Raw genomic sequence first — 57,509 nt, 5'->3', positions numbered from 1 at the left:
GGTCCGCCGCCGTCACGTCGGCCAGATCGCCCTTCTTCAGCGACTCCGCGTAGCGCTCGAGGTCACGGCGATAGGAGACGAGGGTGTTGCGAGACAGGCCTCGCTCGACCGTGAGGTGGTCGAGATAGGCCTGAATCGCCCGTCGGATCTCTATGAGAGGACCTCCGCTTCGCTTCCTAGGCGAGGACCTGCGTGAGGGGCACCGCGGTCATGCCGTGCGCCTCGGCCACCGGGCCGTAGACGACCTGGCCGTCGTGCGTGTTGAGCCCCAGGGCCAGCGCGGGGTCGGCCCGGACCGCGTCGCGCCAGCCCCGGTTGGCCAGCTCCAGCGCGTACGGGAGGGTGACGTTGGTCAGCGCGTAGGTGCTCGTGTGCGGCACCGCGCCCGGCATGTTCGCCACGCAGTAGAACATCGACTGGTGCACCGGGTAGACCGGGTCCGCGTGGGTCGTCGGCCGCGAGTCCTCGAAGCAGCCGCCCTGGTCGATCGCGATGTCGACGAGCACGCTGCCCGGCTTCATCCGCGACACCAGCTCGTTGGAGATGAGGTTCGGGGCCTTCGCGCCGGGCACCAGCACCGCGCCGATCACCAGGTCCGCGTCGATGACGGCCTTCTCGATCTCGTACGCGTTGGAGGCGATCGTCTGCAGGTGACCGCGGTAGTCGGCGTCGGCCGCCCGCAGCCGCGCGATGTTCTTGTCGAGCACCAGCACCTCGGCCTGCATGCCGAGCGCGATCGCCGCCGCGTTCATCCCGGACACCCCGGCGCCGATCACCACGACCTTCGCCTGGTAGACCCCGGGCACGCCGCCCATCAGCACGCCCCGGCCGCCGCCCGAGCGCATCAGGTGATAGGAGCCCACCTGCGGCGCGAGCCGCCCGGCCACCTCCGACATGGGCGCCAGCAGCGGCAGCGACCGGTCGGGCAGCTCCACGGTCTCGTACGCGATGCCGGTGACCCGCTTCTCGATCAGCGCGTCGGTGCACTCCTTCGACGCCGCGAGGTGCAGATAGGTGAAGAGCACCTGCCCCTCGCGCATCCGCGAGTACTCCTCGGCGATCGGCTCCTTCACCTTGAGCACGAGCTCCGCGGCGCCCCACACCTCGTCGGCGCTCCCGACGATCGTGGCGCCCGCCGCCGCATAGTCCGCATCGTCGATCGACGATCCGGCACCGGCGCCGGCCTGCACGAACACCTCGTGCCCGGCCCGGCTGAACTCGAACACCCCGGCGGGCGTGATCGCCACCCGGAACTCATTGTTCTTGACTTCGCTGGGAATGCCGACCTTCACGGGAACGGCACCGTCCTTTCCGGCAGAGACGTCGATGGCTCGTACCTGGGACAGCCGGTCGCCGTCCCACCCTGTGGACGATACTGCCGATGCGTTGCCGTGAGATCAACACCGGGGTCGCGGATCAGCCGCCGGTCACGATGAACGCCGCCCAGTGCTCGGCCCCCGCGAAGGGCCGCGCCCGCGACCAGAAGGCGGCCAGCGCACCGGAGGCCCCGGCCGGCGGCTCCACGAGCTCGGGGAAGAGCGCGCGGAGCTGCTCGTTCGACATGTCCCGCAGCGCGCGCTGCGCGTGTCGCAACGCCTCGGCCGGCGCCGGGTGATCGCCGCGGCGCAACCGGTGGAACAGCGCCATGAGCACGGCCGTGGACCGGTCGGGCACCGGCCAGAGGGCGCTGACCACTGCCCCCGCCCCGGCGAGCAGCAGACCCGTCGGCAGGCCCACCGCCTCGTCAGGCAGCCACGTCCCGATCACGGCGGTCTCGCAGGCCGAGAGGACGACCAGCCGGGCCGCCGGGAAAGGGTGATCGAGCAGCCACCGCAACGTCAGCCGCTCGCCCCCGGCCAGGCTGATGTGGCTGTCCAGCGGCTCGTCGGTGTCCGCGCTGCCGTGCCCGGCGAAGTGGACGACCGGGAACCGCGGCAGCAGCGCCGCGAGTGCGTCGAGAGTCGCGTCCTCGCCCGCGATCCGCACGTCGTGCCGGAGGTCCGTGGCGACGTGCCCCACCTCCCAGCGGCTCCACCGCAGCGGGGGCGCGGGCGGCGCCGGCGGATCGGCCACCGCGAGGACCGGACCTCCGGCGAGAGGGCGTACGGGCCGGGTGGCGAGCAGCGCATTCGGGGCGTGCCGGACCGTGTGCGTGTCGAGGACGTGGCGCCGCCCGGACGGCCGATCGGGGTCGGCGGTCCAGGCGGCGGGCAACGGCAGCAGCCCCACGATGCCGATCGGGATCAGGCAGCACCCGGGCGCGTCGAGCGCCGCCAGCACCGGTCCCATCACCACCGGCCACAGCGCGGCGGTCGTCCGCTCCAGGGCCTCGGGCCGGCCCGCCGGGTCGCCGGACCGGAAGTAGCCGTTGACCTGGTCCAGCAGCCACCGGTCGGTGAGCTGCGGCAACGGCACCGCGGTGAGCGGCCGATCGGCACCGGAGGGCGGCACGACCAGGGCGAAGCCTCCCGGCTCCGCGGCGAACACATAGACCAGGGGTACGTCCGCGGCGCGCAGGACGGCCGGCGGGCCCGAGCCGGCTCCGAGCCGCTCCGCGACGAGCTGCAACCGGTTGCGCTCCAGGACCCGCACCGCGTCGACGAGCAGGCCCAGCCGGGCGAGGGCGTACGCACCCCGGGCCGCCAGGTAACGCGACGCCAGGAGCCAGCTCTCCCGCTCCGCCCGGGTGCGTTGCCGGGCGTCGAGCAGCCCGGCGGCGCGGACACCGTACTCGTACGCGGTGATCGTCTCCCGCCACGCGCCCCGCAGGATCGTCCAGTGCGACCAGTTGACGGCCGCGCGGACGGCGGCTCCGGGACCGAGGACCAGCCCGGCCTCGCACGCCTGCCGGAAGGCCGACGTGGTGGCCTCGGCATCGGCGGCGGCGCCCGTCACCGCGAACCGCGCGCGCCGGCCGTTGCCCAGATCCAGCCAGTGGTTGACGAGGTCGGGATGGCCGGGCGGGCAGAGCCGGACGGCCTCGGCGTGCGCGGCGATGCCCTCGTCCAGCTCGTGCCGGTGCCCCGTGATCGCGTACCGGTCGCGCAGGGTGTTGCCCAGATTGGTGAGGTAGCTGTGCCTGTTCGCGTCGGCGGGCCCGGCCGCTTCGACCGCGCGCCGGCACCAGCGGGCCGCCTCGTCGAGGTCGTCCTCCCGGTCCCCGTGCTGATAGCGAGCCCAGTACGCGTGGCCCAGGTTCGTCAGGTCCGGCGCGGAACCGCGGTCCCGGGCCACCCGCAGCAGCAGCGGAATCGCGGTGCTGTAGTCGCACGACGCGTCGCCGGGGCACTCCCGGCCGAGCACGGTGTGCCGGCTGACGGTGGCGAGGCCGATCATCATGTCCGCCTCCCGCCGTCGCTCGGGCGGCACCAGGGCACGCGCCCGCTCCGCGCTGTCGCAGGCCGCGTCGGCGTCGGCGATCCGGCCCTTCCGCTGGAAGCGCACCAGCGCGGCGTTGCCCAGGCCCAGCAGCGCCTCGCCCCGGTCGTCGCCGCCGGCGGCCTCGGCGAACAGGTCCAGGGCGGAGTCCAAATCGGCGCGGCTGCTCGTCAGGTGGTAGCGCGTCATGTAGCCCTGCGCCACGACCAGCGCGACGTGCGCGCGGAGCGCCTCGGAGGGCGGGCACCAGGCGTGCCGCAGCCGATGGGCGGCTATCGACGAGCGCAGATCGGCAGGTGCGGCGCCGGACATCCACCGGTTGCCGTATCCATGAGCGAGGTGTTCCGTAAGGGCGAGACGCACGGCGGCGGCGAGGCCCGGGGCAGCGACGGCCGCTCGCAGGTGCACGATCACGGCGTCGAGGTCGGCCGGGTCGTGCTGCCGGGCGTACCGCTCCCGCAGGAACATGCCGAGGTGCCCGTGCGTCTCCCGCAGCATGTCCGGCAGCGCCGGTTCGGTGCTGCCTTCGGCCGCCGCGAGGGCGCGCCGGCAGACGTGCACGCCGAGGTCCAGATTGTCGTCGCCGGTCCCGTGGTGCTCGACGGCCAGCAGGAGCGCGGCGCCGAGGTGGTGCAGGAAGGGAAAGCGGTCGGCGACCGTCTCCTGGGCCTCGGAGTAGATCCGGAAGGCCTCCTGCAGATCCGAAATCTGCCGGTCGCGGTGAAACTGCCGGATCCGGTCGTCGAATTCCTCTCGCACGGTCACGAGGCGCCTCCGCCGTCGCTGCCGTTGTCGCTTCCGTTGTCCTGGAATCGGGGCTCGGCGGACGTCGAGCCCTCCCACAGATAGCGGGTCAGGGCCAGCCCGGCGGCGCGCTCGTCGGCCGGGCGCTCCGGTAGCGGCCACCGCAGGGCCCGGAACAGCTCGCCCCGGTGCACCTCGAAGGCAGCACCGGCCAGGCCGGAAAAGGCTGCCACCCGGTCCGGCAGCCAGACCGTCGCTGTCACGGCGGCGACCCCGGCCCCGGCCACCGGCGCCCACCAGGCCCACCCGGCAAAGCCGCAGAAGAGCACCGACCAGATGACGACCGCCACGGCGCCGTCGACCGCCCGCCGCGCGGCCAGCACCTCGGAGCGGGTGGTCTCGGGCAGCACGAGCCACAGGGCGGGCCAGCACTTGACCGCGTCCAGGCCGTACCGCTCGTACGGGCGGCCCTCCATCGCGCTGAGCATGTCGCCGACGCGGGTCGGCATGCGCCGGGCCACCCGCACCGGGACGTGGTGCAGCCGCTCGTCGAGCCGGACGAACTCGCGCGCCTCGGCCGGGCTCGCCGTCCCGCCGTCGACGCTCGCGGCCAGCCGCTGCCACCGCTCCTCCCAGGCCGAGATGCGCCGGGCGCGAAGCCGGACGCCGGCCCGGCGGGCCCCGTCGGCCCACGGCGGCCAGTAGCCCTCCAGCAGCCGCAGCACCGGAAGGGTCAGCCGGGCGACCAGGATGCCACCCGTCGCGACCGCCGCCGCGACGACGACGAGCAGCGCCACGCCGGCCACGGGTCGCAGCCGGTCGAGCCGCGTGGCGATCCGGCTCAGCTCCGCCAGGCCACCGTGGGCCTGACACCAGGCGGCCAGGACCCCGAGGGCGAAGGCCGTCGCGGGCCCGCCACCCTCGGCCAGCCGGGACGCCAGCTTCCCGCCGACGCCCGCCCACAGGGTCGACACCCTCCGGTCCTCACTGCTGCCGGTCGGCCACGAGCACGGCCCCGTGCGTCGGGCAGGCCGGCGGCGCGCCGCCCACGGACCGCCTGTACCAGACGAAGTCCGCCTCCGGGCAGGCGAACCGGGTCGGCAGGAAGTCCGGATCGCCGTGCCCCGGAAGCCCGGCCGAGCGCACGACGGCGAGCGACGCGAGCGCCGGGCTGCCCGCCGCGAGCGCCTCGGCCGCGACGCGGTGCAGCCCGGCGTCGGACTCCAGCACGTCCAGCAGCCGCTCGGGATCCACGGCCGGCGCGTTGAGCACCGCCGCCAGCCGGGCGTCGGCCGCCGCGGGATCACCGGTCGCGAGCACGCCGATCTGCCCGCGCACCACACACGCGATCTCCCGGATCAGCGCCGCCTCGTCCATCGCGCACCCCGTCACCGCTCACCCCGGCGTCCGACTCCCTGTGCCTACCACCGCGCCGGCGCCATCGAGGCGCCCTGACCGAAGCCCGACACTCAGCCCCCCGGGCCGCGGAGGCGGCGGGCGCGACCGAACCTCCCACCCGCTTCGTGCTCTGCGATCGACGCCGGCAGCCGGGCGCGGCCAGGCGACCCGCAGCTCGTAGGTCGGCGCCGGCGGCCGGGCCCGGGCCGGCGGGTCAGGCCACCTGCAGCCACTCCTCCTCGTGGTCGGCGTCGACGGCGGGCCGGAGGCGGCCGGTCGCCTGGTCACGGATGATCGCCGGCTGGTGGAGGGCGCCGGCGGTCCAGCGGCCGAGCCACTCGGTCAGCGTCATGGGCTGCGGGAACAGCAGGAGCCCGAGCTGGTCGGCCGGGCCCGCGTAGGGGTCGAGGGCCCACATCGTCGCGTCGGTCAGGTCGACGAAGGACTGGACGCCGCCGCCCCAGTCGCAGATCGGCAGGAGCGCCTCCGCTCGCTCCCGCCACGGCTGCGGCCACTTGCGCTGCGCCCGGTAGGTCTCCAGCATCGTGCCGGCGTGGAACTGCCGCCGCGCGACCAGGCCCGGCAGACCGTAGGCGGGACCGAAGCCGCCGTCCCCGAGCTCGGTGTAGCAGCGACGCAACAGGGCAGGCAGCCGCGTACCCAGAGCGGTCTCGAGCTCGGCCACCGCCTCGGCCGGAGCCGGGGTCAGCGGCGGGAGCGGCGGGATGCGACCCGTCCGCCGCCCGGCGCGGAACCCCGGGTCGCCCCGCCAGTGCAGCCGGCGCGGACGGCCGTCGGGGGCGCGCTCGAACGCCCCACCTCCGGTCAGGTCCTCGCCCGGGCGGCCGGGCAGCTCGTCCCGATATTCCCCCGCGAGCACCAGTTTCTGGACAGCGCGGAACACACCTTCGTCCTCGTGAAGCATGCGACCATCCTTCCCGTGGGGTACGACAGAAACGCGGCACACATCGACCGCTTCAACACCGCCGTCCGCACCGGCGACTGGTCGCCCGTGGTGGCGGCGCTGCACCCGGATGCTGTGATGACGTTCACTCCGGTGCCGGCGGGCCCGTTCACCGGGCGCGCTGCCATCGCGGCCGCGTACGCGGAGAACCCGCCGGACGACACGATGCGCGTCGTGTCCGTGGACGGCAACACCGTCCTCTTCGAGTGGTCGCGCGGTGGCACCGGCACCCTGAGCCTGCGCTGGGCGGCCGGGCTGATCAGTCGCCTGGACGTCCGGTTCCTGGACTGAGTTCGCTACCTTGATCGTCGTGAATCCGGAACTCGACACCCACGTCACCGGCCGCCGCGTCGTGGCCACCCTCGTCGACGGGATCGTGCTCAGCGTGCTCGTCCGGTTGGTCACCTGGGCCCTCGGCAGCGAGATCGACCCGGGCGTCGACGGGTTCGACCTCACCGCGCTGTCGACCGGCGGCAGCCTGACGGCCCTCGCCGTGATCGTGCTCTACTACGTCGTGCTCGAGGGCACGCTCGGCCGCACGGTCGGCAAGCTGGTCACCGGCATCCGGGTGGTCGACGAGCAGGGCCGCCGCCCGGGCCTCGTGTCGGCCCTGGTGCGCACGGTCAGCCGGATCGTCGACAGCATCCTCGGCTATCTGGTCGCGCTGATCATCGTCGTCAACTCCAAGCGGCGCCGGCGCCTCGGCGACATGCTCGCCAAGACCTACGTCGTGCGCGCCTGATCAAGCGGCCCGCCGTTCACAAGAGCCTGATCAGGCAGCCTGTCGACGCAAGAGCCTGATCAAGCGGCCCGCCGGCGGAAGAGGCCGGAGAGCCGGGAGAACCGCGACGAGCGGAAGAGGCCGAAACACCACAGCGCGATCACCGGATCGCAGATCGCGCACCCGTACGACGACCCGGGCTCGAACGGCAGGATCGGCGCCCCCTTGACGTGGTGCACGATGTCCCACGCCGTGTGCAGCAGCCAGCCCGCGCCGATCCAGTTCCAGGACCGCAGCCCCCTGTACGCGACGTACGTCATCACCGCGGTGAACGGCAGCTCCCCGGCCCCGAGCCCGCCGCCGCTGAGATACGCCGCTCCCGCCCCGGCGATCATCAACGCGTTGGCGGTCCGCCGGTGCGGCTCCCGGATCAGCAGGTTGAGCAAGCAGTACACGACGCCGATCAAGAGCGGGCCCACAACAGTCATGCCCCGAACCTAGAAACAGCGGGAACCCGGCGACAGTGGCCGCGATGCCACGTACCGCCGGAATCCCGCCAAGAGCGATGAAGGCCGGGCCGGCCGATCAGTTCACGAAGTCCTGGGTGAACCACACCCGCCCGTCAGCCCCCCGCGTCACCGCGAGCCCCACCCGCTTGAAGCCGGCGTTGAGCAGGTTCTTCCGGTGCCCGTCGTTCGGGGCGACCTCGGCCAGCATCAGGTCGGTCAGCCCGTTCGCGGCCGCCAGGATCGAGGCGTCGGTGTTCGCCGCGTTGCCCTGGCCGATGTTCTCGCCGGCCGACGTCCACTTGACCCCGGCGGCGGTGAAGCGGTCGCCCAGCCCGGCCTCGCCCGTGCACTGGTGCGACAGCCCGCAGCCGCCGACCATCAGCGCGTTGTGAGCGGCGGAAGCCTGGGACAAGTTGGCGTCCAGCGTCAGCACGCCGACGCCGGCGGCCGTACGCGCGGCATTGATGTGAGCCAGAGCCTGCTCGATGACCGTGCCGCCGGTCGCGGGCGGCGTGGTCGTCGGCGGCGTGGTCGTAGGCCGAGTCGTGGGCGGCGTCGGGGAAGTAGGCGACGCCGAAGGCGAAGGGGAAGGAGGGGCGGAGGCGGACGTCGGCGGCGAAGTAGGCGCAACCGTCGTGGGCGCAGTGGTGGGCGCGGACGTGGGCGGTCGGGTCGTGGAAGCCGACGCCGACGCCGTGGGCCGCGGCCGGGGCTTGTGCCGCCCCCGGTCGGCGAACGCGGTCGCCGGGCCCAGCGACGGCGTGACGTGCCGGACGGCCTGCGGGCGGTGGTGGAAGGTGCCGGCGTTCGCGACCCCGGCGGCGCCGGCGCCCAGGACGCCCAGCGCGGCGGTGGCAATCACGATGACCTTGGTCCGCTTGCGGGAGGGCCGGCGGTGACGTGTGGGGGGCACGGTGGTCCTGTCGATCGGCGGGTGGGGACGACCCGCGTGGCCGCCCTGGGCCGGGAAGGCGCCAGGGGCGGGCGCCCGGTGGAGGCGCGCGCTCGACTATGCGCCCCGCCCCACCAGCGGATCCAATCTCTAAAGAACAATTAATGAAGAGCACAGGCGCCGCGCCTATTAATATACGTTCATCGATCCCTGGAAGCGCTCCCAAACAGGAGTCCCGATGCGCCTGACCCTCGCCGCGGCCGTCCTCGCCGCGAGCACCGTCCTGACCGTCCCCGCACCCGCGAGCGCCGCGCCCGCTGCCCCCGCAGCCGCGGCCGCCACCTGTGACGTCGCGTGGAAGACCAACGCGTGGAGCACCGGCTTCACCGCCGACGTCACGCTGACCAACACCGCCGCCCCGCTGAGCGGCTGGACCCTGACCTGGACCTTCCCGGGCACCCAGCAGGTCACCTCCGCCTGGAACGCCACCGTCACCCAGGCCGGCCGGACCGTCACCGCCGCGAGCCTCGCCTGGAACGGCACCGTGCCCACCGGCGGCACCGCCTCCTTCGGCCTGCAGGGCACGGGCACCGGCGCCGCGCCCACCGACTTCGCCGTCAACGGCGTCTCCTGCGGCGAGGACGGACCGACGACACCCCCGGCCCCCGGCGCCACCGACGGCGGGTTCGAGGACCAGGCCACGAGCGTCCCGTCCGGCGACTGGTCGGTGTCCACACCGGACTGCTCGGGCGCGGGCACGGCGACCATCGACACCACAGTCGCGCACACGGGCACCAAGTCGCTGCGGATCAATGGTGCCGCCGGCTACTGCAACCACGTCTTCGCCGCCAACGACGCGATCATCGATGACGCGGCCACGGTGTGGCACGTCCGCTATTACGTACGCCACACGACCGCCCTGCCCGCCGCCCACGTCACCGCCGTCGCCCTCCGCGACGCCGCCGACGGCAGCAAGGACCTGCGCTTCGGCGGCCAGAACGGCGCTCTCCAGTGGAACCGCGCCTCCGACGACGCGACCTTGCCCGAGCAGAGCCCGGCCGGCGTCGCCCTGTCCCGCCCGCTGCCGGTGAACACGTGGACGTGCGTCGAGTTCTCGGTCAACGGCACGGACGGGACCATGGAGACATGGCTCGACGGGGTGTCCGTACCCGGGCTGCGGCAGGACGGCGTGCCCACCCACGACATCGACAGCCAGTGGCTGAACCGCACCTACCGCCCGCGCCTGACCGACCTGCGGCTGGGCTGGGAGAGCTACGGCGACGGCGCCGACACGCTCTGGTACGACGACGTCCGGGTCGCCGCCGCGCGGATCGGCTGCTGAGGGCCTGTCGCCATGGCGTCAACGTGGTGACGCTGCGTCCAGGCCACATTTCATACTGCGACGATGTCCGACCTCGAGAAGCGCCCGAAGAAGCGCCCCCTGCTGTCCGATCTCTTCACCGTCGCCGCCGAGTACGTCGACCGCAGGGCCGGCTGGGACAAACTGCCGACCCTGCTCGGCCTGGCCGAGCTCATCGGCCTGCGCACGCGGCTGCGCCAGGCGAACCTGCACGACACGTCGCAATTACCGACGGCCAACCTGCCGCCGATCCCGCCCCCGGCCGAGCACCACAAGATCAACAGATCACCCGACGGTACGTACAACGACCTCGCCCAGCCCCGCATGGGCATGGCCGGCGCCCGCTTCGGCCGCAACGTGCCGCTCTCCTCGGTGGTCCGCCCCGAGAACGCCGCCGTGCTCACCCCGAACCCCCGCGAGCTGAGCCGCGCGTTGCTGACCCGCGACGAGTTCGTGCCCGCGGAGACCGTCAACTCGCTCGTCGCCGCGTGGCTGCAGTTCATGATCCGCGACTGGTTCAGCCACGGCGAGAGCCCGAAGGACGACCCGTGGGTGGTCCCGCTGACGGCCGACGATCCCTGGCCGCAGCAACCCATGCACATCATGCGTACGAAACCCGACCCGACCCGGCCCGCCACAGTCGACCCCGGCACCCCGCCCACGACGGTCAACGTGAACTCGCACTGGTGGGACGCGTCGCAGCTCTACGGCAGCAGCGTGGCGGAGCAACAGGCGCTGCGTACGGGGAACGAGGGCAAGCTGCACCTCGACCTGCCCGGCGAGGCTGACTCCGTACCGGGATTCTGGCTGGGTCTGGCCCTTTTGCAGCAGCTCTTCGCGGCCGAGCACAACGCCGTCTGCGACATGCTGCACGCCCGGTATCCCGCGTGGACCGACGAGGAGCTCTTCCAGCGGGCCCGGCTGATCGTCGCCGCGCTCATCGCGAAGATCCACACCGTCGAGTGGACGCCCGCGGTCATCAGCCACCCGACCACGGTCGCCGGGATGCGCGCCAACTGGTACGGCCTGGCCGGCGAGCGCGTCCACAACCTCTTCGGCCGCGTCTCGTCCAGCGAGGTCGTCAGCGGCATCCCGGGCGCCGCAACCGACCACTTCGGCGTGCCGTTCGCCCTGACCGAGGAGTTCGTCGCCGTCTACCGCATGCACCCGCTGATCCGCGACGAGTGGCACCTGCGCGCCGCCGGCGACGACCGCACCCTGCGCGAGGCGTCGTTCCGCGACCTGGCCGGGCCCGCCGGCTCCAAGCTGATGACCGAGATCAGCCGGGCCGACCTGCTCTACAGCTTCGGCACCCTGCCGCCCGGCCTGGTCACGCTGCACAACTTCCCGAAGTTCCTGCAGGAGTACGAGCGCCCGGACGGTCACCTCCAGGACCTGGCCGCCACGGACATCCTGCGCTCGCGCGAGCTCGGCGTGCCGCGCTACAACGAGTTCCGCCGGCTGCTGCACCTCGACCCGGCCACGAGCTTCGAGAAGCTCACCGGCAACCCGGACTGGGCCCGCCAGATCAGCGACGCCTACGACGGCGACATCGAGCAGGTCGACCTCACCGTCGGCATGTACGCCGAGCGCCTCCCGGCCGGCTTCGCCTTCAGCGACACCGCGTTCCGCGTCTTCATCCTGATGGCGTCCCGCCGGCTCAACAGCGATCGCTTCTTCACCGACTACTACAAGCCGGAGGTCTACACCCGCGAAGGCCTGAAGTGGATCGACAACACCACCATGGCCGACGTCCTGCTGCGCCACCACCCGTCGCTCCGCCCCGCCCTGGCCAAGGCGCCCACGGCCTTCCATCCGTGGCGGCGCGCTCGGTCAGCCGCGTCGTAGGGAGCGAGGGTCCGCCGTTCCCGGCCGCCGGCGGCGGCCGGGAACGGGTGACCGTCAGGGCTTCAGGACAACCTTCTCGCAGTTGTCCTGCTTGTTCTTGAACAGGTCGAAGCCACGCTCGGCCTCGTCGAGCGGCAGGGTGTGCGTGATGATCCGGGTCGAGTCGATCTCGCCGCGCTCGATGCGCTCCAGCAGCGGCTTCATGTAGCGCTGCACGTGGCACTGCCCGGTGCGCAGGGTCAGCGACCGGTTCATCCAGGCGCCGGCGGGGAATTTGTCCAGCAATCCGCCGTAGACGCCGATCACGGAGACGACGCCACCGCTGCGACAGGACAGGATCGCCTGGCGCAGCGCGTGCGGGCGCTCGGTCTCCGACCGCACGGCCTGCTTCACCCGGTCGTACGCGGCGATGTGCGCGCTGCCGTGGGTGGCTTCCAGCCCCACCGCGTCGATGCACTTGTCGGGGCCCCGCCCACCGGTGAGTTCGAGCAGCTTCGAGCGTACGTCGGCGTCGTCGAAGTTGATCGGGATGTGACCCGCCTCCTCGGCCATCCGCAACCGGTACGGCTCCTTGTCGATGGCGATCACCTTCGCGGCGCCGAGCACCCGGGCACTGTCCATGGCGAACTGGCCGACCGGACCGGCGCCCCACACCGCCACCACGTCACTGGGCCGGATGTCGCACATCTCAGCGCCCATGTAGCCGGTGGGCAGGATGTCGGACAGGAACAGCACCTGCTCGTCGGTCAGGTCGGACTCGATCTTCAGCGGCCCGACGTCGGCGAACGGCACCCGCGCGTACTGCGCCTGACCGCCCGCGAAGCCGCCGGTCAGATGCGAATAGCCGAAGATCCCGGCGACCGGGTGGCCGAACATCTTCTCGGCGATCCCGGCGTTGGGGTTGGTGTTCTCGCAGCACGAGTACAGCTCGGCGGCGCAGGCGGCACAGGCGCCGCACGCGATCGGGAACGGCACGACCACCCGGTCGCCGGCCCGCAGCTTGTCCGCGGTCACCCCGGAGCCGACCTCGACCACCTCGCCCATGAACTCGTGGCCCATGACGTCGCCGTCCTGCATCGTGGGGACGTACCCGTCGACCAGGTGCAGGTCAGAGCCGCAGATCGCGGTGGAGGTGATCCGGACGATCGCGTCGCGGCTGTTGAGGATCTTCGGGTCCGGCACGTCACGGACCTCGACCTTGTTGCGCCCCGCCCAGGTGTTCGCCCTCATGCCTCGGCTCCCTTCGTGAGCTCGGCGTCCGAGAGCGGCTGCGCCGGACGTTGCGGGAACTCCTTGCGGGCCCGCTTGCCCCACGGGGCACCGTCGGAACGGACCACCTCACCGGTCTCCAGCACCTGCTTGAACCGGCGAAGATCGTCGTCGAGCTGCTGGTGCGGTTCCTCGCCGAAGTACTTCGCGACCGCCTTGCCGAGCGAGCCGCCCGGGATGTCGTAGACGAGGGCGACGTACACCTCGGTGCTCACCCCGTCGGGGGCCGGCACGAAGGAGACCGTGCCGGCGTTGGGCACGTCGGCGTCGCCGGTCGAGCGCCAGCCGATCCGCTCCCCCGGCACCTCGTCGGTGATCTCCGCGTCCCACGCGACGTCCTTGCCGAACGGGGCGGAGGCCACCCAGTGACTCGTCCGGTCACCGGTGGCGCGGACCTGTTCCAGGTGCGCCATGAACGTCGGCAGGTTCTCCAGTTCCCGCCAGAACGCGTACACCTGCGATGCGGATTTGCGGACAGTCGTCGTTGCCGTCAGATCCATCTGTCCTCCTCATTGAGTGCCCAGGACCGGGCCCTGCCTGCCCACCGCGTCATCGCCTAAACCGGCGTTCGACCGCTACGGTGAATTTCGGCCATCTGCCCGGCGGCCACCCGACAGCACCGACCCGACGAGGCGTCACCGGCCGTCGAGGAGGATTGATGCGGCTGATCACCTTCGTGCGCCACCCGTGGCGCGCCGCACTGGCCCGCTGGGGCCGCATCCCCGGGATACGCACCGCCAAGGTGACGCTCGCCGCCGTCCTGTCCTACGTCGCCGCCGATCTGCTGAACACCACGGCGACTCCGGTTCTCGCGCCGCTGACCGCCCTCCTGGTGGTGCAGGTGACTGTGGTCCAGACGGTCACGGAAGGACTGCAGCGCGTCCTGAGTGTGGTCGCCGGGGTCCTGGTGGCGGTCGGGCTCGCCACCGGCGCGGGGCTCAGCTGGTGGAGCCTGGGGGTGGTGGTGGCCGCGAGTCTCGTCCTCGGCCAGCTGCTCCGCCTGGGTCCGCACACCCTGGAGGTGCCCATCAGCGCGATGCTCATCCTGGCGGTCGGCGGGGGCGCAGCGCCCCAGGCGGCGACCGGCCGGGTGTACGAGACGCTGATCGGCACGGCGACCGGCATCGCGGTGAACTACGCGATCGCGCCCCCGGTGCACGTGGAGTCCGCCGGCTCGGCGGTTGCCGGACTGGCCACCCGGCTCGGGGACTTCCTGCGCTCGCTGGCCACGCACCTGCGCGCCGAGTGGTCGCGCCAGGCCGCCGAGGAGCGGCTCACGGCGGCCCGGGCCCTGAGCGCCACGGTCCTGGCGGCCGACCACTCACTGGTCCGGGCGGAGCGGAGCGCTGTGCTCAACCCTCGCGGCGGCGAGGTCCGGGTGGCCCAGCCACGCCTGCGCACGGCCCTCACCGCGATCGAGTACTGCACCATCGTCGTCCGGACTCTGTGCCGGGAGATCTTCGACCGTACGTTCTACCTGCCGCCCGAGCTCGAGGCAGAGGCCTACTCCCCACCCGCCCGCGCCGCCCTCGCCGACACGCTGGACGCCGCCGCCGCGGCCTTCGACGGCGTGGCGGCCGTCGCCCGGGGCACCGAGCCGGCCGACACCGCCCGGGCCCGGGTGATCGCCCAGCTGGATGAGATGTACCAGCGGCGGCAACTGCTGGGCCGGCTCCTGCTGGTGGATCCGCAGGCCGACGCCGCCGCCTGGCAGCAGCACGGCGCGCTGCTCACCGCCGTGGACCGGCTGCGGGTCGAGATCGAGGCGGCGGTACGCCCGGCCGCCCAGCCGTGGCGCCCGCCGTCGCTGGCCGAAGGACCGCGGCGGGCGGCCCAGCGCGTCGTGGGCGCCGCCGAGCAGACCCTGCCGCTGATGACCGACCGTTCCCGTCAGGCGGTGCGCCGGATGATGACCACGGCGGCGGACAACCCGGCGCCGCCGGCCGAGGAGGACACGCCGCCCCCAGAGCATCGGGGCACTACTCAGCCGTGACCGGCGCCACCGCCGCGCCGGTCGCCGGTCAGCGATCGTCCTCCTCATAGCCGTCCGGTTCGGGGTGATATCCGTAGGCGGCGGCCCGGACCGTCTCCTCGTCCTCCAGCCCGGAGCCGATCGCGCCCCCGACCGTGGCCATCGAGCTGATGATCCAGCCGAGCGTCAGATAGTCGGTGACACCAACCGGCCGCTGGAGCGTCTGTTCCAGCATCGACGTGTCGATCAGCAGCGCCGCGGCGAGCACCGTTCCGGCGAACAGCACCGCATACGACACGGCCGTGGCCAGGGAGAGCGTGAAGATCGTCCCCACGTTGAACAGCCGGGCCAGCTCGGCGGGCGTCCGCCGGTCGGGCTTCTCCCACAGGTCGTGCGCGATGATCAGCCACGCCACCAGGGCGATCAGGCCGATCAGCATGATCGCCGTGAGGCGAAGAGCACCGAGCGCATCGCCCATCTGCCAGATGGTCTGGGTGGTGAGCGCGAACGCGGCCGTGCCGAACGCACCGACCAGCAGCTTCGACAGGCCCATCAAGGCCCGCCCGGGACGGTTGGCGCGCACCATTCCGGTCAGCAGCCGCACCCGGCCGTGCAGCCGCGAGGCGACGTAGCGCAGCTCGCCGCCGGCGCCGAGCACCCGGCGAACGGCGGGGAGCCGGTCCGTCTGGTCCCCGCCGCCCGCTGCCACCCGCTCGTCGGCGGTGTCGAGGAGCAACCGGCCCACCAGGCCGGGCACGACCTGGCGAACGGCTCGCAACTGGTGCAGTCCCAGCGCCGGCAGTGACACCAGCGCGACCCGGCGCCGGGCGGACGCCTGCGCGACCAAGGGCACGCTGTCACTGTGGAGCGGCAGGTCGGTCAGGCAGATCGCCACATCCCAGCCCTCGCCGGCCCGCCGCCGCGCAAGATCATCCAGCAGCCCCTCCGCACCCCCGTCGCGCCGCGGCGCGGCCTCACCCCAGCCACCGCGGGCAGTCCACAGCACGCCGGCGTCCACCCGCTCGGCGAGCCGGTCGGCCAGCTCGCGGGCGAGCCGGTCGACGACCTCGGCCGGATGGTCCGGCGGGGTGGCGACCAGCCCGACGACAATTTCCGGGCGGTTCCGTTCGGAAGTCATGGGCAGCTCCTCACCGAGGGGGTCCGGGCTCGGGCGGCCTTCCCGGACTCGCGAGACCTGTCAGAGGTTGACCCTCTGGGGCCGATCAGGACCGTTAGCCGCTGCCGCCCGGGGGTAAGCGCCGCATTTGTCCCCCGTGCGATGGAGGAGGCGCGGCTGGTGACGAACGCGCTCGCGGTGGCGTCGGTTCTGGCGGCGAAGGTCAGGCGGGTGACGCCGGGCGGCGGCCGGTCCGGGGCGAGCCGGCGGTGATCGTTCACGCGCTCACCGCCGCCCTCGGCCCGATGAGTTCGCTGACCGAGCTGGTCCAGGGCGCCACCGCCGCCGTCACCGTCGACCGCCGGGGCGCCCTCTTCCCTGTGCCCGGGCTGCCGCCCTGCGACCCCCAGCTCCTCGGGCGTCCCGACATCGTCGCCACAGCGGTTGACGGTTTGACCGACCAGGTGCGGCACACCTCCTTCCTCTTCCCGGTCCCGGCGGACGAGGGCCAGCAGCACTACGCCCGGATCACCGGACTCGCCTGCCCGCCGGGCCCCTCGGACGACCTGGCCGGGCTCGTCGTGATCTCACCTCCGGGGGATCTCTGCGGGCTGACTCTGCGGGAACTGGTCGTCCTCGGCCTGGTGATCGAGGGGCACGCCAACCACGGCATCGCGAGCCGGTTGTCCATCACCGCGCGGACCGCCGCCGCTCACCTCGAACACATCCGGGCGAAGCTGGGCGCGCCGACGCGTACGGCCGCCGCAGTGCTCGCGATGCGCAGTGGCCTGTACATCCCGTACCGCCTCATGACGACTGCCCCAGATTCGTCACCAGGTTGACCGCCACGGCGATGACGACAGTGCCGAACAGATAGGACAGCAGGGCGTGCCCCAGAGCGACCTTGCGGATCGATGTCCGGGCGAGTTGGACGTCCGACACCGCGAAGCTCATCCCCACGGTGAACGCCACATAGGCGAGGTCGGCATAGGACGGCGGCTCTCGCTGGCCGAGATCGATGCCGCCGTCCCCGCCCGCGTAGTAGAGGCGAGCGTACTTGAGGGCGAAGACCGTGTTGACCAACGCCCACGACAGCACCACCACGAGGACCCCGAGGATCACCGTGGCCACCCCGACGGCGTCCTGGGTGCCGGACCGGACGAGGGCCTCGGCGACGGCGGCCAGGCTGACCACCGCCGCCCCCAGCACGGCCGCATCCGTGACCCGGGTCCGTCCCTCGTCCTCGGCCAGCTGTTTGGTCCCGGCCGCGTCGCGCGGCCAGCTGATCCGCCACACCCAGACCAGCAGGCCGCCGGCCGCGACGGACCAGCCGGCCAGGGCCGCCAGCTCCGGAACGCCGAGCACCACAGCCAGTGCCGCCGCGACGATCCCGGCACCGAGGCAGATCAGCAGGCGGCGCCACGAGAGGATGGTCGTCTTCTTCATGCGCCGGGGCGGAACACAGCCCGGACGCACCCGTCTTCCTTGTTCTTGAACATCTGGTATCCCTTCGGGCCTTCGTCCAGCGGCATCACGTGGGTGGCGAGGTGCTCGGTCCGCACTTCGTCCCGGCTCATGTGCTCGAGAATCTCGGGGATGTAGCGGTGCCCGTGCTGCTGGGCGCCGCGCAGGGTCAGCGCCTTGTTCATCACGGCGCCGAGGGGGAACTTGTCCACCAGACCGGCGAACACGCCGAGGGTGAAGACCGTCCCGCCCTTGCGGCACGCGTAGATCGCCTCCCGCACCGCCGTGGGGCGGTCGGTCTGCAGCCGCATCTGCTGCTTCACCTGGTCGTACAGGAACTGCACGCCCGGGGAGTGCGCCTCCATGCCCACCGCCTCGATGCAGACGTCCGGCCCCCGCCCGCCCGTCATCTCACGCAGCTCGGCGGGGATGTCGGTCCGTTCGTAGTCGAGGGTGTCCGCCCCGATGTGCGTGCGCACCTGCTGCAGCCGGTTGTCGAAGCGGTCGATGACGACCACGCGCTCGGCGCCCATGAGCATCGCCGCGCGGGCCGCCATCTGGCCCACGCCGCCCGCTCCCCACACCGCGACGACGTCACCCGGCCGCACTTCGGCCTGGTGCGCCCCGGTCCAGCCGGTCGGCGCGGCGTCGGAGGCGAAGAGCGCCCGCTCGTCGGAGACGCCGTCGGGAATCGGGAAGGCGCCTTGATCGGCGTACGGAACCCGGATGTACGGGGCGTGGCTGCCCGCGTAGCCGCCCAGCGCGTGGGAGTAGCCGTAGCATCCGCCGATGGACTGCCCCCACAGTGCCTCGGTCATGCCCGGGTTGGGGTTGCCGTTGTCGCACAACGACCACAGTCCCTCGCGGCAGTACCAGCACTGCCCGCAGCTGGTGAAGGAGACGACCACCACGCGGTCCCCCACCTTGTGCTTGGTCACGCCGCGGCCGACCTCGGCGACCCGGCCCATGAACTCGTGCCCGAGCACGTCCCCCGCGCGCATGGCGGGGATGTAGCCGCCCATCAGGTGCAGGTCCGAGCCGCAGGTCGCGCTGAGCCCCACCTCGAGGATGATGTCGTGGTCGTTGATGATCGTCGGCTCGGGGACGTCCTCGACCCCGATCTCGTTGACGCCGCGCCAGGTCACCGCCTTCATCGCACACCGCCCTTCGGCGCAGCCGTGGTCCAGCCTTCCAGGAGCGCGCCGCCGGGGGTCGCTGTCCGGTCGCCGTGCGGCACCGGATCCACCGCCAGCACCTCGCCCACCTCGATGAGCTGCTTGGCCCGGCGCAATGCGGAGCGGAGATCGGCCTCCGCGTCCTTGCCGGCCAGCCGGGCGGCCGCGCTGCCCGGACGCTGCCGGTCGCGCAGCCGCGCCGCCAGTTCGGTGCCCTTGCCGCCGGGAGCGATCTGGACCCGGACCTCGATCCGGTCACCGAACTCGGCCAGCGGCGGGGGCAGCTTCGCGGTGTCGATCTCGGACGGCTCGACGAACACGGTCACGGCGAGCCACCCGGACGACGTCTGCCCGGCGCCGGCCGGGCGCGCGGCGGACGGGTTGACGATCGACCGCACCTGGCGCACGACGGTCCCGGCGCCGCGGGCGGCCAGGGCGGCCAAGGTACCGATCGAGGAGCTCATGGCCGGCCTCCCGCGTCAGCCGGCTGGGCGGCCCGGGCGAACTCCCGCACGACGCGTTCGCGCGACCGGCTCGTCGTCATGGTGCCGTGGTTGAGTTCTCCCGCCATCTCACGCACCCGCCCCTGTCATCGCCGGATGCAGGACGACCTTCGTCCATCCGTCGTCCCGCTTGTCGAAATGCTCGTAGGCCTCCGGCGCCCGATCCAGGGGCAGCTCGTGGCTGACGATGAACGAGGGCTCGGCCTTGCCCGCGGCGATCAGGTCGCGCAGCTGCCGGTTGTACTTCTTGACCGGCGCCTGACCGCTGCCGATGTGCTGGCCCTTGAACCAGAACATGCCGTAGTCGAAGGCCAGCCTGCCCTGCTTGGCCAGCTCGTCAGCGGCTCCCGGATCCTGCGGTACGAAGACGCCGACGTTGCCGATCCGGCCGGTGAAGCGCACCGAGGCGACCAGCCGGTTCATCGTCAGGTTGGCCCGTTCCCGGCCGTCCGGCTCGTGCGCCTGGTAGCCGACGCACTCGCAGCCGTTGTCCGCGCCCAGCCCCATCGTTTCGTCCAGGACCGCCTGCACCGGATCGACCTTCGAGTCGTCGATCGCGATCGCGCCGATCGACTCGGCCAGCCGCAGCCGGTCGGGATGCCGGTCGACCACCATCACCTTGCTCGCACCCCGGACGGTCGCCGAGAGCGCGGCCATCAGCCCGACCGGGCCGGCGCCGTAGACGACGGTCTGGTCCCCGGGTTGCACGCCGGCCAGCTCGGTGGCGTGGTAGCCGGTCGGGAAGATGTCGGCGAGCATCACGTAATCGGTCTGCCGCTGCTCGGCGTCCTCCCCGAGCCGCAGACAGTTGAAGTCACCCCAGGGCACCCGCAGCAGCTCGGCCTGCCCCCCGCCGTACGGGCCCATGTCGGCGAAGCCGTACGCCGCACCGGCCATCTTCGGCTCCGGCTGGGCGGTCAGGCAGTAGTTGGTGAGCTGGCGCTCGCAGTTCTTGCAATGCCCGCAGGCGATGTTGAACGGCAGGACGACCCAGTCACCCACCCGCACCTTGTCGACCCCGGCTCCGACCTCGGCCACCTGGCCCAGGTTCTCGTGCCCGAACCAGCGGCCGGGCTCGAAGTCGGTCCGGCCCTCGTACATGTGCAGGTCCGAGCCGCAGATGTTCGCCGACGTGATCCGCACCAGCACGTCGGTCGGCCGTTCGATCCGCGCGTCCGGCACATCTTTGACCCTGACCTGCCGCGGACCCTCGTAGACCACCGCCCTCATAGTTCCCCCTCGTCGTGGATTCGTGCAGCCATCACCTCCATTACATGCGGCGTTCCGGTCTCGCCGATATTGGCAGAAATGCCCACACCGGCCTCGGACGTCCTGCTCCCGTGCTCGAACGCTCGCCCGCGGCTGCCGCCACAACAGCGAGACGGCAGCCGCCGACCGGCACCGGACGGCCAGGAGTCGACCTGACCGCCGGCGCCGAGCGCGCATCGGCTCAGCGGCATCGCAGCCACGAGAAGTGGTAGACCGTCTCGATGCTGCCGTCGGTGGAGTCCATCGTCAGATAGCTGACGTCGGTCGACGTGCCCCGGGTGACCCGCAGTTCGGTGTTGATGTTGAGGTTGCGCTGCTCACCGCACGGGCGGAAGACCTGGGACGCGATCGGCACCTCGTCCGTGGCGATCCAGTTGTCGTCCAGGGGCGCGGCGATCGCGTGGTTGGCGTAGCTGCCCACGGTCATGCCCTGGAAGTAGTAGTTCGCCCGCTGCTGGGCCGTCGCGCCGCGCTGCAGGAAGCCGTACCCGCGGTAGTCCACCTTGGCGATCGCGAAGGTGTACCCGCTCGGCGCGTTGACCAGCACGTTGAGCTGGCAGTTCTTCCGGTTCTCGGTGACCGGCACGTTCGGGCCGGCCTGTGCCAGATAGGCACTGTAGATCGCGGTGAACGCCGAGTGGTCCGGGGAGATCGCGACGTCGGCGGTGCCCGGCGCACAGCCCGAGCCGGCCATGGCGACCAGCTGGATGGAGATCTCGTCGGTCGGCGGCGGGTCGAAGATGATGATCCCCGCGGACGCGGGCGACGCCACGAGCACCGACGACGTCAGGAGCGCGAGCGCGACGCCGGCGCGAATGAGCAGACGTTTCATTGTTATCCCTTCGGAAGAAAACCTCGGTGGCCGACCCAAGCTATTGATGTACTTCAATGCAAGTCAATAGCCCGTTCGGAGGGTCGAAGGCCTTCTTGAAGCCCTCCGAAAAAGAGGTCGATGGCGCCCGGATCCGGGTACAAGCCGCATAAAAGCCGGAGGTCCGCCGGGTTCATCCACCTTGGTCAGGAATCCCGGACACCCCGCCGCAGATCCAATACAGATTGACGCTTGTGGATGCCAGTGGGACGCCACTACCGTGGTCGCGGATGCGATGGAAGCAATTTTGGAATGACTCAAGAGACGAACCCGCCCCCCCCGGAGGACATTCATGAACAACAGCAATCGCGTCGTCGCGGTCGCGGCCGCCGCGGCCCTCGCCCTGCCGCTCGGCCTCCCCGCCCACGCCGCCACCGCGCCCGCGCCGGCCACCGAGCCCGCCGCTGCCGCGATCACCGTCGAGGTCGCCGCCGCCAGCGGATCGGGCTGCGCCCCCGGCACCGCCTCGGTCGTCAGCAACGGCGACGACACCGGCTTCCGGGTCCGCTACCGCGACTTCGTCGCCGCGGCCGGCGGGGACGCCGACATCGTCGACCGCCGCAAGAACTGCCAGCTCGGCGTCCTGGTGTCCATCCCGGCCGGCTGGACCGTCGCCATCGCGTCGGCCAACTACCGCGGCCGGGCCAACCTGAAGTCCGGGGCGACCGCCCTGCAGCGCACCAGCTACTACTGGCAGGGGTCCTCGGCAACCGAGCGCCGGGACGACACCTTCAGCGGCCCCTACTCCGGCCTCTGGACCACGTGGGACGTCGCGCCCGTGCTGACCTACGCCCCGTGCGGCTCGAAGAGCGTCCTCAACATCAACACCGAGCTGCGGGTCACGGCGGGCTCCTCCAGCGGCGTCAGCACGATGTCGATGAACACCACCGAGGGCGACGTCGACACCCTCTTCAACTTCCACCTCTCCTCCTGCTGACCGCGGGCGGGGCCCTCCGCGGGCATCGGAGGACCCCGCCGCTGCGCACGAAAGCCCTGCTAGATTCGTCGTCGTGGCACGCCGGCAGATGGGGCCCCTGCACGCGGCCGGGTTCACGACGGCCTTCGGGGCCCACGCGATCGCGGCCAACCTCGGCGGCTTCTCCGGCGACGCGGTCACCTCCCTGCTCGTCCTCGGCGGCCTGCTCGCCCTCTACGACGGCGCCGAGGTGCTCCTCAAGCCCGTCTTCGGCAGCCTCGCCGACCGGATCGGCGCCCGCCCGGTGCTGCTCGGCGGCCTGGTCGCCTTCGCCCTCGCGTCCGCCGTCTACGCCCTCGCCGACAGTCCCGGCTGGCTGTGGGCGGCCCGCCTCGGGCAGGGCGCCGCCGCCTCCGCGTTCTCCCCGGCCGCGTCCGCACTCGTCGCCCGGCTCAACCCGGCCGCGCGTCACGGCCGGGCCTTCGGCTCGTACGGCTTCTCAAAGTCCATCGGCTACACCCTCGGCCCGCTGCTGGGCGGCCTGCTGGTCTGGGCCGGCGGGCTACGGCTGCTCTTCGTGGTCCTGACCGTCCTTGGCGCCGCCGTCGCGCTCTGGGCCCGGCTGGCCGTACCGGTCGTGGCGCCGCTGCCCAAGACCCGGCAGACCGTCCTCGACCTGGCCCGCCGCCTGAGCGCCCCGGCGTTCCTCGGTCCGACCGCCGCCCTGGCCGCCGCCACCGCCGCCCTCTCCGTCGGCGTCGGCTTCCTGCCCGTCGCCGGCCGGACCGCCGGTCTCGGCCCGATCGCCACCGGCGCCGCCGTGTCCGTGCTGGCCCTGTGCGCCGCGCTGGTGCAGCCCCGGGCCGGGCGCGCGCTCGACCACGGCCGGCTCTCCCCCCGTACCGGGATGGTCGTGGGGTTGATCTCGACCGCCGCCGGGCTGGCCGCGGCGACGCTGCCCGGACCGGCCGGCGTGCTCGCCGCCGCCGTCCTAGTCGGAGCCGGCACCGGGCTGATCACCCCGCTCGGCTTCGCCGCCCTGGCCGCCGCGGCGCCGCCGGAACGCCTCGGCCAGACGATGGGCTCGGCCGAGCTGGGCCGGGAGCTCGGTGACGCCGGCGGCCCGCTGCTGGTCGCCGGCGTCGCCTCCCTCACTGCCCTGGACGGCGGCTTCGCCACGCTGTCCGTCCTGATCGCGGCCGGCGCACTCCTCGCCCTGTGCCGCCGCCGGGTTGACCACACCGTGCCGGGGCTCGATCAAAGCGGCGCGCGGCCAGGTCCTCGCCCGGAATGACGCACGGGGCGAGGTCGCGATCGCCCTCGATCACGCTCCGGCCGATTGACGCGAGCATCGCCCTCGTCGACCGGCATCTGTCCGGGAAGAGGCCACGGAAGGATCACTGACCCAGTGGCTTGTGGAAATGGTGCTTGCCCGTGCCGCCGGGCATGCCCGGGGTGTAGCCGACCTCGCGATAGCCGTGCCGCCGATAGAACCCGGGCGCCTGGAACGACATCGTCGCCACGACCACGCGGTCGCAGCCCCGCCGGGCGATCTCCGCCTCCGCCGCGGCGAGCAGCCGGGCGCCGTACCCGTGGCCGCGGTGCCCCTCGTCCAGCCACAGCGACTCGATGCCGCCGCAGCCGCCCCACGTGTAGCCCGTGATCCCGCCGATCAGCTCGCCCGCGGCGCCGGTGAGACGTACGGAGAACCGCTGGTGATCGTCGGCGCCGACGGCGGCCGCGTTGAGGGCGTCCAGTTCGTCGGACAGCCGCTGCTCCAGCTCGGGATCGTCCCCGCCGGACGCGAACAAGACCGTCATGCGCACCGCATCCTGCCAGAAGGCCGCCGGCAGCACCGGCGGCCTTTCCCGGCGTCAGCCCAGCGTGGGCGTCTCGGCCGGGCGCAGCGTCGCCCAGCCGTCGTCGCGGGCGCGGGCGGCGGCGAAGATTCCGCCCACCGCGGCCGCGTTCGTGATCTCGCCGCGGAGGATCATGGCGACCGCCTCGTCGAGCTCGACCCACGCGATCTCGATGTCGGCCTCTTCCTCCTCGCGGGTGTGCCGCTCGGCGTCCGGCACCGGCGACAGGTCGCGGGCCAGATAGATGCGGATCGTCTCGGCGCTGAAGCCGGGCGAGGTGTGCAGGTCGACCAGCAGGTCCCAGCGGGCGGCGCGCAGGTCGGCCTCCTCCCCCAGCTCGCGGGCCGCGGCGACCTGCGGGTCCTCGCCGGCGACGTCGAGCAGGCCGGCGGGGAGCTCCCACAGGTGCCGGCCGACGGGGTGCCTGTACTGCTTGATCAGCACGATGCGGCCGACCTCGTCGAGGGCGGCGACGCCGACGGCGTTCTTGTTGAGGACCACGTCGCGGTGGGCGGTGCCGCCGCCGGACATGGTGATCTCGTCGGTGTGGACCGAGAAGACCGGGCCCTCGTAGCGCAGCTCCCGCTTCAGCGTCGAGTGCTCGAAACGCGTCATGACGCCGGCACCGCGGCCTGCGACAGGTCCGGGTCGGCGGCCGGCTCGACCTCGACCGGCAGCTCGTCTGCGGCCGCGTAGGCGACGGCGGCCTTGACGAACGCCGTGAAGAGCGGGTGCGGCCGGGTCGGGCGGCTCTTGAGCTCGGGGTGCGCCTGGGTGGCCACGAAGAACGGGTGCTCGGAGCGGTCCAGCTCGATGAACTCGACCAGGCGCCCGTCCGGGGAGGTGCCGGAGAAGCGCAGGCCCGCCTTGGCGAGCTTGTCGCGATAGTCGTTGTTCACCTCGTAGCGGTGCCGGTGCCGTTCGCTGATCTCCGTGCTGTCGTACGCCTCGGCGACGATCGAGCCCGGGGTCAGCGCGGCCGGGTAGGCGCCGAGGCGCATGGTGCCGCCCAGGTCGCCCTTGCCCGCGACGATGTCCTGCTGGTCGGCCATCGTGGAGATCACCGGGTAGGGGGCCTGCTCGTCGAACTCGAGCGAGTTGGCGCCCTTGAGCCCGGCCAGGTTGCGCGCGGCGTCGATGGTCATGCACTGCAGGCCGAGGCACAGGCCCAGGATCGGGACCTGGTGCTCCCGGGCGTACTTGGACGTGTTGACCTTGCCCTCGATGCCCCGGATGCCGAAGCCGCCGGGGATGACGATGCCGTCGACGCCCTTGAGCGCCGCGGCGGCGCCGGCCGGTGTGTCGCAGTCGTCGCTGGGGACCCAGCGCAGCTGCACCTTGGCCATGTTGGCGAAGCCGGCCGCGCGGATGGCCTCGCTCACCGACAAGTACGCGTCCGGCAGGTCGACGTACTTGCCGACCAGCGCGACGGTGATCGTGCGGCGGGGGTGGTGCACGCGCACGAGCAGATCGTCCCACGTGGACCAGTCGACGTCGCGGAAGGACAGGCCCAGCCGGCGTACGACATAGGCGTCGAGCCCCTCGCGGTGCAGCACCTTCGGGATGTCGTAGATGCTCGGCGCGTCGGGGCAGGCCACGACGGCCTCGGTGTCGACGTCGCAGTAGAGCGCGAGCTTGTTCTTCAGCTTGTCCGGGATCTCCCGGTCGCTCCGGCAGACCAGCGCGTCGGGCTGGATGCCGATGTTGCGCAGCGCGGCGACCGAGTGCTGGGTCGGCTTGGTCTTGAGCTCGCCCGACGGCGCCAGGTAGGGCACCAGCGACACGTGCAGGTAGAACACCCGGTCGCGGCCGATCTCGTGGCGGACCTGGCGGATCGCCTCGAGGAAGGGCAGCGACTCCATGTCGCCGACCGTGCCGCCGACCTCGGTGATCACGACGTCGGGGATGCGGCCCGTCTCGTCGGGGTCGGCCATCGCGAAGATGCGCTCTTTGATCTGGTTGGTGACGTGCGGGATGACCTGCACGGTGTCGCCCAGGTACTCGCCGCGGCGCTCCTTGGCGATGACCGCCGAGTAGACCTGGCCGGTGGTGACGTTGGCCTTGCCCGACAGGTCGCGGTCGAGGAACCGCTCGTAGTGGCCGACGTCCAGGTCGGTCTCGGCGCCGTCCTCGGTGACGAACACCTCGCCGTGCTGGAACGGGTTCATCGTGCCCGGGTCGACGTTGAGGTAGGGATCGAGCTTCTGCATGACGACCCGCAACCCGCGTGCGGTCAGCAGGTTGCCGAGGCTGGAGGCGGTGAGGCCCTTGCCCAGCGAGGAGGCGACGCCTCCGGTGACGAAGATGTGCCGCGTCTCGCGCACTGTTGGTGCCAAGGCCTGCTCCCGTGGTCGGTCAGTTCGGTCTTGCAGACCGGCGACGACCTTGGGAAAAGGACGCGCCATCCACGGGATTTCACAGTAACACCTGTTGCCCGGGACCCACGAAGGGGCCGCTCAGGACACGGCGGGGTCACGATCCCGGGGGATGCGCACCAGCCCCGGACCACCCGGGCCGTCGGTCTCACCCTCCGGACGGGTGCGATCGGCCGCGTGCTCCAGGACCCGCAAAGTCGTCAGCACCAGCATCGGTACGGCCACCGCGGCGGCCGCCCCGGCCACGGTGAACGCCGCCCCCTGCAGCACCCCCGCCACCAGCACCGTGACGGTGACCCCGGCGAGGCCCGCCCGCAGCGCCGGGTGCAGCCCGAAGACGCGGTTGAGCCCGCCCCACGCCGAGAACTGCGCGAACGCGATCATCAGCGCCCCGCCCAGCGCCAGCAACGTCAGCGGGCTGTCCAGGTTGTGGGCGCTGGACGTGGCGGCGCGCTGAATGGCCGGCCCGGCGGTGCCGTCGCCCAGGGCGGCCAGGAACCGGCCGACGCTGCCGCGCTCCAGCTCGGGCCGGTGCATGTCGGTCGCGGCGATCCCGGCGGTGACCACGACCCCGGCGACGGCGGCCCACGCGAACCGCGGGAAGGTCAGCCAGCCCCCGGTGCTGATCGCGGCGGCCGCGCAGACGCCGGCGGTCACGGCGACGGCCCCGATCGGGTCGGCCCCCAGGTACGGGCTGCCGGCGAGCAGCACGGTGACCCCGCCCGCGAGCACGACGAGGACCGGGCGCCACGGACGGCGTACGCGCTGGGCCAGCCAGCCCGCGACCAGCAGTGCCCCCGCCACCAGGACGCCCAGGCCGACGCTGCCGACGCCCGCGTAGCGTGAGCCCTCGATCGCCGAGTAGCCCGCGACGCCGTTGAGCTGCAGCTCGGCGCCGGTGAGCAGGTCGAGGCCGACCACGCCCAGCGCCACGGCGGCGACCACACCCAGCGGCCACAGCGTGCGCTTGTAGAGCGGGGACAGCCGGACGGCCGCCGTTCCCACTGCGATGAGCGCGAAGGTCAGCGCCGCGAAGACGATGCCCGGCCGGTCCGCGCGCCACCACGGGATCGCGTCGGCCAGCAGCGCCGCCGGGATGCTCAGGCCCGCGGCGATGAGCACCACCTCTGTCCCGCGGACCAGCCACTTCGCGGCCGGCGTGGGCCCGGTCGGCCCGGCGTGCCGGCGCGCGCGCATCATCAGCGGCACCACGAGCAGGAAGATCAGCAGCTGGACGACGGCCAGGCCGAGGAAGAACGGTCCGGCCACACCCAGCTGGGCCCCGGCGCGCTCGTTCGCGTCGTGGACGCCGAGCAGAGAGTCGGCCGGGGACGCCGCACGGCCGTCGGCCACGGTGGCCGTACGCCCGCTGAAAAGCCCTTCGGGGGCGGGGCGGCCGAGCGCGGTGAGGACGGTCGGCGCGAGGTCGACCAGCTGCAGGTAGCCCTCGCGGCCGGTCCCGGCCGAGGTGAGCCACCCGTTGTCCCAGCCCGGGCCCTCGGCGATGGCCACGTGCAGCCGCGCGGTGGTGTCGGTGTCGGCGACGCCCGCGATGACCATGAGCGACCGCTCGGGCCGGGCCGCGAGCACCCGGGCGAGCAGCGCGTCGGCCGCCGCCACCTGCGCCTGCCGGGCCGTCCCGGAGCCGGTGATCGTGCCCAGGTCCACCAGGCTCAGCGCGCACCGGCTGAACAGGTCGCCGGGCTGCGCGGGCAGCGTGGGCTGATAGCGGTCGACGCGGCCGAACGGGCGGGCCGCCGCCACGGCCGCCCCGGTGCCGACGGCCACCGTGCAGCGCACCGACTCCGCCATGGCGCCGGGCACGGCCCCGTACGGCTGGTTGTCGGCGTTGTCCCGCACGACGCTCGCCAGCTGGGGCAGGTTGGCGCCGATGCCGTCGGGCCGCTCCAGCGTCGGGCTCATCGGGGCGCACGCGCCGGTGACCCGGTCGGGGTCCCAGACGGCGAAGTTGCCGGCGCCCAGGGTCAGCCAGCCGTCCGCCGGGCAGGTGGTGTGGTGCGCCGAGCGGACCGACAGCCAGCCCGCCGCGCCCCTCGACGCCTCCTGCCACAGCGTGGGCGTGCGCTGCGGGTCGAGGTCGTCCCAGCGCAGCCCGGCCGCCCCGGCGACGATCACGTAGTCGGCCGTCCCGCCGCTCACCCCGGTCGCGGGGCGCACGGCCAGCCCGGCCAGGCTGACCGCCGCGGTCACGATCACCAGCAGGTACGGGAGCCAGCCCCGGCGCGTCATTGGTGACCGGCCCGGCTCGGGGCGACCGACGCGTACGCGGCCAGCACGTCCGCGACCGTGCCCGCCTCGGTGGGCCACGTCGCCGCCCGGACCGGCCCGCGCGCGGCCAGCTCGGCCCGCCCGGAGGGGTCGGCGAGCAGCTCGCGGACGGCCGTGTCCAGGGCGTCGACGGTGCCGGGCGCGATCCACCGGGCCGCGTCGCCGACCAGATCGGGCAGCCCGCCGACCTCGGTGGCGACCAGCGGCACCCCGGCCGCGAGCGCCTCCTGGGCGAAGAGCTGCCGCGCCTCCCAGTCGCTGGTGATGACGGCGAGGTCGGCGCCGGCCAGCAGGTCCGGCACGTCGGTGCGGTGCCCGAGCAGGTGGACCGGCACGTGCAGCTCGGAGATGCGCTGCGCCAGCGGCATGTAGCTGGGCCCGGACCCGGCGATCACGGTCACCGGCGCGGGAGCCAGCCCGCGCCACCGGACGGCCGCCTCGAGCAGCACGTCGTAGCGCTTCTGCGGGTGCAGGCGGCCCACCGACAAGATCAGCGGGGTGTCGGGTGCCAGGCGGAACTCGGCGCGGACCTTGGCCCGGCTGCGCTTCGGCCCGGCGATCTGCGGGCTGGCGACCTCGGACAGCCGGGCCCGCTTGGCGCCGAGCGCCTCGGCCCGGGTCACCAGGTCGGCGGAGGCGCCCAGGGTCAGCGCGGCGGAGCGGGCCACGATCCGCTCGACGAGGGCGGCGGCCCCGGCGCGCAGGCCCTTGGCCAGCACGGCGTTGTGCCACGTGACCACGAGCGGCGCGGCCGGGCGGGCGAGCGCGGCCACGAACCCGGCGCGCAGCCCGTGGGCGTGGACCACGTCGAGGGGGTGGGCGGCGAGGGCGCGGCGGAGCGTACGGATGGCGCCCGAGTCCTGCGGTCCCGGGCTCGCCGGGATCTCCACCGCGACGAACGCGGCCCCCGCGGCGGTGAACCCGAACTGCTGCTCGGTGGCGGCGGGACCGCAGACCAGCACCCGGCAGCCCGCGGCGCTCAGCCCCCGCACCAGCGACCGGACGTGCTGGCCGACTCCGCCGGTGCTCGAGCCCAGCACCAGCGCCACCGCGCCGGACCAGGCCGCCTGCGCTGCGTCGCTCACGTACGAAACCTCCCGGAGACCTTCGAGACCAGCGGCCGCAGATCGCGGCGCGCGAGCGGGTAGACCACCGCGACGAAGACAGCCGCGACCACGACTCCGCCCAGCATCCCCTGCAGCAGGCTCACACCGATGCCCGGGGTGCGGTCCAGCGCGGCGGCGAGCCCGCGCACCACGGCCCAGCCGGCGAGGCCGGAGACGACCGCGGCCACGATACCCACGGACGCCGTGCGCGGCAGCCCGCTCAGGGCGTGCGGACCCGCTTTCCGGCGTACGGCCACCGCCAGCAACACCCCGAGCACGCTCATCCCGATCGCGTTCGCCGCCCCGAGCCCCGCCACCTGCCGCTGCGCGCTGACCAGGGCCGAGAGCACCACCGCCGCGACGGCCGCCACGCCCCAGCCCGCCGCCGTGGCCCCCGCCGCCGCCACTGTGGCCCCGCGGGCGTAGAGGGCGCGGGACAGCAGGGCGAAGAGGGCGTACCCGAGCAGTCCCGGGGCGAAGCCGACGATGCCGGGAGCCATGCCGGGGGCACCGACGATGACCGCCGCCGGACCCGCGAGCGCGGCGAGGGCAGCCGCCCCGAGACAAGCCAGAAGAGTGATCGAGCGGGCGGCTGTTGTCAGCTGCGTCGCGTACGTCTGCTCGTCACCTTGCTCGGCGGCCGCCGCCAGCCGGGGGTAGACCGCGGTCGCGAGCGGCACGGCGAGCACCGCCCACGGCAGCAGGAAGACCGTCTGCGCGTACGTGTAGAGGGCGAGCGGCCCGGCGACGGCCAGCGCCATCACGACCACCACCATGACCTGCTGCGATCCGACGGTGACCGCCCCGGCCCAGCCCAGCCGCAGCGCACGCCGCCCCTCGTCGCCGGGGAAGCCGTAGGCCGGGCGCCACCGCAGCCGCAGCCGGCTCAGCGGGATGAGCAGGCACAACGCGAGCACCACCACGCCGGCCGTCGTGCCCGCGGAGAGGATCAGCTCGCCGGTGCGGCTCAACCCCGCGAGGTCGCTGCGGGCGCCGTCGACGGCGGCATAGCTCAGGTACGCGGCCATCACCGTCACACTGGACAGCAACGGCGCCAGCACCGGCCACGCGAACCGGTGGTGGGCCTGCAGCACACCGGTGAGCACGATCCCGATGCCGTAGAGCGGCAGCTGCGGCGCGAAGACCCGCAGCATCCGGGCGGCGACCGCCTGCTGGTCCGGCGGCACGTCGAAGAGCCCGGCGATCGGGCCCGCGAGCAGCGCGACCAGCCCCGCGAGCGGCACCATGAGCGTGAGCACCCAGGTCAGCAGGGCCGAGGCGATGGCGCCGACGCGCTGCTTGTCGCCCTGGGCCACCGCGCCGGCCAGCAGCGGCACCACGAGCCCGGCGAGGGCGCCGCCCGCCACGAGCTCGAAGACGATGTTCGGGATGGTGTTGGCGGCGTTGTAGATGTTGGCGAGGGCGCCGTCGCCGACCGTGCGGGCGACGACGAAGGTACGCCCGAAGCCCGCCAGCCGCGCGAGAACCGTCAGCCCGGTGATGAGCGCCGCCGCGCCGGCCAGGCCGGCTGCGCGATGCGCTGCGTTCGCGACCGGCTGCTCGGCGGGCGTCGGGGCCGGCGTTGTCACGGGGCCGGGCGGCGGCCCAGCGCGTCGGCGGCGCGCAACCACGGCGTGTCCTGGATGACCTGGGTGAAGCTGACCTTCTCGCTGGCCGCGGTCAGCCCGGCGAGCACGGTCAGCGCGAGCGCCCGCCCCGCCGGTCCCGTCTTCGCGGCGAGCGCCACCCCGAGCAGCGCCCCGAGGGCGTTCGCCCCGGCGTCCCCGAGCATGACCTCCTCGCCCAGGTCGGCCTTGACCAGCCCCGCGCCCGCCCCGAGCGTCCCGGCGGTCATCGCGCCGCCCCGGCCCGCCACGAGCGGCACCCCGATGACCGTGGCCGCCTTGATCGCCCGCCCGGGCCGGAGGTCGAGCAGGTTGAGCAGGTTGGCCGTGCCGGCGATGACACCGGCACCGAGCAGCACATCCGTGGCCCGGGCGAGCTTGCCGGAGTCCTGCCGGCGCTTGTGCCCGCGCACGCCCCGGTCCCCCGCCAGCAGCGCCGACGCCACCAGGCTCGCGGCGCCCACCCCGGCGATCTTGACGAGCCCGCTGGTGACCCGCCCCTCCTTCAGCGCCCCGAGGTGCCCCCGGAAGCCCTTGGCCGCCTTCTGCTCGGGCCGGTTGCCCACGATGTCGTCGTAGAACCCGACCGCCCCGCTCGCGGCGCCCGCCGTCACCACCGCGGCCGCCGCCGCGAGACTCGGCGCCCCGGCGACCGCCCCGATCGTGGCCCCGGCCGCCATCGCGGGTCCCCCGGCGAGCGTCACCGTCCGCCCATGGAAATTGGTCCGCTCCAGCCGCCCGGCCCGCGGATCCGCCCGGATCCACCCCAGCGCAGCCCGCGCGGCAAGCGCCCCGATCCCGGACGACGTCCCCCTGCCGGCCATCGCGTACCCCCTGTCGAGCCACACCCACGGCGACCGACCGCCGAGTCTAGGCGGTCCGCGCCGCCGTCCCCCGCGCGGCGTGCCCGCCGTCCCCCGCCCGGCTGGCCCGCTGATCGCACGGCGTGTCCGCCGATCTGAAAGAGCCTTGCAGGTTTTCCGCCGCCCGTCCTAGGATCTGAAAGAGCCTTTCAGATCGGAGTGCCGCCGTGCAGGAACGCCGCCCCCAGCTCACCGACCCCGCCGTCGTCGACGCGCTCGCCCACCCGGTCCGCCTCGACGTCCTCGGCTACCTCATGTCGTCCGGGCCCGCCACGGCGTCGGCCTGCGCGCGAGCCGTCGGGGACACGCCGTCGAACTGCAGTTATCACCTGCGGGTGCTCGCGGCCCACGGCCTCGTCGAGCCGGACGACTCCGGCGACGGCCGGTCGCGGCCGTGGCGCGCCACCATCACCGGCTTCACCGCCGGCCCCGAGGAGGGCGCCAACCCCGTCCTCGCCGCCGCCGTGGAGCTGGACCACCACCTCGCCCGCGAGTACCTGCGCCGCCAGCCGTCCCTGCCCGAGCGCTGGCGCGACGTGGACTCGCACGCGAGCCTGGGTCTGACCCTGTCCCCGGACGAGCTCGCCGACGTGCTGCGCCGCATCGACGCCGTGGTGCGCCCCTACCTCGCGGCCACCCGCACCGACGCGCCCGCGGACGCCGAGCACGTCCACCTCTCGCTCATGGCCTTCCCCCGGCCGGGATTCGGGCCGCAGTGACCGCCCTGGCGCCGCCGCGCGCCGGCTCGGCGCTGGCCGTGCCCGCCTTCCGCCGGCTCTGGATCGCCGGGCTGGTGTCCGACGCCGGCGACTGGCTCTTGTTCATCGCCCTGCCGCTGGTCGTGCTCGACCTGACCGGCTCGGCCCTGGGCACCTCGTTCGCCTTCCTGCTCGAACTGGCGCCGCCCGTCCTGCTCGCCCCGATCGCGGGCCGCCTCGCCGACCGCCTCCCGCGCCGGCGGATCATGCTCGTCGCGATCCTCGCCCAGGCCGGCTCACTGCTGCCGCTGCTCGCCGTGCACGACCGGGCCGACCTGCCGCTGCTCTACGGCGTGATCGTGGCGCACGCGACCTTCGCCGCGTTCTTCGAGCCCGCCAAGAACGCGATGCTGCCCGGGCTCGTCGGCCCCGATCGCGCCGTCTCCGCGAACGCCCTCGTCGGACTCAACAACGACCTGGGACGCATCGTGGGCGGCCCGCTCGGCGGCGTGCTCCTCGCCGTGGCCGGACTGGGCGGCGTCGTCCTGGCGGACATCGCCACCTACGTGATCGCCGCCGCCCTCGTCGCCACCCTGCCCTGGTCAGGCGGCATCCGGGCGGACGGCGGCCGGGCGACCGAACCGGCCCGTGCTCCCCGCGGCGGCCTGCTCGGCGTGCTGGCCGATCCGGCAAGCCGCGCCCCGATCGCGGTGGCCTTCGTCGCGTCGGTCGCGCAGGGCCTGTTCGTACTGCTCTTCGTCTTCTTCGTCACCGACGTGCTCGGCGGCGCCGCAGCCGACGTGGGCGTGCTCCGCGGCGTCCAGGCCATCGGCGCCATCGCCGCCGGCCTCGTCCTCGGCCTGCTCGGCGCCCGCCTCGACATCCGGCGGCTGACCGTCGCCGGCTGCGTGGTCTTCACCCTTCTCACCGCGCTGACGTGGAACCTGTCGTTCGTCACGCACACGGTCGCGGTCTACGGAGTGCTGTTCGCCGTCATGGGCGCGCCGGGAGTCCTGATGGGCGCCGGACTGACCAGCCTGCTGCAACGGGCGTCGGGCGACCATCGGCGCGGCAGTGCCTTCGCCGCCTTCGGTCTCGCCCAGGCGGCCGGACAGGTGCTCGGCCTGCTCGCCGCCGGAGCCCTGCAGGGCGCCGCCGGCACGCTGCCGCTGCTCGAGGTGCAGGCGGGCGCCTACGCCGTCGCCGCACTGCTCGCACTGGTTCTGCTCCGCGCCGGCCGGTGAAGTCGGCGGGGCCGGGCGGCAGCGCCGGCCGCCAGGTCGCCCGGCCGGCTCGGGAACCGGGGCGGCAGCGCCCGCCGCCGGGTCAGCCGGCGGTCTTGGGGACCTGGGAGGTGGCGCCCGCGGAGAGGCCGTACTGGCCGACCTTGCCCGCGACGACCCGCTCGACCGCGGTCAGGGCGGTGGTGAGCTGGCCCTGGGCGGTGCTGGCGTTGTCGACCGTGGAGATGTCCTTGACCAGGGTCGGGTCGTTGCGGATCTCGGAGACGAGGTTGCCGTCGCCGATGCCGTTGCCCGCCACCACGACCGGGTGGCTGGTGTGGAACTGGTCGGTCAGCTTGACCGCGTTCTGATTCTTGCGGGCGGCGTCCTGGTCGATCGGCGGGAGGCCCGAGATGACCACGGTCGCGTCGGCGGCGCCGGTGATGTTGTCGGAGACCGAGATGTAGCCGGGCTCGGTGTAGGCGGTCAGCACCGAGGTCAGGTCGGCCTCGGTGACCGGGACGGGCTTGCTGAGCAGGGCGACGGCCAGCAGCGCGCTCGAGGTCTCGACGCCGTCGCTGTTGAGCGGGAGGCCCTCGACCGGCACGGTGGGCTGGGATGCCTTCTCGGCCAGCTCGAGCAGCTCGTAGACGTTGGCGGGGTCGAAGAACTTGTCCTCGATCGTGACCTGGCCGGTGATCGTGGCGCCGGCGACCTTGAGCATGGCGACCACGCCGTCGGTGTAGTCCTTGCCGCTGGGCAGGGTGACGACCGCGAGGCGGCGGCCGGTGAGCTTGCCGTTGAGCAGTGCCGGGGCCAGCTCGGTGACGTAGTCCTGGCTGCGGTTGAGCTCGTCCTGGTACTGGTTGGCCTGGGCGCGGTAGTTGCTGTTGTCCTTGCTCAGCGCGTCGACCCGGTCCTTGAGGGTGTCGGCCACCGGGCCGTTGAGCGCGGCGGTGCCGACCACCAGACCGATGGCGAGGGCGAGGAAGACCGCGGTGAGGGACACCACGTGGTACCGGAAGTTGATCACGCCAATGCCTCTTGGTCCAAATCGCGGGTCAGAAGAGCTGTCCTAACTGGAAGACCAGATTGTCCCACCACTCGGACACCACGGAGAGATAGGCCCGGCCGATGGTCGAGACGGCCACCGCGGAGGCGAGCGCCGCGATCGCCGAGAGCACCAGCAGCACCAGCGAGGACGAGGAGATGTTCTGCTTGTAGAGCCGGCTCACGCCCTTGGCGTCGACCAGCTTGCCGCCGACCTTGAGCCGGGTGAGGAAGGTGGAGGCCATGCCGCCGCGGCCCTTGTCGAGGAACTCGACCAGGTTGGCGTGGGTGCCGACGGCCACGATCATCGAGGCGCCCTTGTCGTCGGCCAGCAGCATCGCGAGGTCCTCGCTGGTGGCGGCGGCCGGGAAGGTGGTCGCCTCGACGCCGAGGCCGTGCACGCGGCTCAGGCCCGGGGCGCGCCCGTCGGGATAGGCGTGCACGATGACCTCGGCCCCGCAGCGCAGCACGTCGTCGGTGACCGAGTCCATGTCCCCGATGATCATGTCGGGGGTGTAGCCGGACTCCACGAGCGCGTCCGCGCCGCCGTCCACGCCGATGAGCACCGGTTTGAACTCGCGGATGTAGGGCCGCAGCACGTCGAGGTCGGCCTTGTAGTCGTAGCCGCGCACCACGATCAGCGCGTGCCGCCCGGCGATGCGCGTGGCCACGTCGGGCACGCCGACGCCGTCGAGCAGCAGCTCGCGCTCCTGCTTGAGGTATTCCATGGTGTTCGCCGCGAACGCCTCGAGCTGCACCGACAGGCCCTCGCGGGCATCGGCCATGGACTGGGCGACGCTCTCGGCGTCCTGCCGGATGCCGGTGGCGACGGGCTCGCCGTCGAGCAGCACGGTGTCGTTGTCGATGCTGACCAGGGCGCCCTCGCTGAGCCCGTCGAAGACCTCCTCGCCGAGGTCGTCGATCAGCACGATGCCGGCCTGGATCAGCACCTCGGGGCCGAGGTTGGGGTAGCGCCCGGAGATGGACGGCTTGGCGTTGAGCACCGCCGCGACGCCGACGGCCACCAGCGAGTCGGCGGCCACCCGGTCGATGTCGACGTGGTCGATGACGGCGATGTCACCCGGCCGCAAGCGCCCGACCAGCCGCTTGGTGCGGCGGTCGAGGCGGGCGGTGCCGGACAGGCCCCCTGGTTCGGCGGTGCGGGTCCGGCGCAAGGTGGGAAGTCGCATCCCGGCCATCCTGACACGACGGGTCGAGCGCTTCGCACGCGACATGCACAAGGTCACCCCCGAAAGGGGCAAATCTCGTGAATGCCCCGCTATCCCCGTGGCGGGGTGACTCAGCGTCAGCCCCGCTTCTCCCTGTCGGCCACCGCGAGCAGCTCCTCGGCGTGCGCGATGCCCAGATCCGAGTCGGGCAGACCGGCGAGCATGCGCGCCAGCTCCCGGGCCCGATCGGTCTCCTCCACGATCTTCACCCCGCTGGTGGTGATCGCGCCACCGGTGTCCTTGGCCACGACCAGGTGCCGGTCGGCGAACGCGGCCACCTGCGGCAGGTGGGTCACGACCAGCACCTGATGGGTACGCGCCAGCCGCGCCAGCCGCCGCCCGATCTCCACCGCCGCCTGGCCGCCCACGCCCGCGTCGACCTCGTCGAAGACCAGGGTCGGCGGGCCGCCGGCGCCGGCGAAGACGACCTCGATGGCCAGCATGACCCGGGACAGCTCGCCGCCGGACGCGCCCTTCTGCAGCGGCAGCGCGGGGGCGCCGGGGTGCGCGATCAGCCGGATCTCGATCTCGTCGGCGCCGTCCGGGCCCACCGCCAGGTCGTCGATCGCCGGCTCGTCGCGGCCCGCCGTGCGCGGCAGCACCACGATCTCCACCCGCGCGTGCGGCATCGCCAGCCCGGCCAGCTCGACGCTCACCTCGTCGCCGAACCGCGAAGCCGCCTCGGTGCGGGCCGCGGTCAGCCGCCCGGCCAGCTCGGCGACCTGCGCCGCCAGCCGCAGCCGCTCCTTGTCGAGCTCGTCGAGCAGCTCGTCGGAGGTGTCCAGCGCCGCCAGCCGGGTGCGGGCGTGCTCGGCCCACGCGATGACGCCCTCGACGTCGTCGGCGTATTTCCGGGTGAGCGCGCGCAGCGCCGCCCGCCGCTCGTAGATCGCCTCCAGCCGGGCCGGGTCCGCGTCGAGCGTGCCCAGATAGGCCGACAGCTCCGAGGCGACGTCGCCGACCAGGGTCGCGGCCTCCTCGACCCGGGCGGCCAGCTCGCCGAGCGCGGGGTCGACCCCGGCCTGCGCCTCGAGCGTGCGCCGCGCGGTGCCGATCAGCCCGGTCGCGTCCGGGGTCTCGTCGGTCGCCTCGACCCCGCCCGCGAGGGCCTGGGCCGCCAGCGCCGCCGCCGTGCGCAGACCCTCGGCGTGCTCCAGCCGCTGCACCTCGGCCTTGAGGTCGTCGTCCTCGCCGGGCTGCGGGTCGACCCGGCTGATCTCGTCGAGGCCGAGCTTGAGCAGGTCGGCCTCCTGGCTGCGCTCGCGGGCATTGCGCCGCCGGTCGGCCAGGTCGTCGACCACGGCCCGCCACTGCGCATAGGCCTGGCGATAGCTCTCCAGCAGCTTCTCGTGCTCCGGCCCGGCATAGCGGTCGAGCTGACCGCGCTGCTCGGCCGGCCGCAAAATGCGCAGCTGGTCCTGCTGCCCGTGCACGGCCACCAGGTGCTCGCCGACCTCGCCGAGCATCGCGACGGGCATGCTGCGCCCGCCGACGTGCGCCCGCGAGCGGCCCTCGATGGTCACCGTGCGGCTGAGCAGCACCGACCCGTCGTCGTCGAGCTCACCGCCGGCGTCGGTGATGCGCGTCTGCAGCGCGTCGGCGCCGTCGAGTGTCAGCCGGCCCTCGACCATCGCGCGGCCCGGGTCGGAGCGCACCCGCCCGGCGTCGGCCCGGCCGCCGAACAGCAGGCCCAGCCCGGTCACCACCATCGTCTTGCCCGCGCCCGTCTCCCCGGTGATCGCGTTCATGCCCGCGGTGAGCCGCAGCGTCGTGTCGTCGATGACGCCGAGCCCGGTGATGCGAAGTTCCTCCAGCACAGGGCAGACAGTATCGGTGCCGACCGACAATTGCCCACCGGGCAGGTCAGCGGCGGCCGCCGCGCCAGCCCTCGACCGGCAGGTGGAACTTCGCGACGAGGGTGTCGGTGAAGGGCCGGGGCGCGAGCCTGACCAGGCGGACGGGGAGGTCTCCGCGTTGGACGGTGACCTGGGCGCCCGGGGGCAGGTCCCAGGTGCGCCGCCCGTCGCAGCACATGGTGGCGAAAGAGGTGTAGGGATCCACCGTCAGGACGAAGGTGGAGGTCGGCGCGGTGACGATGGGCTTGCTGAAGAGGGCGTGGGCGCTGATCGGGACCAGCAGCAGCGCCTCGACCTCGGGCCATACGACCGGGCCGCCGGCTGAGAAGGCGTACGCGGTCGAGCCGGTCGGTGTGGCGCACACGACACCGTCGCAGCCGTAGCGGGACAGCGGCCGGCCGTCGACGTCGACGAGCAGCTCGAGCATCTGGGCGCGCTGGCCCTTCTCGACGCTGACCTCGTTGAGCGCCCAGGACTCGGCGATGAGCCGGCCGTCGTACTCCGCGCGCACGTCGAGGGTGAGCCGCTCGTCCACCGTGTAGTCGCCGGCGACGATGTCCTTGACGGTCTGGTCGATGGTGTGCAGCTCGACCTCGGCCAGGAAGCCGACCTTGCCCAGGTTGATGCCGAGCAGCGGCGCCTTGACCGGCCGGGCCAGCTCCGCCGCGCGCAGGAACGTGCCGTCGCCGCCGAGCGCGAAGACGATCTCGACGCCGTCGGCCGCGTCGGGACCGTCCACCGGGGTCACGCCGGGCGGCAGCTCGAGATCGTCGACCTCCTCGGCGACGACCCGCACCTCGAAGCCGTTGGCGACGAGGTCCTGCGCGACCGTCTGCGCGTGCTGCGTGCTCTGCCGGCGCCCGGTGTGGGTGACCAGCAACGCCGAGCGGCTCATCGGACGCCCTCCCGGACCAACACCAACTGTGCCAAGCGCGTCACACGTCCTCCAAAGGGGGCGAAACCGGTGCGCCAGAAGCTACCTCGCCCGACGGCCCCGCGGCGACCACCGCGTGCACCCGGTCGGCGTCGACCGGCGGCGCGTCCCGGCGGAACCACAGGAAGAACTCCACGTTGCCGCTGGGCCCCGGCAACGGCGACGCCGCGACGGCCGCCACGCCCAGCCCGAGAGTGGCCCCGGTTGCCGCCACGTCGAGCACCGCGGAGGCCCGCAGCTCCGGGTCGCGGACCACGCCCCCGGCACCGACCCGCTCCTTGCCCACCTCGAACTGCGGCTTGACCATCAGCGCCAGATCCCCGTCCGGCGCCGTGCACGCGGCCAGCGCGGGCAGCACGAGCCGCAGGGAGATGAACGACAGGTCGGCCACGGTGAGGTCCACCGCGCCGTCGAGCATCTCCGGCGTCAGCGTGCGCACGTTGGTGCGTTCCATGACGACGACCCGATCATCGGTACGGATCGGCCACGCCAGCTGTCCGTAACCCACGTCCACGGCATACACCGTCGCCGCCCCCGCGCGCAGCAGCACGTCGGTGAACCCGCCGGTCGAGGCGCCCGCGTCGAGGCAGCGCCGCCCGGCCACGCCGAGCCGCGGGAACCGGGCCAGGGCGCCGGCGAGCTTGTGGGCGCCCCGCGAGACGTACTCGTCGGCGGGGTCCTCGCCCGTCACCACCACCGGGTCGGCCGGGTCGATCATCGTGGCGACCTTGGCCGCCACGCTCCCGCGCACCTGCACCCGCCCGGCGGCCACCAGCGCGGCGGCCTGCTCCCGGGACCGGGCCAGCTTGCGGCGCACCAGCTCCGCGTCCAGTCGCGCCCGCCGGGCCATCAGAGAACCTTTTCCGAGGTACGCACTATCACCGGTCGATGCTAGCCAGCGTCTCCTGGAGCACCTGGTGCGCGGCCTCGTACTCGGCGATCTGCTCGCCCGGCGCCAGCGTGGCCGCGTTGGCCAGCGACCGCAGCACCGCGTCGACGGCCGGGTGCCCGGTCGACTCGGACCCGTCCAGGATCCCCGGCGTCACCTCGGCCCGCGCGGGCGCGGCGGCGGACACCCCGGGCGGCGGACCGGGCCGGAAGCCACCGGGCGGCGGACCCGGGCGAAAACCGCCGGGAGGCGGGCCGGGACGAGGCCCGGGCTGCGGATAGCTCACAGGGTCCCCTCCGGGAGGTCGAGCGGCGGCACGGCCTTCTTGGCCACCCGCGTGCCGGGCGCCTTCTTCACGGGCGCGGTCCCGGCGGCCTTCGCGGTCTTCTTGGCCCGCGCGGGCGCCACGTCCGACGGCGTCACGTCCGGAATCGGCGCGATCGACGGCGGCAGCGCCGTCTTCTTCGCCGGAGCGGCCTTCTTCACCGCCTTCTTCGCCACGGTCTTCTTGACCGGCGCCGCCGGAGAGGCAACCTCGTCCTGACCCACCGGCGCGATCTTCGCCTGCTCGTCGATCGCCGCCGCCCCGTCCGGCCCGGCCTGCGCCGCCGCCAGCTCCCGCTCCAGGTCCTTGACCCGCGCGGTCAGGTCGGCGACCTCCTCGGCGGTGGCCAGGCCGACCCGCCCGAGCGCCCGGTCCACCTCGTAGCGCACCAGGTTGGTCAGCGCCTCCCGGTTCGACGCGCTCGCGGTCACCAGGTCCCCGACGAGACCCTGCAGCTGCCCGGCGGTCGCGCCACCCTTGGAGAGCAGCTCCCCGGCCACCTTCTGGGCTCGCTTGCGCGGCACCTCGGTCAGCCCGAGCGCCATTTCCAGATACGCCTGCCATGCGTTCTGCATCGTCCGCTCCCCAATCCGTCGGCGCGGCCCGTCACCCGCGCGCGATCACGATGTCGCTGGTGCCACGCTACCGGGCTTACCCCGCCCCGCAGCCGGGTACCGTCCTCCGAAGCAACCGGGTGTCGCGGATCGGCCCGCGGCCACGCAACGACGAAAGGGCGCTCATGGCCACCGTGGAGGAATGCCGCCAGGCACTGGACAAGCTCGCCGCGCGGCTGGACCGCAACGCCGAGACGCGGGGCAAGCTCGATCTGGACCGCACGCTGGCCTGCCGGGTGCCCGACCTGGAGACGGCCTTCCACGGGCGGCTCGAGGGCGGCCGCCTGGTGGACATCGCCGACGGCGACGACCCCAAGGCCAAGATCGCCCTGACCGCGGCCAGCGACGACCTGGTCGCGCTGACCTCCGGGCGTCTCGACGTCACCAAGGCGATCACCTCGGGCCAGGTGAAAGTGAAGGCGAATCCCTTCGATCTGCTCAAGCTGCGCAAGCTGCTCTGAGCGGAGAAATCAACATAGGGACGAGCGTCGGAAACGATTCCGGCCGTCCCGGTTAACCCGTCCGGGAAGGGTCACTCTTCCGGGAATCGCTTTGTCCGTACGGCCATTTACCGTCCGCCTCCGCTGTGCATAGCTTGTGATTTCCCCCCTTTTCGCTCACAAGCCGTGCATCGCGGAGGTGTCGGCACATCGTCACGCGCCTGCTGACCGGGCCCGCGCCCGGCAGCCTCCTCGTCCTCGCCGCCCTGCTCCTCGCCGCCGTCACGGCGGCCCGGGCGGCGCGGCGCCCCCTCGTGCCGCCGCGGAACCAGGCCGCCCTGTGGTTGCCGCACGTGCTGCTGGCCGTCCCGTTCGTGGCCGCCGGAGCCCCGTACGCCGTCTGGGTCCTGCCCCTGACCACCGCCGTCGTGGCGCTGGGCCTGACCGCGGTGCGCCGCACGACGATCACCCACCGGGCGGCCCGCGCGTACGGCGTGCCCGGCCCGGCGCTGGCCGTCCTGATCACGGGCACGGTGCTGCTGCATCTGGGCGGGCTGCTGGCCGTACGCCTGGTGGTCCTGCCCGACCCGCACGCCCCTTTCGCCGCGGCCTTCGGCGGTGACGCCCTCGAGGCCGCGTGGTCCGCGCTGATCCAGCCGGCCCTCGGCATCGCCCTGGTCGTCGTGCTCCTGCGCACCGGGAAGCTGCCGGGCCGGAGGGCCGCCGCCTGGGCCGCGCACGGCGAGCGCCTCGAACGCATCCACTCCGCCCGCCTCACCCTGCTGCTGGTCGCCGCGGTGGCGGTGCCGTTCCTGCTGCCTCTGGCCGGCGGCGGCAGCCCGGCGCTCACCCTCGGCCCGGTCGCCACCCCCGAGTACGGCAAGCTCGTCCTGCTCGCCGCCCTCGCCTTCGTGGTGGCGCGGGACGCGTTCCGGTTCCGGTCGGTCAGCTTCTCCGCGACCGTCCACACGCTGCGGCAGACCACCGGCGCCAGTACGTGGTCCCGGCTGCGCGCGATCTACCGGACGTGGCGCTTCGCGGGGCTCCCGCTCGGGCTCTTCGCGGTCGTCGCGGTGACCGCCGCCCTGCGCCGCGACTTCGGCACGCTGGTGCCCGCCGCGCTGCTCACGGCCGGGGTCACCTGGGCGGCCACCCGGCGCAACACCGAGCTGGACGCCCGGGGCGAGGGGCGGGCCGGGTTCACGCTGCGCTTGCTGCACGCGTACCGGCTGTTCACGCTGGTCGCCGTGGCCGGGATCGTCGCCGGGGCGGCCCTGTTCACCACCGACTACGTGGGCGAGCGCGGGCGGGTCTGGAACGACCCGTGGGTGTACCGCTGGGACGCGGCGTGCGCGCCGGCGGCCGTACCGGGGAACACCGAAGCCCCCGACGGGTGGGTGACGTGCCGCCGCGCGCTGGCGGCCGACGTGGAGAGCGAGCGCTCGCAGGTCGCGCGGTCTCTCGCCGCGCTGGCCGACGGCGGGTTGTGGGGCCGCGGGCTGGCCGACACCGCCTCCGCCGCGGTCACCGCCGGGCCGACCGACTTCGTCCTCGCCGTGGTCTGGAACAAGCTCGGCGGTCTTGTCGTCGCCGCCATCGGCCTGCTCGTCGCGCTGCTCGCCGCCGCCCTGGCCCGGGCCGGGGCGCCGCCGCCCGCGCCGGAGAACCCGTCGGTGCTGAGCCTCTTCGCGGCGGGGCTCGGCACGATGCTGGCCGGGCAGTTCCTGGTCGTACTGGCCGCCACGGCCGGGCTGGTGCCGCACACCGGCATCCCGGCGCCGCTGCTGTCGCGCGGCGGCCAGTCCACTCTCGCCTTGGTGCTCGGCGTCGTGCTGGTCATCGCCTGCGCCCGCGCCGCGCACCGGGACACCGATCCGGCCCCCGGCCATCCGGTACGCCCCCCGAGCGCCGCGATCCCCCTCGCGCTCGTGCTGCTCATGGTCGCCGGGGCCGTCCTGCGCCCCTATCCCGCTCCGCGTCTCGGCAGTCTGCGCGCGCCGACGTCGTACGGCGAACAGCGTCCCGCCTGCGCCGGGCGTACGGCCGACACCGCCGGTCTCACGTCCCCGCAGCCCGACCCGGAAGCCTGCTCCACCGACCGGATCGCGCTCAACCGCACCCGCGTCGAGCTGCGCCTGCGCGGGCGCCCCGGCTTCGACTTCGTGCGCACCGACGGCACGTGGCGGCCGGCGCGCGACGCGGAGCTGCACGGGCTCACCGCGGAGGATCTGACCGGCCTCATCCGTACGGGCACCGGCCCCGCCGGCATCCTGGAGAGCTCCTACCCCGCCGTGCTGCACGGCAGCGCCGGAACCACGCTCGGCCGGCGCCTGCTGCCCGTCCCCGCCGGCGGCTGGAGCGACGGCGTGCTCGACGTGACCCTCGACGCCCGCCTGCAGCACATCGCCGCCCGGGCCCTGGAGGGCAGCTCCGGCCGCGCCGCGATCGTCGTGCTGGACGCGAGCACCGGCGACGTGCTGGCCGCCGCCGGGGCCGACCGGGCCCCGGCCCGCGCCCGGCCCGGTGACGACGAGCGCATCCGCGAGTTCACCCGCCGGCACTTCCGGTACGTCCGGCCGCACCGCACCGACGACAGCGCCGACCCGGGCTGCCCCCGCCGGTCCCGGGGCAGCACCGCCCCCGCGGACTGCTGGCGCTGGTCCCTGACCCGCCCCGCGACCGTCCCCGTCCGCAACCTCACCAACGACGGGCTGGGCCGCCGCTTCCCGCTCGGCACGGCGGAGGACGTGCTGCCCGCCGGCACCGACTGGAGCTGCCGGGAGCCCGATCCGGCCACGACCGGGCGCCTCGCCGGCACCAAGGGCGGCTGCCGCGCCGAGGGCGTCGCCCGGGCCACCCCGCTGACCGTGGCCGCGGCCGCCGCCACGCACGCCACCGGCGGCACCACCGTCCATCCGCGGCTGGTCGTCGCGGTCACCGACCCGGTCACGCACGAGCGGATCACCACCGGCGGCCGGCGCGCGGTGAGCCGGACGAGCGGCGAGCGCACATGGTCGGGCGGCACCGGCGACGTGAGCTGGCGGGCCGGGTTCCGCGGGCCGGTCGCGTACGCGGTGGTGGCCGAGGCCGGCGAGGCCCGGGCACGCGAGCTGACCACGACCATCGTCGAGGCGATCGGAGCGAGCACATGAGCGAACCGGACTCCCGTTTCGAGCGCCGGGTCGCCGACGCCTTCCGGGCCGAGGTCGACCGCTACTGCGTGACGGCCAACGCCACCGGTCTGCACGCCGCGCGGCTGCGGCTGCACGTGACCGTGACGACGTGGCCGTCGCTGGGCACCGGAACGCGGCGCCGGATCTTCCAGACGCTGGTCCGCAACCTCGACGCGCAGCTGCCCGCCGCCCGCGTCGACAACGTCCACTTCGACGAGGACGCCGGCCTCCCCGAGCCGGGTCACCGCTTCGTGTTCCGCCCGCCGGCCGTCCCGCTGCAGCCCCGGCCGGTCGCCGCGACCCGCCCCTACGAGAAGCCGGCGCCACCCCTCTTCGCCCGGCTCACGCTCCGCTACGGCACGGGCTTCGACTGGCGCTGTCACCTCGGCGCGCAGCCCGGCTGGGTGCCGCTGGGCCGCTGGAGCGTGCGGGGCGAGCGGCCCACCGGCTTCCGCCTGCCCGCCTACGCCACCTTCGTCCCGCGTGGCCAGCTGGTCGTGCTGCGCCGCCACGGCCGCACGCTCGAGTTCGCCCGCACCTCCGCCCGCCCCGGCTACGTGGTGCGCCTCGACGGCGTGCCGCTGCGCGACGACGGCAGCCCCACCGTGGCGGGACCGGCCGGACAGCTCGAGTACGTGGACGGCTCCCGGTCGTCCACGGTCATCGACTACCACATCGCATGGGAGCAGGAGCACACCGTTGGCTGAGCACGATGACGACCTCGTCGTCGACCTGAGCGGGCCGCAGTGGCAGGCCCTGCTGACCGTGGCGCCGCCCGGGCACGAGCCGCCCAAGACCGTCGACTTCGACGTCCCGCCGACCGGCGGCGGGCAGGAGCTGCGCCGGATCGGGACGCAGGTCGTGTTCACCACCGCGCGCAACGAGCGCTCCGGCTGGCCCGCGTGGCACGTGAAGATCTACACCTGCGCGAGCCTGGGCGACGCGGAGACGCTGCGGCAGTACCTCAACGCGCAGGCCTCGGCGCTGCAGCGGGCCAACACCTATCTGCCCGGCGCGGCCCGGCGCACCCCGATCGAGCCGCCCTGGGCGGTCGTCCCGGTGCAGGTGGTGCGGGGCGACGGGCGGCTCGAGCAGCTGTCCGGCGCGGTGACCACCCGGCTGGGCGTACCGTCGGACCAGATCGTCGCCCAGCTGGAGAGCCGCCTGCCGCGGTGGATCGGCGGGGCCCGGCCCGACCTGGTCCTGCTCGCGGTCTCGCCGCAGATCGAGGCGCTGCCGTGGGAGCCGCTGCGGCACTGGCCCGGCACCGAGCACCTGGCCGACTTCGCGCAGCTCGCCGCGGGCATCGACCAGCTGCACCAGCTGCGCTGGGCGCACTGCGACATCAAGCCGGAAAACGTCTGCTGGTGCGCGCACCAGGACGGCAGCGGCTACGTGCTGATCGACACCGACGCCGCCACCCAGGCCGATCCGCCGCCGCGGGCACTGCGCGGCACCGCCCTCTACGAATACACCGGGCTGCGCGCGCTGCGCCTCGACGACCCCGAGGGCCTGCGCCACCTGACGCCCGGGCTGCTCTACGCCCAGGACCGGTTCGGCTTCCTCACCGTCGTGCTCAGCGCGCTCGCCGGCCGGCACTGGGTCGACCACACCCTGCTCGGGCCCGACCCGGACGACCCGTCGCGGCGCGTCGCCGACAGCGCGGAGGCCGTCCGCCACGCGCTGCGGGCGCACTGGCCGGACCCGCGCTGGGCGCCGCTGGCCGACGCGCTCGCGCACCCGTTCGGGCCCGACGGGCGGATCGCGCTGGAGGCGCCGGGTCCGTGGGCGGAGACCTGGCTTTCCGGTGTACGCGACGCCGAGCGCCGCTGCGCGGACGGCGACCCCGGCGACGGGCCGTGGCCCGACGAGAGCCTCGTGCACACGTTCGCCCGCGACCTCGAGCGCATTCGCGACCACGCGTTGCGGGGCCCGGCGACCCGCCCCGAGCGCGTGCACCTGGCCTACCGGGCGATCGGCGAGGCGGCTCAGGAGATCGCCCTGCGCCGCGCCGCCCTCTGGATGTCGGTGTCGGGCCTCGGCATCGTCCTCGCGGCGCTCGTCCTGGCCGCCGCCGCCTTCGTGATCGGGGAGTGACATGTTCAGCTCATGGCGACGCCGCCTGCGGCACCGGGTCAGCGCCGGCTGCGGGGATCCGGCGGCCCGGTTCGCCCCGTACGGGCACACCTTCGGCGAGTGGCTCGACACCGGCGCCGGCAGCGGCCGCCCCGACTACGCGGAGGTGGAGTCGGCCGTCGCGGAGTACCTCGGCAGTGCGGCGAAGGTGGGGCAGCGCCTCGGGGCGCGTACGGGCGTGGTCCTCGGCGTGGCCGGTGCGGCCGTGACCGTCCTCGCGGTGTGGGGTCTCTCCTGATGGGCCGGGGCAGACCGCCCGTGCCGCCGCCCGGTGACCCGGCCGAGCGCTTCGGCACCTCGTGCCCGGTGTGCCGGCAGCCGCTGGGCCGCACCCCGCCGCGGGTCGACCAGGAGACCGGCCGCTTCTGCTCGCCGCCGTCCTTCCGGCTCGAGGTCGGCGCCCCGGACGGCACCAGCGCGCTGCCGTGGCGGGTCACCATGCTGGCCGGCAACTATCCGGCGGCGCTGTCCACCGAGCCGCCGTTTCTGGAGCACGAGGTCGACTACACCTATCTGCTCTGCGGCGGCGGGCACATCTTCCCCGACTCGGCCCCGGTGTTCCATCCCGGCGACACCGGCGCCGGGCGGCAGCACATCGACGAGTGGAACATGGTCGCCGCGATGGGCGCGCCCGCGAGCGGCAAGACCTATCTGCTCGTACGGATGCTCAAGCAGAGCCTCGACAACCTCGACGACTGGGGATCGGGGTCCGCGGCGCACCGCATCCGGCTGCGCAAGCTGAGCCCGCTGGAGGAGCTGCCGCTGAGCCGGCGCATCGCCCGCTACAACGAGACCCGGCGCACCGGCGAGGCGATCAAGCCCACGGGCATGGACCGGCAGGCCACCCCGGCCGGCATCCTGGACGACCAGCTGCGCGACGCGCTCGGGGCGATCAAGGAGCTGATCCGGCGTACGGTCCTCGACGGCGAGCGGCAGGCCCGGCAGTGGGGCCGCGGGTTCCGGCAGCCGCTGGTCCTGCGCACCGACAGCGGCGGCCGGCGGACCTGGACCGGGGTCGCCGACCTGCCCGGCGAGCTCTTCCAGGAGAACAGCACCACCCGCCGCGAGGCCGGGATGCTGCGCTCCTTCGACACCCTGGTGTGGGTCGTCGACCCGGCCGTGGCCGCGGACGCCACCGGCTGGCTGGGCAGCGACTCGGCCAGCGAGGAGCGGATGCTGCTGGACGGCAGCCTGCGCCCGGGCACCGTGGACGCGTACGGCGCCGAGATCGTCCGCGGCAACCGCGAGACCATCCAGGACGACATCGGCCAGGAGATCACCATGGTCGACGGGCTCTTCGCCGTCGATCAGGGCCGCCCGCTGCAGGTCATGATCGCCGTCACCAAGTGCGACCTGATCCACTCCGCGCTGGAGAAGCAGGGCTGGAGCCTGACCCGGATCGGCCGCCCCGGCGTGGTGCTGCGCGGCACCGCGGGCTACCTGGCCTTCACCATGGAGCGCTGGGCCGCCGGCACGCTGCACGCCCAGGGCGAGAGCGAGCGGCTGCTGCAGTACCTCTGGGGCGCCAGCAACGCCGACCCCGCCGTGCGGCAACGCCGGGCCATGCAGGTGGCCGACGGGCTGCTCACGTTCTTCTCCGAGCACGACAACTTCTGGAAGCTCGTCCACACCGGCGAGGCCGCCGAGATCCCGATCCCCGGCGGCGCCATGGCCGAGGCGCCGCAGCTGGTCCAGCTGCCCTCGCTCGACCAGCACCTCGAGGCCGCGCTGCGCCCCGGCTCGGGCTCCCTGCTGCTCCCCCGCGACCTCGTGATGTCCGCGGTCGGCTCCGGCGTCGCCGGCGGGCTCGGCCAGCAGAGCGCCATCTTCGGCATGCACCGCGAGCCCTGGATCACCCTGCGTTTCTTCCTGTGCTCCCCGCTGACCACCGTCCCCGTCGCCGTCGACGAGAGCCGCCTCAAGCCGCTCAAGACCGGCGACCGCTTCCCGCGGGCCGACGAGCGCGCGGGCGCCCTGACCCAACTGCTGCTCGCCTGCCTCGGGAGGGCCCGCCGATGACGTCCGACGACCTGGTCATGGTGCAGTGGGCCGACCTCACCGGGATCGGCTTCAGCCCGCACGACCGCGGCAGCGCGCCCGGCGAGTTCTGGACCGCCGCCGAGCACTTGCTCCAGGAGGACCTCGAACAGCCGCCGGAGAACATCGACTCCACCCAGGGACACCCGGTGTGGACGCTGCGCCGGGTCCCGGTGGGCGGGCGGCGCCGGTGGTGCTTCGCCGTGCAGGGCCGGCGCGGGCCCTTCGGGGTGGCCGGTTCGTGCCGCTTCGCGTTCGCGCCGCCGGCCATGGGGGCGTACGACGCGTGGCGCCTCGGCCGGGACCGCGCCGCCGACCCGGACGACCTGCCCGAGCCCGGGCTCGACCACGACACCTTCGGCCGGCTCGTCAGCGAGGTGCTCGGCGGGGTGGCGCTCAGCCGGGCCGCCGTCCCCGTGCTCGCCGGGCCGGGCGACGCGGCCGAGGTCGTCGCCGCCGTGCTGCGCGTGCTGCCCGAGCCGGTCAGCCGCCGCTGGTCCTGGTCGACCTGCCTGCTGCAGCGCCCGGACAACCCGGACCTGCGCGTGGTGTCCGGCCAGTGGCCCGAGGAGTTCCGCGCCGCGGACCCGCGCCGCGCCGACAGCGTCGCCCACCTGTTCCGCCGGGGCCCGGTCACCCAGGAGGAGCTGGAGACCCGGCTGACCCGCCGCGAGCTGCGGCACGGCTTCCGCTGGCTCGTCGAGTACGCCGTCGAGCACCGCCCGATCACGCGGCTGCCCCGCTGCGAGGAGCTGGACGACCTGCTCGTCGAGCTGGCCCACGCCAACCACCGCCCCGAGTGGCCCGACGTGCCGTCCATGCTCGCCAGCCCGCAGGGGCTGCTCGGCCACCTGGACCTGGTCGCCACGTGGGCGCGGCACGAGCCGGGGGCCGCCGTGCGTACGCTCCGCGACGACTACCCCTTCGACATCGCGGGCGCCCTGCTCGACGGCATCCTGGAAGCGCAGGACGAGACCGGCGACAACCTGCTGCACCTGCCGACCGCGAAGCACCGCGAGGGCAACAAGTGGCACGACCGCCTCGCCGACCTGCTGCTGGAGCACCGTGGCCTGGGCGTGCACACGCTGGTCACCCGCTGGGCGGATCCGGGCGGGCCGCTCGCCGACCGGGCCGACCTCGTCGCGGCGCGCGCCTGGCTGCGCAAGCTCGGCCTGGACCCGCGTACGGACCGGGCCCTCTTCCCCGCCGACGACCGCGTCGTCCGGGGTGAGCTGGAGCGGTACCGCGCGTACACCCAGGCCGCCGCCGACGAGCTGCAGCTGTCCGCCGACCCGCTCGCCCTGCTGCTCGACCTGGCCCCCGGCCTCGACGGGCTGCCCGCCGCCACGGTCGCCGACCTGCTGACCGCCGCCTGCCCCACCCGCAAGCCCGAACCGATGACCCGTCTCGACTCCCTCACCGCGCTGGCCCGCGAGCTCACCGCGAGCGCGGTCGCCGAGTCGGCCCCCGGCCCGGCCGCCGACTGGGCCGACGACCTCCTGCGCCGCGTCCAGCAGCCCGGCGACGCCACCGATCCCCGCCCCCGCCGCATCATGTACGGCGCCGTCCTCGCCCTCCTCGACCAGGGCACCCCGGCGTCGCGCGGCAACCTCGTGCGGCGCTGCCAGTCGATCGGCCTGGACGCGTACGTGCCCGCCGCGGTCAGCGAATGGCTGCAGTGGGCGTCCCGGACAGGCGCCGGCGCCCCCTACGCGGTTCCCCGCATCGAGTCCCCTGCGGTGTCGCCCCCGGCCCGCCGCGGCCCCGCGCAGCTGGCGTCCGCGATCCCCCAGCGCGCCCGGCTGCCCCTGGTCGCCGCCGTGGTCGCCCTGATCGGCACGCTGGGCGCCACGACGGCCCTGCTGGACCTCGGCGACGACGACACGCCCCCGCCTCTGCCCGCCGCCGCCACGTCGCCGGCCGCCCTGCCCTCGGTGGAGAACTTCGACCTGGGCATCGCCCCGGTCGTCGCCGACGCGACCGACTGGCAGCGGCTCGACCAGAAGCTGCAGCAGACGCCGATCCGCCGCTCGGCCGCGACCGGCCTGCGCCTGATCGCCTATCACGACCCCCGGCAGCCGCTGTCCAAGGACGAACAGCTCCGGCTCGACGACCTCGAGGCGCAGATCAGGGCGAATCCCCCGCTGCGGACCGTGCCGATCGACACCGAGCTCCGCAGCCCGGACGTCGACCGGCAGGCCGGGTTCCTCAAGGTGCTCGTGTACTACCGCCCGTGACAGCGCGGCGCCGCGGGTCCCGGCCCGCGGCGCCGCCTTTCCGCTACTTGAACCGCCACCGGGGTACGGTCCCGTCGCTCGTCTCCTCCGCGGCCGGCTCGTCCACGGCCGCGGCGCGCGTGCCGTACTCCTCCGCGGGCCACTGGCTGTACTCCCCGCCTCCCCGTTCGCGCCGGGGCCCGGGAAAGCGCAGCGTCCGGCGCGCCTGCGGAGCCGTCGCCGCCGGGCGGTCGCTCAGCCGGCGCAGCTCCTCGCTCAGCTTCCGGTCCAGCTCCCGCTTGCGGATCTCGGTCTGCACCACCGTCTCACGCGACGCGGTCTCCGCGCGGATCTCCTCCTGCCGCCGGGCGCGCGCCTTGAGCTCCTCTTCCTCCTGCTCGCGCTCGAAGCGCATGCGCTGCTCGGCCACGGTGACGTCGTTGCGCTCGGCCGAGGCCAGAATCTTGTCGTACGCCGTCGCGGGCCCGATGTTCAGCAGGAACTTCGTCAGCACGGGCAGGATCTCGATCGCCGTGATGAAGAGCAGCAGCGTCAGATACGCCGTCTTGAGCGTCGAGTTGCGGTCCGTGATGGTGCTCAGGGCCTCCAGCTGCGCGAGCAGTCCCCGGTCGTTGCGGCTGTCCGCGAGATACCGGTCCTCCTCGGCCGTCTTCAGGTCCTTCAGCCGGCTCAGCTGCTCCTTCTTGTCCTCGAGCCCCGACTTCGCGTCCGCCTGCTGCACCCCGGCCGACTGGTCCTGCTTCTTCTCGGCGGCCGCCTGCGCCTGCTCCCAGGCCTGCTTCGCGGCGTCCCGCTGCCGGCGCAGGTCCTGCACCACGGCGACCTTCTGCCGGTACGAGGGGCCGCCGCCCTTGATCTTGCTGCCGCACGAGCCGTCGAACTCGCAGAGGGCGCTCTCCCGCGCGGCGGTGTACCGCTTGTCGAGATCGTCGAACGCCTGCTTGGTCCGCTTCACATCCGGATCCCGGCCGACGACGTCCTCGGTCACCGTGCCCGCGGCGACCTTCTGCAGCGCGGCGACGTCCTTCTCCAGCTGCGGGATGGCGGCGAAGCGGGCGTCCGTACGCAGCTTCCGCTCGAAGTCGTTGCGCTGGGTCTGCTGCGTGACGGTCATCTGCGCCTGGATCTCCCGCTGGAAGATCCACAGCACGAGCGGCGTCGACACCACCGCCCCGATCACCATCGCGAGCAGGGCCCGGGGCAGCAGCAGAATCACGTTCTGCCACCAGCGCTCCCGGCGCCCGGCCGCCGCGACCAGCCAGCGGTCGAGGTTCGCGATCGCCAGCCCCCACAGCACCGCCACGACCACGGCCACCGGCAGCGGCGCCTGCACGCCCGTGTGCAGCGCGAAACCGGCGGACACCCCGGCCATGCACGCGGTGGTGAGCACGACGCCGCCGAGCCCGGAGAACTTCCGGCCCTCGCGCGGACTGCGGGCCAGCGAATCCGGGTCGGCGCCCGACAGCCAGATGAGCAGCCCTCGCCGGGGGCCGGGTTCGGGGTTCTTGGGGGTGTGTGCGCGTTCGGCCACTGACGTCAGCTCCCGGGGATCTCAGCGTCGGAATTGACCGCTGACGGTCCACTATGTCGGGCTCGAATGCGCCGGGAAATCCCTCGGAAGAGTGCGCCGACACGACAGCGGTCGTCGCATCGGGCCCGCGCTACGTCAAGCGTTCAGCTTCCACTGGCTGAACAGCTTCGCCGCCGCGTCGGAGCCCGCGCGCGCCTTGCCACCGGCCCAGACGTGCGCGGCGAGCAGGGCCAGCGCGGGTGCCGGCTTCCCGTCACCGGTCAGCGCGCCGTTCTCGATCCGCCAGCTCTTCTCGCCCTTGCCCTGGGCCTCGGCGCCCTTTTCGACGCCTTTACCGGCACCCTTCTCGGCGCCCTTGCCGACACCTTTGTCCAGGCGCACCGGGGGCTCGAACAGGCCGGTCAGGTCCTCGGCGACGTAGGTCGGGCGCTGCGCCGGGGGCGCCGCCAGCAGCTCGGCCGGGCCGCTCACGCCGGTCAGCACGAGCAGGCTGTCCACGCCCGCGCCGACCGCGCCCTCGATGTCGGTGTCCAGCCGGTCGCCGACGGCGAGCGGCCGGCGCGCCTGTGCCAGCCGGGCCGCCGTCTCGAACAGGGCCGGGGCGGGCTTGCCCACCACCAGGTCCGGCTCGCGGTCCAGGGCGGTGCGCAGGACGGCGACCAGGGAGCCGTTGCCGGGCAGCGGGCCCCGGGGGCTGGGGAGCGTACGGTCGGTGTTGGTCGCCACCCAGAGCGCCCCCGCACGGACCGCGAGGGCCGCCTCGGACAGCAGCTTCCAGCCCACCTCGGGCCCGAAGCCCTGCACCACGGCCGCGGGCTCGTCCCCGGCCCGCTCGACCACCGTCAGCCCGGCGTCCCGCACCTCCGCCCGCAACGCCTCGGCCCCGACCACCAGCACGGGTGCCCCGGCCGGCAACCGCTCCGCCAGCCGGGCCGCCGCCGCACCGGCCGAGGTCAGCACCTCGTCCGCCGCGGCGGGCACCCCCATCCCGGTGAGCGCGGCCGCCACGTCCACCGCCCGCCGCGACGCGTTGTTCGTCGCGTAGGCGACGGCGGTGCCCTCGGCCCGCAGCCGCCCGATGGCGTCGGCGGCGCCCGCGATCGGCTCGTCGATCAGGTAGACGACCCCGTCGAGATCAAAGATGACGAGGTCGTACCCGTCGACGAGCCGGGTCACGCGTTGTCGCCCTTGCCCTGCTCGCCCGTGGTCTTGCCCTCCGCGGCCTTGCTCTCGGGCTCGGCCGGCTTCACGGGCTCGGCGCTCTCCTCGTCGGCGTCGGGGCCCGCCGGCGTGGTGAACTCGTCGCCGCCGCGCTTGACGTCGTCCCGCTCGTCCTCGTCGGAGTCGATGCCGGCGTCGACGTCCTCGTCGGCCTCGTCGTCGAGCTCGTCCTCGTCGTCGAAGTCCTCGTCCCGGCTGTCGGCGCGGGCCTCGGGCCGGTCGTCGTCCTCGTCCTCGTAGTCGTCGTCCCGGTCCGCGTCCTCGTCGGCCTCGAGGTCGTCGTCCTCGTCGTCGCGGTCGTCGTCGCCCTCGCGGGCCTGCTCGCCGTCGCGGTCGCGGGCCTCGCCCTCGCCGTCGCGGGTCTCGTCGTCCTCGTCCTCGTCGTCGCCCTCGATGGTGACGCCGTCGAGCTCGAGCAGCCGCTCGGCCGCGTCGGTCAGGTCGTCCTCGTCCGCGGCGGCCGCCCGCGAGAACCACTCCCGCGCCTCGTCCCGCCGGCCCGCCGCGAGCAGCGCGTCGGCGTAGGCGTAGCGCAGCCGGGCCGCCCAGTCGGCGTCCGCGTCGGCGGTGAGCTCCTTGATCTGCAGCATCGCCACGGCGGCGTCGTGCTGACCCAGGTCCCCGCGCGCCCCGGCCGCCACGATCAGCAGCTCGATCGAGCCGGCCTGGTCGAGCGCGTCCTTGTCGGCCCCCCGATAGAGGTCGATCGCCCGCTCGGGCCGGCCCAGCGCCCGCTCACAGTCGGCCAGCTCGGCCAGGTGCGTCTGCCGCCCGGTCATCCTGTGGTACGTCCGGAGCTCCGCGATGGCCGTCGTCCAGTCCCCCGCGGCGTACGCGGCCAGACCCACCGCCTCGCGCACCACCGCGATCCGCGAGGCCAGCCGCCGCGCCGCGATGGCGTGCCGCAGCGCCAGCTCCGAGTCCTCGTCGATGATCTGCCCGGCCGCCACGAGGTGCCGCGCGACCCGGTCCGACGTGTCCCGCGACAGGCTCAGCAGCTCCGACCGAACCTCCTGATCGAGATCGGTCGCCGCGATGTCCTCCGGAATCTCGGGCGCCTGGAAGACCTCCTGCCCCGAGTCCCCGCCGTTGCCCGGCCCGCGGTCGTCCCGGTTGTAGACCCGGTCCTCCCGGTCCCGGTCGCCCCCGCGGAAGCCACCCTGCTCGCGGTCGCCCCGGTAGCCGCCCTGGCCACCGTCACGGTCACCCCGGAAACCACCCCGGTCGCCCCGGTAACCACCGTCGCGGTCGCCGCCCCGGAAGCCGCCGTCGCGCGATCCCCGGTCGTCCCGGAAACCACCCCGGTCGCCGCCCTGACCGCCGCCGCTGCGGAAACCGCCCTCGCGGTCGCCGCCCCGGAAGCCACCCTGGCCACCCTCACGGTTGCCCCGGAAGCCGCCGTCACCACGCCCGCCCCGGTCGAGGTCGCTGCGGTAGCCGCCCCGCTCCCCGTCGCGCGGACCCCGGTCACCCTGCGGCCGGTCGCCGGCGGGACGCTCACCGTAGGGCCGGTCACCCCGGAAACCGCCCCGGTTCCCCGGCCGGTCCCCGCGGTCGCCGCCCCGGAACCCGCCCCGGTCGCCGCCCTGCTCGCGGTCTCCCCCACGGAAGCCACCACGGTCCCCGCGGTCGCCGCCCCGGAAGCCCTCACGGTCACCACCCCGGAACCCGCCCCGGTCCCGGTCGCCCCCACGGAAGCCGCCCCGGTCCTCGCCGCCCCGGAAGCCGCCCTGGCCGCCGCTGCGGAAGCCTCCGTCACGGTCGCCCCCACGGAAGCCACCCCGGTCACCACCGGACTGGTAGCCACCACGGTCCCGGTCGCCACCGCGGAAGCCGCCCTGGCCACCGCTGCGGAAGCCACCGTCGCGGTCGCCGCCACGGAACCCGCCGCGGTCACCACCGCTACGGAAACCGCCCTCACGGTCCCCGCCCCGGAAGCCGCCCTGGCCACCCTCACGGTCGCCACCGCGGAAGCCACCCTGGCCACCGCTGCGGAAGCCACCATCACGGTCGCCGCCACGGAAGCCACCCTGGCCACCGTCCCGGTTACCCCGGAAGCCACCGTCACGGTCGCCCCCACGGAACCCGCCACGGTCACCACCGCTACGGAAGCCACCCTCGCGGTCGCCCCCACGGAAGCCACCCCGGTCACCACCGGACTGGTAGCCGCCCCGGTCGCCACCGCGGAACCCGCCCTGACCACCACGGTCGCCGCGGTCCGAGGGGAAGCCGCCCCGGTCGCCGCCGCGAACGCCCCGGTCGGACTGGAAGCCACTACGGTCGCCGCCACGGTCCGGTCCCCGGAAGCCGCCCCGGTCACGGTCGCCACCACGGAAGCCACCCTGACCACCGCGGTCGCCCCGGTCGCCCCGGTCGCCCCGGTCGGACTGGAAGCCGGTCCGGTCGCGGTCGCCGCCCCGGAAGCTGCCCTGGCCGCCTCCGCTGCGGAAGCCGCCCTGGCCGCCCCCGCTGCGGAAGCCGCCCTGACCGCCACGGTCACGGTCGCCACCACGGAAGCCACCCTCGCGGTCACCGCCGCGGAAGCCGCCCTGGCCACCCTCACGGTTACCGCGGAAGCCACCATCACGGTCGCCGCCCCGGAACCCGCCACGGTCACCACCGGACTGGTAGCCACCACGGTCACGGTCACCACCACGGAACCCGCCGCGGTCACCACCCCGGTCGTCGCCCCGGAACCCGCCGCGGTCGCCGCCGCTACGGAAGCCGCCGCCCTGGCCACCGCTGCGGAAGCCGCCCCGGTCGCCACCACGGTCACGGTCACCGCCACGGAAGCCGCCGCGGTCACCACCCCGGTCGCCGCCGCTGCGGAAGCCGCCCCGGTCACCACCACGGTCACGGTCACCGCCACGGGAGCCGCCGTCGCTGCGGTCCCGGTCGCCGCGGGAGTACCCGCCGCCGGAGCCGCCGTCGCGACCGCGGCCGTCCCGGCCCTCGTCGTCGCGGTTGCCGCCGTCCTGCGGTCCTGGGTTCACGGGTCAATCCTTCCGAGTTCGGCGGGCCGTACGCGGGTGTCCGCCGGAGCACTTCAACAGGGCACATCACAAACAACAAGTCGAGGCGGTGCCGCCTCGCACGGATAAGCCGGCCACGAGCTGGCAGCCACCGGATCACGGTCACTGCTCGCACGCCGGCGCGCGAGAGCCCGGCGCCGGGCTCCCTCACGGGTCTGCCTTCCGCACGGGCCTGCCCGCAAGCGGCACTCCCATGCACCGCGTCCGAGCCGGCCCGAGCACCGAGCGACCGGCGCACTCGCACCGCCCGCGCACTGCACGCCCGATGCACGCGCACCGCACGCACGCCGGTCGTCCCGCCGGGTCACCCCGTCCGAACGTCCGTACCACGCTACCCGGCGCCGGACGCACAAAAGCAGTCGAGGGCCAACCCCGGCTGGGGAAGGCCCTCGACTGT

Annotated in this window: 51 protein-coding genes (1 of these 51 running past the window's edge); 18 read left to right on the top strand and 33 right to left on the bottom strand. The window is 73.8% G+C overall.

All coding sequences use genetic code 11. The features are described from left to right. From RAN62_RS39435 to RAN62_RS39410, 6 genes are all read right to left on the bottom strand, one after another. Positions 1–136, bottom strand: partial view of a site-specific tyrosine recombinase XerD gene (locus tag RAN62_RS39435; RefSeq protein WP_438874604.1) — the 5' portion only. It extends 740 nt beyond the left edge of the window; the window shows 136 of its 876 coding nt (coding positions 1–136); its start codon is at positions 134–136; its stop codon lies off the left edge, out of view. 40 nt (positions 137–176) lie between these two features. Next, complete coding sequence (gene ald / locus RAN62_RS39430; RefSeq protein WP_305790004.1) at positions 177–1,292, bottom strand: alanine dehydrogenase; 1,116 nt, start codon at positions 1,290–1,292, stop codon at positions 177–179. A gap of 124 nt (positions 1,293–1,416) precedes the next feature. Next, on the bottom strand, positions 1,417–4,143 hold the full coding sequence (locus RAN62_RS39425; protein ID WP_305790003.1) for a CHAT domain-containing protein: 2,727 nt from the start codon (positions 4,141–4,143) through the stop codon (positions 1,417–1,419). Beyond that, positions 4,140–5,096, bottom strand: coding sequence for a hypothetical protein (locus RAN62_RS39420; RefSeq protein ID WP_305790002.1), 957 nt, complete (start codon positions 5,094–5,096; stop codon positions 4,140–4,142). The genes RAN62_RS39425 and RAN62_RS39420 overlap by 4 nt, the downstream gene beginning before the upstream one ends. A 10-nt stretch (positions 5,097–5,106) precedes the next feature. Continuing rightward, positions 5,107–5,499: a hypothetical protein gene (locus RAN62_RS39415; protein WP_305790001.1), complete on the bottom strand. Its 393-nt coding sequence runs from the start codon at positions 5,497–5,499 to the stop codon at positions 5,107–5,109. 235 nt (positions 5,500–5,734) lie between these two features. Continuing rightward, positions 5,735–6,445, bottom strand: a complete 711-nt coding sequence (locus RAN62_RS39410) for an SMI1/KNR4 family protein (protein WP_305790000.1) — start codon at positions 6,443–6,445, stop codon at positions 5,735–5,737. Positions 6,446–6,460: 15 nt separating this feature from the next. Between RAN62_RS39410 and RAN62_RS39405 the strand changes: the two genes are divergently transcribed. After that, entirely contained in the window at positions 6,461–6,775 is a 315-nt protein-coding gene (locus tag RAN62_RS39405; RefSeq protein ID WP_305789999.1) for a nuclear transport factor 2 family protein, read from the top strand. Positions 6,776–6,794: 19 nt separating this feature from the next. Beyond that, on the top strand, positions 6,795–7,226 hold the full coding sequence (locus tag RAN62_RS39400; RefSeq protein WP_305789998.1) for an RDD family protein: 432 nt from the start codon (positions 6,795–6,797) through the stop codon (positions 7,224–7,226). Positions 7,227–7,285: 59 nt separating this feature from the next. Here the strand turns inward: RAN62_RS39400 and RAN62_RS39395 are convergent, their stop codons facing one another. Next, entirely contained in the window at positions 7,286–7,693 is a 408-nt protein-coding gene (locus RAN62_RS39395) for a DUF6010 family protein (RefSeq protein ID WP_305789997.1), read from the bottom strand. A 97-nt stretch (positions 7,694–7,790) separates the two neighbouring features. Then, positions 7,791–8,627: a CAP domain-containing protein gene (locus tag RAN62_RS39390; RefSeq protein WP_305789996.1), complete on the bottom strand. Its 837-nt coding sequence runs from the start codon at positions 8,625–8,627 to the stop codon at positions 7,791–7,793. A gap of 217 nt (positions 8,628–8,844) precedes the next feature. On the opposite strand from RAN62_RS39390, the gene RAN62_RS39385 reads away from it, so the two are divergent. Together RAN62_RS39385 and RAN62_RS39380 are read left to right on the top strand one after the other, a co-directional pair. Continuing rightward, on the top strand, positions 8,845–9,948 hold the full coding sequence (locus RAN62_RS39385; RefSeq protein WP_305789995.1) for a cellulose-binding domain-containing protein: 1,104 nt from the start codon (positions 8,845–8,847) through the stop codon (positions 9,946–9,948). 63 nt (positions 9,949–10,011) lie between these two features. After that, complete coding sequence (locus tag RAN62_RS39380; protein ID WP_305789994.1) at positions 10,012–11,814, top strand: peroxidase family protein; 1,803 nt, start codon at positions 10,012–10,014, stop codon at positions 11,812–11,814. Positions 11,815–11,868: 54 nt separating this feature from the next. On the opposite strand, the gene RAN62_RS39375 is transcribed toward RAN62_RS39380, so the two are convergent. After that, complete coding sequence (locus RAN62_RS39375; protein WP_305789993.1) at positions 11,869–13,044, bottom strand: zinc-dependent alcohol dehydrogenase; 1,176 nt, start codon at positions 13,042–13,044, stop codon at positions 11,869–11,871. Next, positions 13,041–13,583, bottom strand: a complete 543-nt coding sequence (locus tag RAN62_RS39370; protein ID WP_305789992.1) for an SRPBCC family protein — start codon at positions 13,581–13,583, stop codon at positions 13,041–13,043. Before RAN62_RS39370 ends, RAN62_RS39375 begins: the two co-directional genes overlap by 4 nt. 158 nt (positions 13,584–13,741) lie before the next feature. Here RAN62_RS39370 and RAN62_RS39365 point away from each other — a divergent pair, with 158 nt between their 5' ends. Continuing rightward, complete coding sequence (locus RAN62_RS39365; protein WP_305789991.1) at positions 13,742–15,076, top strand: FUSC family protein; 1,335 nt, start codon at positions 13,742–13,744, stop codon at positions 15,074–15,076. A gap of 28 nt (positions 15,077–15,104) precedes the next feature. Here the strand turns inward: RAN62_RS39365 and RAN62_RS39360 are convergent, their stop codons facing one another. Then, positions 15,105–16,193, bottom strand: a complete 1,089-nt coding sequence (locus RAN62_RS39360; protein WP_305789990.1) for a hypothetical protein — start codon at positions 16,191–16,193, stop codon at positions 15,105–15,107. A gap of 248 nt (positions 16,194–16,441) precedes the next feature. On the opposite strand from RAN62_RS39360, the gene RAN62_RS39355 reads away from it, so the two are divergent. Next, entirely contained in the window at positions 16,442–17,014 is a 573-nt protein-coding gene (locus RAN62_RS39355) for a helix-turn-helix domain-containing protein (protein WP_305789989.1), read from the top strand. On the opposite strand, the gene RAN62_RS39350 is transcribed toward RAN62_RS39355, so the two are convergent. The 5 genes from RAN62_RS39350 to RAN62_RS39330 all read right to left on the bottom strand — a co-directional run bounded on the left by RAN62_RS39350 (position 16,980) and on the right by RAN62_RS39330 (position 21,415). Next, on the bottom strand, positions 16,980–17,618 hold the full coding sequence (locus RAN62_RS39350) for a DUF1345 domain-containing protein (protein ID WP_305789988.1): 639 nt from the start codon (positions 17,616–17,618) through the stop codon (positions 16,980–16,982). The two genes, RAN62_RS39355 and RAN62_RS39350, sit on opposite strands and share 35 nt — an antisense overlap. Continuing rightward, entirely contained in the window at positions 17,615–18,790 is a 1,176-nt protein-coding gene (locus tag RAN62_RS39345; protein WP_305789987.1) for a zinc-dependent alcohol dehydrogenase, read from the bottom strand. Before RAN62_RS39345 ends, RAN62_RS39350 begins: the two co-directional genes overlap by 4 nt. Continuing rightward, entirely contained in the window at positions 18,787–19,275 is a 489-nt protein-coding gene (locus RAN62_RS39340; protein ID WP_305789986.1) for a hypothetical protein, read from the bottom strand. The genes RAN62_RS39345 and RAN62_RS39340 overlap by 4 nt, the downstream gene beginning before the upstream one ends. A gap of 108 nt (positions 19,276–19,383) precedes the next feature. Beyond that, positions 19,384–20,544, bottom strand: coding sequence for a glutathione-independent formaldehyde dehydrogenase (locus tag RAN62_RS39335; RefSeq protein WP_305789985.1), 1,161 nt, complete (start codon positions 20,542–20,544; stop codon positions 19,384–19,386). A 220-nt stretch (positions 20,545–20,764) separates the two neighbouring features. After that, positions 20,765–21,415: a DUF4360 domain-containing protein gene (locus RAN62_RS39330; RefSeq protein ID WP_305789984.1), complete on the bottom strand. Its 651-nt coding sequence runs from the start codon at positions 21,413–21,415 to the stop codon at positions 20,765–20,767. A 331-nt stretch (positions 21,416–21,746) separates the two neighbouring features. Between RAN62_RS39330 and RAN62_RS39325 the strand changes: the two genes are divergently transcribed. Continuing rightward, on the top strand, positions 21,747–22,391 hold the full coding sequence (locus RAN62_RS39325; RefSeq protein ID WP_305789983.1) for a DUF4360 domain-containing protein: 645 nt from the start codon (positions 21,747–21,749) through the stop codon (positions 22,389–22,391). 73 nt (positions 22,392–22,464) lie between these two features. Then, entirely contained in the window at positions 22,465–23,664 is a 1,200-nt protein-coding gene (locus RAN62_RS39320) for an MFS transporter (RefSeq protein WP_305789982.1), read from the top strand. A 103-nt stretch (positions 23,665–23,767) separates the two neighbouring features. Here RAN62_RS39320 and RAN62_RS39315 read toward each other — a convergent pair whose 3' ends face one another. From RAN62_RS39315 to RAN62_RS39285, 7 genes are all read right to left on the bottom strand, one after another. After that, on the bottom strand, positions 23,768–24,190 hold the full coding sequence (locus RAN62_RS39315; protein WP_305789981.1) for a GNAT family N-acetyltransferase: 423 nt from the start codon (positions 24,188–24,190) through the stop codon (positions 23,768–23,770). Between the two features lie 54 nt (positions 24,191–24,244). After that, positions 24,245–24,844, bottom strand: coding sequence for an NUDIX domain-containing protein (locus tag RAN62_RS39310; RefSeq protein ID WP_305789980.1), 600 nt, complete (start codon positions 24,842–24,844; stop codon positions 24,245–24,247). Beyond that, positions 24,841–26,565, bottom strand: a complete 1,725-nt coding sequence (pyrG, locus tag RAN62_RS39305) for a CTP synthase (RefSeq protein ID WP_305789979.1) — start codon at positions 26,563–26,565, stop codon at positions 24,841–24,843. The genes RAN62_RS39310 and pyrG overlap by 4 nt, the downstream gene beginning before the upstream one ends. A 120-nt stretch (positions 26,566–26,685) precedes the next feature. Next, positions 26,686–28,854 (bottom strand): hypothetical protein, encoded by a 2,169-nt coding sequence (locus tag RAN62_RS39300; RefSeq protein ID WP_305789978.1) that lies wholly within the window; start codon positions 28,852–28,854, stop codon positions 26,686–26,688. Next, positions 28,851–29,978, bottom strand: a complete 1,128-nt coding sequence (locus RAN62_RS39295; protein ID WP_305789977.1) for a glycosyltransferase family 4 protein — start codon at positions 29,976–29,978, stop codon at positions 28,851–28,853. The genes RAN62_RS39300 and RAN62_RS39295 overlap by 4 nt, the downstream gene beginning before the upstream one ends. Further along, a complete protein-coding gene (gene murJ / locus RAN62_RS39290; RefSeq protein WP_305789976.1) occupies positions 29,975–31,588 on the bottom strand; it encodes a murein biosynthesis integral membrane protein MurJ in 1,614 nt (537 codons plus the stop codon). Before murJ ends, RAN62_RS39295 begins: the two co-directional genes overlap by 4 nt. Further along, entirely contained in the window at positions 31,585–32,448 is an 864-nt protein-coding gene (locus RAN62_RS39285; RefSeq protein WP_305789975.1) for a hypothetical protein, read from the bottom strand. The genes murJ and RAN62_RS39285 overlap by 4 nt, the downstream gene beginning before the upstream one ends. A 206-nt stretch (positions 32,449–32,654) precedes the next feature. Between RAN62_RS39285 and RAN62_RS39280 the strand changes: the two genes are divergently transcribed. Further along, the gene (locus tag RAN62_RS39280; protein WP_305789974.1) at positions 32,655–33,206 is read left to right on the top strand and encodes a winged helix-turn-helix domain-containing protein; all 552 of its coding nucleotides are present in this window, start codon (positions 32,655–32,657) and stop codon (positions 33,204–33,206) included. Further along, complete coding sequence (locus RAN62_RS39275; RefSeq protein ID WP_305789973.1) at positions 33,203–34,429, top strand: MFS transporter; 1,227 nt, start codon at positions 33,203–33,205, stop codon at positions 34,427–34,429. Before RAN62_RS39280 ends, RAN62_RS39275 begins: the two co-directional genes overlap by 4 nt. Positions 34,430–34,511: 82 nt before the next feature. On the opposite strand, the gene RAN62_RS39270 is transcribed toward RAN62_RS39275, so the two are convergent. The 7 genes from RAN62_RS39270 to RAN62_RS39240 all read right to left on the bottom strand — a co-directional run bounded on the left by RAN62_RS39270 (position 34,512) and on the right by RAN62_RS39240 (position 41,266). Next, positions 34,512–35,441, bottom strand: a complete 930-nt coding sequence (locus tag RAN62_RS39270; RefSeq protein ID WP_305789972.1) for a copper transporter — start codon at positions 35,439–35,441, stop codon at positions 34,512–34,514. 28 nt (positions 35,442–35,469) lie between these two features. Beyond that, positions 35,470–36,648: a putative cytokinetic ring protein SteA gene (gene steA, locus RAN62_RS39265; protein WP_305789971.1), complete on the bottom strand. Its 1,179-nt coding sequence runs from the start codon at positions 36,646–36,648 to the stop codon at positions 35,470–35,472. A 116-nt stretch (positions 36,649–36,764) separates the two neighbouring features. Further along, entirely contained in the window at positions 36,765–38,504 is a 1,740-nt protein-coding gene (gene recN / locus RAN62_RS39260) for a DNA repair protein RecN (protein WP_305789970.1), read from the bottom strand. 46 nt (positions 38,505–38,550) lie between these two features. Next, on the bottom strand, positions 38,551–39,438 hold the full coding sequence (locus RAN62_RS39255; protein WP_305789969.1) for an NAD kinase: 888 nt from the start codon (positions 39,436–39,438) through the stop codon (positions 38,551–38,553). Positions 39,439–39,478: 40 nt separating this feature from the next. Further along, positions 39,479–40,327: a TlyA family RNA methyltransferase gene (locus RAN62_RS39250; RefSeq protein WP_305789968.1), complete on the bottom strand. Its 849-nt coding sequence runs from the start codon at positions 40,325–40,327 to the stop codon at positions 39,479–39,481. Between the two features lie 28 nt (positions 40,328–40,355). After that, on the bottom strand, positions 40,356–40,553 hold the full coding sequence (locus RAN62_RS39245; protein WP_305789967.1) for a hypothetical protein: 198 nt from the start codon (positions 40,551–40,553) through the stop codon (positions 40,356–40,358). 95 nt (positions 40,554–40,648) lie between these two features. Beyond that, positions 40,649–41,266: a phasin family protein gene (locus tag RAN62_RS39240; RefSeq protein ID WP_305789966.1), complete on the bottom strand. Its 618-nt coding sequence runs from the start codon at positions 41,264–41,266 to the stop codon at positions 40,649–40,651. A gap of 164 nt (positions 41,267–41,430) precedes the next feature. On the opposite strand from RAN62_RS39240, the gene RAN62_RS39235 reads away from it, so the two are divergent. The 7 genes from RAN62_RS39235 (at position 41,431) to RAN62_RS39205 (ending at position 51,328) form a co-directional block, all read left to right on the top strand. Beyond that, the gene (locus RAN62_RS39235) at positions 41,431–41,766 is read left to right on the top strand and encodes an SCP2 sterol-binding domain-containing protein (protein ID WP_305789965.1); all 336 of its coding nucleotides are present in this window, start codon (positions 41,431–41,433) and stop codon (positions 41,764–41,766) included. 293 nt (positions 41,767–42,059) lie between these two features. After that, entirely contained in the window at positions 42,060–44,897 is a 2,838-nt protein-coding gene (locus tag RAN62_RS39230) for an FtsW/RodA/SpoVE family cell cycle protein (protein ID WP_305789964.1), read from the top strand. After that, positions 44,894–45,625 (top strand): hypothetical protein, encoded by a 732-nt coding sequence (locus tag RAN62_RS39225; RefSeq protein WP_305789963.1) that lies wholly within the window; start codon positions 44,894–44,896, stop codon positions 45,623–45,625. Before RAN62_RS39230 ends, RAN62_RS39225 begins: the two co-directional genes overlap by 4 nt. Then, positions 45,618–47,015 (top strand): hypothetical protein, encoded by a 1,398-nt coding sequence (locus RAN62_RS39220; RefSeq protein WP_305789962.1) that lies wholly within the window; start codon positions 45,618–45,620, stop codon positions 47,013–47,015. Before RAN62_RS39225 ends, RAN62_RS39220 begins: the two co-directional genes overlap by 8 nt. A 1-nt stretch (position 47,016) precedes the next feature. Continuing rightward, on the top strand, positions 47,017–47,292 hold the full coding sequence (locus RAN62_RS39215) for a hypothetical protein (RefSeq protein WP_305789961.1): 276 nt from the start codon (positions 47,017–47,019) through the stop codon (positions 47,290–47,292). Beyond that, positions 47,292–49,073 (top strand): hypothetical protein, encoded by a 1,782-nt coding sequence (locus RAN62_RS39210; protein WP_305789960.1) that lies wholly within the window; start codon positions 47,292–47,294, stop codon positions 49,071–49,073. Before RAN62_RS39215 ends, RAN62_RS39210 begins: the two co-directional genes overlap by 1 nt. Beyond that, a complete protein-coding gene (locus RAN62_RS39205; protein WP_305789959.1) occupies positions 49,070–51,328 on the top strand; it encodes a hypothetical protein in 2,259 nt (752 codons plus the stop codon). The genes RAN62_RS39210 and RAN62_RS39205 overlap by 4 nt, the downstream gene beginning before the upstream one ends. A 43-nt stretch (positions 51,329–51,371) precedes the next feature. Here RAN62_RS39205 and RAN62_RS39200 read toward each other — a convergent pair whose 3' ends face one another. The 3 genes from RAN62_RS39200 to RAN62_RS39190 all read right to left on the bottom strand — a co-directional run bounded on the left by RAN62_RS39200 (position 51,372) and on the right by RAN62_RS39190 (position 55,030). After that, positions 51,372–52,859: a DUF4407 domain-containing protein gene (locus RAN62_RS39200; protein ID WP_305789958.1), complete on the bottom strand. Its 1,488-nt coding sequence runs from the start codon at positions 52,857–52,859 to the stop codon at positions 51,372–51,374. Positions 52,860–52,994: 135 nt separating this feature from the next. Next, positions 52,995–54,035, bottom strand: a complete 1,041-nt coding sequence (locus tag RAN62_RS39195) for an HAD-IIA family hydrolase (RefSeq protein WP_305789957.1) — start codon at positions 54,033–54,035, stop codon at positions 52,995–52,997. Continuing rightward, a complete protein-coding gene (locus tag RAN62_RS39190; RefSeq protein ID WP_305789956.1) occupies positions 54,032–55,030 on the bottom strand; it encodes a Replicase polyprotein 1ab in 999 nt (332 codons plus the stop codon). The genes RAN62_RS39195 and RAN62_RS39190 overlap by 4 nt, the downstream gene beginning before the upstream one ends. Here RAN62_RS39190 and RAN62_RS39185 point away from each other — a divergent pair. Continuing rightward, the gene (locus tag RAN62_RS39185) at positions 54,980–57,181 is read left to right on the top strand and encodes a hypothetical protein (RefSeq protein WP_305789955.1); all 2,202 of its coding nucleotides are present in this window, start codon (positions 54,980–54,982) and stop codon (positions 57,179–57,181) included. The two genes, RAN62_RS39190 and RAN62_RS39185, sit on opposite strands and share 51 nt — an antisense overlap. Positions 57,182–57,509: the final 328 nt, after the last annotated feature.

The sequence above is a fragment of the Symbioplanes lichenis genome, assembly GCF_030709675.1.
Classification (GTDB): Bacteria; Actinomycetota; Actinomycetes; order Mycobacteriales; family Micromonosporaceae; genus Actinoplanes; species Actinoplanes lichenis.
Note: the sequence above shows the minus strand (reverse complement) of the source record. Positions and strands in the feature narration are given on the sequence as shown.

Coding starts and splice junctions, on each gene's coding strand:
- RAN62_RS39215 (WP_305789961.1), top strand. CDS start 47,017: ATGTTCAGCTCATGGCGACGCCGCCTGCGGCACCGGGTCAGCGCCGGC.
- RAN62_RS39365 (WP_305789991.1), top strand. CDS start 13,742: ATGCGGCTGATCACCTTCGTGCGCCACCCGTGGCGCGCCGCACTGGCC.
- RAN62_RS39375 (WP_305789993.1), bottom strand. CDS start 13,044: ATGAGGGCGAACACCTGGGCGGGGCGCAACAAGGTCGAGGTCCGTGAC.
- RAN62_RS39385 (WP_305789995.1), top strand. CDS start 8,845: ATGCGCCTGACCCTCGCCGCGGCCGTCCTCGCCGCGAGCACCGTCCTG.
- RAN62_RS39285 (WP_305789975.1), bottom strand. CDS start 32,448: ATGGCCGGCAGGGGGACGTCGTCCGGGATCGGGGCGCTTGCCGCGCGG.
- RAN62_RS39250 (WP_305789968.1), bottom strand. CDS start 40,327: ATGGCCCGGCGGGCGCGACTGGACGCGGAGCTGGTGCGCCGCAAGCTG.
- steA (WP_305789971.1), bottom strand. CDS start 36,648: ATGCGACTTCCCACCTTGCGCCGGACCCGCACCGCCGAACCAGGGGGC.
- RAN62_RS39360 (WP_305789990.1), bottom strand. CDS start 16,193: ATGACTTCCGAACGGAACCGCCCGGAAATTGTCGTCGGGCTGGTCGCC.
- RAN62_RS39395 (WP_305789997.1), bottom strand. CDS start 7,693: ATGACTGTTGTGGGCCCGCTCTTGATCGGCGTCGTGTACTGCTTGCTC.
- RAN62_RS39335 (WP_305789985.1), bottom strand. CDS start 20,544: ATGAGGGCGGTGGTCTACGAGGGTCCGCGGCAGGTCAGGGTCAAAGAT.
- RAN62_RS39340 (WP_305789986.1), bottom strand. CDS start 19,275: ATGAGCTCCTCGATCGGTACCTTGGCCGCCCTGGCCGCCCGCGGCGCC.
- RAN62_RS39380 (WP_305789994.1), top strand. CDS start 10,012: ATGTCCGACCTCGAGAAGCGCCCGAAGAAGCGCCCCCTGCTGTCCGAT.
- RAN62_RS39370 (WP_305789992.1), bottom strand. CDS start 13,583: ATGGATCTGACGGCAACGACGACTGTCCGCAAATCCGCATCGCAGGTG.
- RAN62_RS39415 (WP_305790001.1), bottom strand. CDS start 5,499: ATGGACGAGGCGGCGCTGATCCGGGAGATCGCGTGTGTGGTGCGCGGG.
- RAN62_RS39315 (WP_305789981.1), bottom strand. CDS start 24,190: ATGACGGTCTTGTTCGCGTCCGGCGGGGACGATCCCGAGCTGGAGCAG.
- RAN62_RS39205 (WP_305789959.1), top strand. CDS start 49,070: ATGACGTCCGACGACCTGGTCATGGTGCAGTGGGCCGACCTCACCGGG.
- RAN62_RS39225 (WP_305789963.1), top strand. CDS start 44,894: ATGAGCGAACCGGACTCCCGTTTCGAGCGCCGGGTCGCCGACGCCTTC.
- RAN62_RS39350 (WP_305789988.1), bottom strand. CDS start 17,618: ATGAAGAAGACGACCATCCTCTCGTGGCGCCGCCTGCTGATCTGCCTC.
- RAN62_RS39255 (WP_305789969.1), bottom strand. CDS start 39,438: ATGAGCCGCTCGGCGTTGCTGGTCACCCACACCGGGCGCCGGCAGAGC.
- RAN62_RS39325 (WP_305789983.1), top strand. CDS start 21,747: ATGAACAACAGCAATCGCGTCGTCGCGGTCGCGGCCGCCGCGGCCCTC.
- RAN62_RS39345 (WP_305789987.1), bottom strand. CDS start 18,790: ATGAAGGCGGTGACCTGGCGCGGCGTCAACGAGATCGGGGTCGAGGAC.
- RAN62_RS39330 (WP_305789984.1), bottom strand. CDS start 21,415: ATGAAACGTCTGCTCATTCGCGCCGGCGTCGCGCTCGCGCTCCTGACG.
- RAN62_RS39310 (WP_305789980.1), bottom strand. CDS start 24,844: ATGACGCGTTTCGAGCACTCGACGCTGAAGCGGGAGCTGCGCTACGAG.
- RAN62_RS39300 (WP_305789978.1), bottom strand. CDS start 28,854: ATGACGCGCCGGGGCTGGCTCCCGTACCTGCTGGTGATCGTGACCGCG.
- RAN62_RS39235 (WP_305789965.1), top strand. CDS start 41,431: ATGGCCACCGTGGAGGAATGCCGCCAGGCACTGGACAAGCTCGCCGCG.
- RAN62_RS39410 (WP_305790000.1), bottom strand. CDS start 6,445: ATGCTTCACGAGGACGAAGGTGTGTTCCGCGCTGTCCAGAAACTGGTG.
- RAN62_RS39240 (WP_305789966.1), bottom strand. CDS start 41,266: ATGCAGAACGCATGGCAGGCGTATCTGGAAATGGCGCTCGGGCTGACC.
- RAN62_RS39210 (WP_305789960.1), top strand. CDS start 47,292: ATGGGCCGGGGCAGACCGCCCGTGCCGCCGCCCGGTGACCCGGCCGAG.